A 57206-nucleotide genomic window follows, 5' to 3' on the forward strand; every position below is an offset into this window, starting at 1 on the left:
GCGGGTCACCTTCTCGTAGACCGCGGGATCGCCCGACTTGATGTCGAGCAGATGCAGGTCGATGAACGAGAGATCTTCGTCGGTGAACTTCTCGCCGAGCCGTCCCGAGGTGTCCATGCAGGTGTGCAGCCCCAGCGCCTTGCAGCGCTGGTAGATCTGCACGACGAAATCGTGCTGGAGCTGCGGCTCGCCGCCGGAGATCGTGATGCCGCCGCCCGAGAGCTTGAGCACGTTCGCGAACTGGCCGATGCGCTTCATCGCGCGGCTCACCGTGACCGGCGTGCCGTTGTGCTTGTGCCAGGTATCGGGGTTGTGACAGTACTGACAGCGCAGCAGACACCCGGTGAGGAAAGCGACGAAGCGCAGCCCCGGGCCGTCCACCGTGCTGCCGACCTCCCACGAGTGCACGTAGCCCGTCAGCTCGTCGCCGTACTCGAAATCGGCGACGTCCGAGGGATGGATCGCATAGTAGTCGGCCGCCTTGCGGTTCTCCGCCGCGCCGCTCCTGGTGACGTGCAAGTCCCAGCGGCTGGGCGCGATTGCCTGAGCCATGGCCCTACATGCGTCCGTGGAAGGTGCGGTTGATGACGTCGAGCTGCTGCTCCCTGGTGAGCTTCACGAAGTTCACGGCGTAGCCCGACACCCGGATCGTGAGCTGCGGATACTTGTCCGGGTTCTTCATCGCGTCCTGCAGCGTCTCGCGGTTGAGCACGTTGACGTTGACGTGGAAGCCGCCGGTGCCGAAGTAGGCGTCGAGCGCGCCCACGCCCCGCTGGAGCTGGTCTTCCTGGCTGCCCAGCGCCGCCGGCACGACCGAGATCGTGAGCGAGATGCCGTCCTCGGCGTCGTCGTACGGGATCTTGGCGACCGACATGAGCGCGGCGAGCGCGCCGTGGGTGTCGCGGCCGTTCGAGGGATTCGCGCCCGGCGAGAAGGGCTCGCCGCGTCTGCGGCCGTCCGGCGTGTTGCCGGTGCCCTTGCCGTAGACCACGTTCGACGTGATGGTCAGCACCGACTGGGTGTGGACCGCGTCCCGGTAGGTCGGGTACAGGCGGATCTTGTTCATCATCGTCGAGACCAGCATGGTCGCGATCTCGTCCGCGCGCGCCTCGTTGTTGCCGTAGCACGGGAAATCGCCCTCGATCTCGAAGTCGACCATGAGCCCGCGCTCGTCGCGTATGGGTTTTACTTTGGCGTACTTGATCGCCGACAGGCTGTCCGCCGCGTGCGAGAGACCCGCGATACCGCACGCCATGGTGCGCAGGATGTCGCGGTCGTGCAGCGCCATCTCGATCGCCTCGTAGCAATACTTGTCGTGCATGTAATGGATGCAGTTGAGCGCGTTGACGTAGACCTTGGCGAGCCAGTCGAGCATCGGATCGAGGCGGTCCATCACCTCGTCGTAATCGAGCACGTCACCGCCGACCGGCGCGAGCTTCGGTCCGACCTGCTGTCCGCTGAGCTCGTCACGCCCGCCGTTGAGCGCGTACAGCAATGTCTTGGGCAGGTTCACGCGTGCGCCGAAGAACTGCATCTGCTTGCCGATGCGCATGGCGGACACGCAGCACGCGATCGCGCAGTCGTCGCCCCACTTCGGCCGCATCAGGTCGTCCGACTCGTACTGGATCGCGCTGGTGTCGACCGAGGTCTTGACCGCGAAACGCTTGAAGCCCTCGGGCAGCCGGGGCGACCAGAATACGGTCAGGTTGGGCTCGGGCGCCGGGCCGAGGTTGTACAGCGTGTGCAGCATCCGAAACGCGCTCCTGGTGACCAGCGTGCGGCCGTCCTCGCCCATGCCGCCCAGCGTCTCGGTCACCCATACCGGGTCGCCCGAGAAGAGCTGGTTGTATTCCGGCGCGCGCAGGAAGCGCACGATGCGCCATTTGATGACGAGATCGTCGATGATCTCCTGCGCCTGGGTCTCGGTGAGCCGGCCTTCCGAAAGGTCGCGCTCGAAGTAGATGTCCCAGAACGTGGAGAGACGGCCGGCGGACATCGCTGCGCCGTTCTGCTGCTTGATCGCCGCGAGGTACGCGAAATACGTCCACTGCACCGCCTCGCGCGCGTTGGTCGCCGGCCCCGAAATGTCGTAGCCGTAGTTCGACCCCATCTGCTTGAGCTCCCTGAGCGACCGGATCTGCTCGGAGAGCTCCTCGCGCAGGCGTATGACGTCCTCGGTCGAGTGCCGCTCGTCGAGCTCGCGCTTCTCGCGCTCCTTGTCGGCGACGAGGAAATCGATGCCGTACAGCGCGACGCGGCGGTAGTCGCCGATGATGCGGCCGCGGCCGTAGGCGTCGGGCAGGCCGGTCACGACGTGCGACGAGCGCGCCCTGCGGATCTCGGGCGTGTAGACGTCGAACACCCCGTCGTTGTGAGTCTTGCGGTACTTGGTGAAGATCTCCTCGAGCTGGGGGTCGGGCTTGTAGCCGTACGACTCCAGGCTCGTCGCGACCACGCGCCAGCCGCCGAACGGCATGATCGCGCGCTTCAGCGGCGCGTCGGTCTGCAGCCCGACGATGATCTCGTTGTCCTTGTCGATGTAGCCGGGACCGTGTGCGGTTATGCCCGACGGCACCTGCGAGACGTCGAGCACGCCTTTCTCGCGCTCCCTGGCGAGCAGCGGCCCGAGCCGGGCCCATATTGCGCGCGTGCGGTCGGTGGGTGGTGCGAGGAAAGCGTCGTCGCCTTCGTACGGGGTGTAGTTGCGCTGGATGAAGTCGCGCACGTTGACGCGGTGCTGCCACGTGCCGGGCGCGAAGCCGCGCCATGCGATTTCCCATTTCTCGGTGGGGGATTGCAGTACGGCTGACATACGTCCTCCTTGGCGGTGGTTTGCTGCAGGCAGTGTCCGCGCAGTACCGGGCCAAAGAAATTGGACCTTGGTCGCAGAGGTCGGCGTCGCGTTTCCGACATCCGACGGCGCGCCGGCTTTTCAGGACACCGGTTGCAGGATGATCTCGGACGGCATCGCGCCGCCCTGCGCGCGCATCGCCTGATAGCGCTCGATCACCGCGCGCGCGTTGAAGAACAGTCGGTCGCGCCCGAGCTGGCGGTCGAAGCCGGCGCGCCGCACGACCTCGAGCACGCCGGGATTGAGCGCGGCGAGCCACACCGCCGCGCCGCGCTCGCTCGCGCGGCGGTCGGCTTCGATGAGCGCCTGCAGCGCCGAGTACTCGATGTCGTGCACGCGGCTCATGTCGAACGCGAGCACGCACGGCTTGTGCTGCGCGACCAGCGCGCGCACCTGCTCCGCCACGTACTCGGCGTTGAGGAAGAACAGCCGGCCCTCGGGACGCAGGATCAGCAGGCCCTCGAAGCTCTCGTCGTCGGGATGCTCCGGCGAGAGCGGGCGCAGCACGTCCGCGCCGCGCTTCCTGACGATGACCGACACGCGCGGACGGGCGAGCTGGCTCGCGAGGCCGATCGTCGAGATCACGATCGCGACCACGATGCCCTCGAGCGTTCCGAACGCGAGCACGCCCGCGCACGCGGCGAGCGCCCAGCGGAACTCCATGGCGCGCACGTCGCGGATCGCGCGGAACTCGTCGGGACGGATGAGGCCGACCGAGTACACGATGACGATCGCGGCGAGCGTCGCCTGCGGCAGCGGCCCGAGCAGCGGCGCCACGAACAGCATCGTCGCGAGCGCCGCCCCCGCGTTCACGAGCGAAGCGTTCTGCGTGCGTCCGCCCGCCGCGCGCACCACCGCAGTCTGCGACGTGCCGCCGCCGGCGGGCATCGCCCCGAACAGCGCGCCCGCGGCGTTGGCCGCACCGGTCGCGAGGAGCTCGCGGCCCGCATTGACGGGCGGCTCGTCGGAGCGGCCGAACGCCCGCCCCGCGGCGATGGTCTCGGTGAAGCTCATGAGCGCGATGCCGAGCGCGCCCGGCAGCATCTGCCAGGCGAGCGACACGTCGGGCAGCGTGATCGAAGGCAAGCCCTGCGGGATGAAGCCCACGGTGGACACGCCCATGGCGGGGAGCGCGAGAAACCACGAGGCCGCAATGCCTCCGCCCACCGCGACGAGCGGCGCCGGCGAATGCGGCCACAGCCGCTCCATGCCGATCAGCACGACGAACGTCGCCGCGGCCACCGCGAGCGTCGCCGCCGAGGTCTCGGGCACGTGCTGCGCGATGCTCACCGCATCGCTGAAAAAACCTGCCTTCGCGATGTGGATACCGAGGAGCTTGGGCACCTGGTCGAGCACGATCACGAGGCCGATGCCCGCCTTGAAGCCGGTCAGCACCGGCACCGAGATGAAGTTGGCGACGAAGCCGAGCTTGAGGAATTTCGCGGCGATCAGGATCGCGCCGACCAGCAGAGTCAGCGTCGCCGTCGCGCCGATCAGCTTGCCGGGATCGCCGCCGGGCGCGACGAGCGCGAGCTGCGTGCCGGTGAGGATCGCGATCGTCGTGGTCGAGCTCACCGACAGCACGCGCGACGAGCCGAGCAGCGCGTACAGCGCCATGGGAACGAAAGCGGTATAGAGACCCACCGCCACCGGCAGCCCGGCGATGGTCGCGTACGCCATCGCCTTCGGCAGGACGACCGCCGCCGCGGTCAGCCCGGCGACGACGTCGAAGCGCAGCACGGCGCCGCCGTCAGTAGCGTTCCGGCACGTACTTGAAGGGATAGTCGACGGCCTTGTAGCGTCCGATCTTGCGCCTGGGCAGCTTCACCTTCCCGGTCGGGACGTTCTTGTACGGCACGTGCGCCAGCAGATGGCTGATCACGTTGAGCCGCACCCGCTTCTTGTCCTCGGAGCGCGCGACGTACCACGGCGCCCACGGGGTGTCGGTGGCGGCGAACATCTCGTCGCGCGCACGGGTGTAATCGTCCCAGCGGTCGTAGGACTTCACGTCCATCGGGGACAGCTTCCAGACCTTGCGCCCGTCGTGGATGCGCGATTCGAGCCGCCGCGTCTGCTCCTCGGCGCTCACCTCGAGCCAGTACTTGAGCAGGATGATCCCCGAGTTGACCATCATCTGCTCCATCAGCGGCACGACCTTGAGGAAGCGCTGAACCTGGTCTTCGCTGGAGAAACCCATCACGCGCTCCACCCCCGCGCGGTTGTACCAGCTGCGGTCGAAGATGACGACTTCACCCCCGGCCGGAAAGTGCGGGACGTAGCGCTGCGCGTACATCTGCGACTTCTCGCGCTCGCTCGGCGCGGGCAGCGCGACGACGCGGAACACGCGCGGGCTCACGCGCTCGGTGAGCGCCTTGATCGTGCCGCCCTTGCCGGCGCCGTCGCGGCCTTCGAACACGACGCAGACTTTCAGGCCCTTGTGCTTGACCCATTCCTGAAGCTTGACGAGCTCGACGTGCAGCTTCTTCAGCGCCTTGTCGTATTCCTTGCCGGAGAGACCGTGCTTCTCGTCCGCCTTCTCCGCCCCTCGGCGCTCGGCGACCGCCGCGCCGCCGTCGGTCTTGTCGGGTTTTCTGTCCATGATCAGATCGCCATTTCCGGAACGTTGGCAGGCACTGCGAGCTCGGCTTCGGTCGCCTCCTGCACCTGCTGCACCGTCACGCCGGGCGCGGTCTCGAGCAGCGTCGCGCGCCCTTGCGGAAACGCGATCACCGCGAGCTCGGTCACGACCAGGTCCACCGGCCGCGACGAGGTGAGCGGCAGCGTGCAGCGGCCCACGATCTTCGACTTGCCCTTGGCGGTGTGCTGCATCGCGATCACCACGCGCTTGGCGCCGGCGACCAGGTCCATCGCGCCGCCCATGCCGGGCACCATCTTGCCGGGGATCATCCAGTTCGCGAGGCGGCCGCCCTGGTCGACCTGCAGCGCGCCGAGCACGGTCATGTCGACGTGTCCGCCGCGGATGAGCCCGAACGACATCGCGCTGTCGAATGCGGCCGCGCCGGGCAGCGCGGTGACCGGGCGTCCGCCGGCGTCGGTGAGGCGCGCCTGGATCATGCCCTGGTCCGCGACCGCGCCGCCGCCGATGAGGCCGTTCTCCGACTGGAAATACACCTGCAGGCCCGCCGGCAGGTAGTTCGCGACCTGCGTCGGGATGCCGATGCCGAGGTTGACGAGCATGCCGCTCTTCAGCTCGCGGGCGATGCGTCGGGCGATGAGCTCGGGTGCGTCCATGTGCTTGAGCCTCAGGCGGTGGGGCAAACGACGAAATCGACCAGCGGCGCGGGCGTCACGACGTCGTCCGGCGGGATCAGGCCCACCGGCACCATGTGCTCGGTCTCGGCGATGACGCGATCGGCCGCCATGGCCATGACCGGATTGAAGTTGCGCGCGGTCAATACGTAGCGCAGGTTGCCCTGGTAGTCGGCCAGCATGGCATGCACCAGGGCGAAGTCCGCGTGCAGCGCGATCTCGACGAGGTACTCGCGCCCGCCGATCTCGATCTTGCGCTTGCCCTCCTCGACGAGGGTGCCCACGCCGGTCGGCGTCAGCACCCCGCCCAGCCCGCAGCCGCCGGCGCGTATGCGCTCGACGAAGGTGCCCTGCGGCACGAGCTCGACTTCGATCGAGCCCGCGATCATCTTCTGCTGGGTCTCGGGGTTGAGCCCGATGTGGCTGGAGATCGTCTTCCTCACCAAGCCGGCGCTGACCAGCTTGCCGACACCGACGCCGGGCCACGCGTTGTCGTTGCAGATGAGGGTGAGGTCGCGCTTCCTCTGCCGCACGAGCTCGTCGATCAGGCAGTTCGGCGTGCCTACGCCCATGAAGCCCCCGACCATGAGGCTCGCGCCGTCGGGGATCATGGCGACCGCTTTTTCAGCACTTAACGTCTGCATGTTCAGCCTCTCCACGCGGCACCCGGCGCCGCGTCTCCCCCCGCGTCAGGCCGCCAGCACCGCCTGCGTATGACGCGCGATCATCAGCTCTTCGTTGGTGCGCACCACCCATGCGGCCTTGCCGGCCGCTGCGCTGATGCGCGGGCCGCCCTGCTCGTTCATCGCGGCGTCGAGCTCGACGCCGAGCCACGCGGCGTCGTCGCAGACGCGCGCGCGTATCGCGGCGGAGCGCTCGCCGATGCCGCCGGTGAAGACGATCGCGTCCAAACCCTGCAAGGCCGCGGCGAGCGAGCCGAGCTCGCGCCGGATGCGATAGACGAAGAGATCGACCGCGAGCCTGGCGCGCGGCTCGTCGCTCGCGAGCAGCGTGCGCATGTCGCTCGAGATGCCCGACACGCCGAGCAGCCCCGACTCCTGGTAGATCATCTTCTCGACCGCGCGTGCGGATAGACCGCACTCGTCCATGAGATACAGGATGATCCCGGGATCGAGCGCGCCGCTGCGCGTGCCCATCATCAGGCCGTCGACGGCGGTAAAGCCCATGGTCGAGGCGACGCTCCGGCCGCCCGCCATCGCGCACAGGCTCGCGCCGTTGCCCAGATGCGCCACCACGACGCGGCCGGCGGCCGCACGCGGGTCGAGCTTCGGCAACGCCGAGGCGATGTATTCGTACGAAAGACCGTGGAAGCCGTAGCGGCGCACCCCGCGCTGCGTGATCTCGCGCGGCAGCGCGTACGCCTGCGCGAGCTCGGGCTGCGCGCGATGGAACGCGGTGTCGAAGCACGCGACCTGCGGCAGCTGCGGCAGGTTCTTCGCCACGGTGCGGATGGGCGCGAGGTTGTGCGGCTGGTGCAGCGGCGCGAGCGGCACCAGCTTGTCGAGCCTGGCGACGATGCCGTCGTCGACGCGCACGGGCTCGGCGAAGTCGACGCCGCCGTGGACGACGCGATGCCCGACCGCGACGAGGCGGTAATCCTCGCGGTGCCCGCGCAGGAACTCGACCAGGTGCGCGACGCCGCCTTCATGGCCGAGCCGGGTGCCTTCGGGCCATTTGCGCTCGCCCAGCGTCTCGCCTTCGGCGCTCTCGGCCGCGAAGCGCGGATTGGTGTAGAGGCCTTCGACCTGTCCCTTGAAGACCAGGCGCGGGTCGCCGCCCTCCTGGGCGAACACCGAGAACTTGATGCTCGACGAGCCGGCGTTGAGGACGAGGAGCGCGTCGGTCATGGGGTCACGCCGCTTTCGCCGCCGCGGCGCGGTCGCGCCTGGACTTCGCGACCAGCGCAGCCACCGCGCACGACGCGAGCCGCGTCATCACCGAGTCGGCGCGGCTGGTGAGGATGATCGGGACGCGTGCGCCCAGCACGATGCCCGCCGCATCGGCGCCCGCCAGGAACGACAGGGCCTTCGCCAGCATGTTGCCCGCCTCCAGATTGGGCGCGACGAGCACGTTGGCGCGGCCGGCGACGGGCGAATCGATCTTCTTGATCTGCGCCGCTTCGAGGCTGATCGCGTTGTCGAGCGCGAGCGGCCCGTCGAGCACGCCGCCGGTGATCTGGCCGCGGTCGGCCATCTTGCACAGCGCGGCCGCCTCCATGGTCGAAGCGAGCTTGGGATTCACGGTCTCCATCGCCGAGAGGATGGCGACGCGCGCTTCGTGCTTCTCCTTCACTTCCAAGGCGTGCACCAGGTCGATCGCGTTCTGGATGATGTCGATCTTGTCTTCCATCGTCGGGAAGATGTTGACCGCGGCGTCGGTGATGACGAGCACCTGGTCGTGGTTCGGCACGTCCATGATGAAGCAGTGGCTGATGCGCCGGCGGGTGCGCAGGCCGGTCTCGCGCTTCACCACCGCGGCCATCAGCTCGTCGGTGTGCAGGCTGCCTTTCATGAGCGCTTCGGCCCTGCCGTCCTTGGCGGACGCGACCGCGGCCGCGGCGGCGGTGTCGGCGCTCGGACAGTCGACGACGGGAATGCTGCCGAGGTCGAGATCGTGCCTCGAAGCCTCCGCGCGGATCCTCGCTTCCGGACCGAACAGCGTCGGCGCGATGAGCCCGATGCGCGCGGCGTCGATCGCGCCCACGAGCGAGCTCTGGTCGCACGGGAACGCGACCGCGGTGGGCGTCGGCGGCAGGGTCTTGCAGTAGTCGATCAGGCGCTGGTACTTCTCATGTCTGGCGCTCACGCGGCGTGCCCTCCATGCGTTGGATGCTCACCTCGATGCCGGGCTCGGCGGCGCTCAGGACCTGGCGGATGCGCTCGACCATGGCGAGCTGCTCGGGCGTGGGTTTGGCCTGCTGGACGCGCTTGTCGCCGAGCACGCGGTCGATCAGCGCCAGCAGACGCGCGCGCTCGCCGGCGTCCAGGAGCTCCGGCAGCGTGGCGATCGCCCGATCCTGCGCGTTGCTCACGATGACTTCCTGCTCGCCGCGGATGCGCCGCCACTGGTCGGGCGAGATCTGCGGAACGAGCTCCGCGTACTCCTTCGCCAGCTCCTGGCGCATGGTGAGACGCGCCAGCGGCAGCGGCTCGCCCCTGCGGCTCAGCAGGTACGCGATGCGCGCGAACGCTTCGGTGTAGCCGCCTTCCGCGATGCGCGAGAGCGCGTCGTCGATCTCGCGCCTGCGCGGATCAAAGGGCGCTTGGCGCTTCTCTTCGGCTTCGTGCTGATCCGCGAGGTACGTCTCGTAAACGTTGGCGTACGTGGTGAAGAACGCCGCCTCGGTGACCGCGTCGCGCACCGCGCGGTAGTAGTCGAGCGATGCGCTCGTGAGCTCGGCGTTGAGCGTCTCGACGCGGCGCATGGGATCGTCCGCCGGCAGCGCCTGGCGCTGCGCCCTCACCATTTCGGCCGCGCGGCCTATCCACTGGAAGAACGGATTCATGTCCGAGATCGCCCAGCGCTGGAAGCGCAGCGGGTGGAGCTCGCGCAGGATCTTCGCGGTCTGCTCGTTCGCCATCGCGTTGACGATCGGCCGCCCGAAGAGCTCGTACGCCTGCTGGTTGAAATCCGAGACCGCAGCGACCGCTTCGAACGGCGCCTCGTCCCTGCGCTGGAGGCGATTGAGGCGCGAGACGATCTCTTCGAGGCTGTGCTCGCGGAATTCGACGGTGTATTCGGGCTTGCCGTCGGCGCCGCGGTCCTCGCCGATCATCATGCCGTAGAGGCCCGGCGGCAGCATCTCGATCGACTGCATCACCGAGACGATCTGCGCGTGCTCCTTCTTCGCGACCTTGCCCGAGACGAAGATGCCCAGGTGGCCGACGGAGTCGTGCAGCAGCCCGACGATCACCTGGCCGCGGCGCTTGATCTCCTCGGTGCTGCCGTAGACGTCGGCGACCCAGTTGAACGCCTGCTGCGGCGGGGTGATGTTGTCGCCCATCGACGCGAAGAGGATGATCGGCGTCTTGATCCGGCGCAGGTCGAAGGCATGGCCGTCCGCTTCCTGCACGCCGCCTTTCCACAGCTTGTTGCCGACGAAGAGGTTGCGCGTGATCCACTCGATCTCTTCGCGGTTCATCAGGTAGAAGCCGCCCCACCAGCGCTCGAACTCGAGGAAGCGCGGCGGCTCGGTGTCGACGTTGGCGAACACGTGGTAGTACTTGTCGAAGAAGGTGTTCGCCGGATTCAGGTTCTCGAAGTTCTGGACGAGGTGCGCGCCGTCGAAGACGCCGTTGCCCATGTCGGCGGTGAGCGAGGCGAGCCACGAGCCGCCGAGCATGCCGCCCGAATAGCGCATCGGGTTGTCGCCCTCGCCTTCGCTCCACGCGCCGCCCCAGTACGACATCGGCGCGCCGTTGATGACGAGCGGGCCGGTGTCGTCCGGATCGGCGGAGGCGAGCATCATCGCCGCCCATCCGCCCTGACAGTTGCCGACGATCGCCGGCTTCTGGCTGTGCGGATGGCGCTCGCGCACTTCGCGCACGAAGCGCTTCTCGGCTTCGGTGACGTCGAGCAGCGTCTGGCCCGGCTCGGGCTCGGGAAAGAAGATCACGAAGTACACCGGATGGCCCGCGGCCAGCGCGACGCCGACCTGCGAATCGTCCTTGAAGCCGCCGATGCCCGGGCCGTGCCCCGCGCGCGGGTCGATGATGATGTAGGGGCGCCGCTTGCCGTCGACCGTCACGCCCTGCGGCGGCCGGATCGCCACCAGCGCGTAGTTCGCGGGCCGCTCGAAGGCGCGCGCGTCGAGCACCATGTCGTAATCGAACGAGAGCACCGGCGGCGAGCCCGCGCGCACGTGCTCGATGTAGTTGTTGCCTCGCTCGCGCAGCGTGTCCCAGAACAGGATCGAGCGCTGGGCGAAGTCGACGCCGTAGCGCCACAGGCTCGTCCACGCCTCCGTCGGGTTCGACGGGGGCGCGAGCGCCTGGGCGTACTTGCCCTGGGCTTCCTCGACGCGCTTCTGGTAGTGCTCGTTCGCGATCTTGACGCGCTTTTCCAGCAGCCGCGACACCTTGGCTGCGATGTCCCGGCTCTGTGCGAGCTGCTTCGGTGCTTCCATGGATCGACCTCGCGTTACGGGCGCACCTCGCCGATCATCTCGAGCACGACCGCTTCGGTGTAGACCACGGCGATGGTGTCGCCGACCGCGATCTCGTCGAAGCTCTTCACCTCGTCGGATACCTTGAGGCTGATCGGCTGGGTCTGCGGGCCGCGCACGGCGATCGTGCGGGTGTTGCGGTCGACCGCGGTCACGACCGTGGTGAGCTGCTTGGTGTCGACGACGGCGCCGCCGGGCCTGCCGCCCTTGGGCGCGAGGCTGACGCTCTGCACCTGGCGCGCCGAAGCGGCGCCGCCCTTGTTGAGCGAGAGCGCGAGCCCTTCGATGTAGCGCAGCCTGAACTTGTCGCCCGGCTTCACGCGGTCGAGGTTCTGCGCTTCCCTGGGAATGTTCATGGTGAGCGTGCCGCCGCTCGGGCCTTTCATGACGGCGATGCGCTTCTCGCGATCGAGGCTGACGAGCTCGACGACCGTTTCCTGCTCGGCGACCGCGATCGCGGCGGCCTTGGGTTCCTCGGCGGCATACGCGCTCGAAGCGAGCAGTGAAACGAAAGCTGCGGCAACAAGAGTCCTCTTCATCGCAATGCGCCTCTGGCGGTGATCGAGCGTCGATGGTGCGCCGCGAGACCCGGGAGGCGCTATTGGGCTTTGGTCCCAACGAGCAGCACGCTCCGCACGTCGCGGTTCATGATCGCCTCAGCACTCTTCGCGCTGCGGTCCCGCGCGTCCCTCGCCCGGCGCGGCCGTGCACGCCTGCTGCGGCGCCGTCGTGTCGCGGTCCGACTGCAGTATCCACGCGATGGCGTCGAGCAGCGCCTGATCGTCGACCGGCTTCCTGAAGAAGCAGCGCGCGTCGAGGTCGCGCGCGCGCCGCCGCGTGTCCTCGTCGTCGCGCGCCGAGACCGCGATGACCGGCATGCCGATGCCGCGCGCCTTGAGCTCGGCCTGGACCTGCAGCCCGCTCATCCTGGGCATCGTGATGTCGAGCAGGATGCACGCGCGAGGCTCGGAGCCGACCTCCTCGAGAAAGCGCTCGGGGCTCGCGTAGAGCTTGGGCGTGAAGCCGCCGGCGCGCATGAGCCGCGCGAGCCCTTTGCGAACGAGATCGTCGTCGTCGACGATATACACGACACACGGTTGCACGGCGTCGATCACGGCTTGTCGTCCTCTCCTGCTGCTGCGGCCGCCGCGGCCTCGGGCGGGCGAATCCGGGGATCGGCGGCGACCCACGCCTTGAGCAGCGTGTACACCACCGCGAGCACCACGGGCCCGAGGAAGATACCGATGAGCCCGAAGGAGAGCAGCCCGCCGACCACGCCGGCGAACACCATGAGCAGCGGCATGTCCCCGCCGCGCTGGATGAGGATCGGGCGAATGACGTTGTCGATGACGCCGACGAACACGCACCACGCGAGCAGGACGAACGGCGCGACGGTGGCGTCGCTGGTGTAGAAGTACCAGATCACCGCGGGCACGAGCACCGGCCCCGGACCGATCTGCGCGACCGCGAGCATGAACATGAACGCGGTGAGCAGACCCGGGAACGGCAGCCCGGCGATCGCGAGACCCGCGCCCGCGAGCACGCTCTGGATCAGCGCGGTCAGCACCACCCCCAGCGCGACGCCGCGTATCGCGTTGCCGGCGAGCAGCACGACTTTCTCGCCCTGCGTTCCCGCGAGCCGCCTGAAGAACACGATGACGCCGGCGGCCGCCTCCTCCCCCTTGGCGAAGAGGATCGCCGCGACGATCACCGTCAGGAGGAACTGCCCGATCAGCAGCGTGACGCTGCCGACCTGCGCGAGCAGCCACGCCGCCACGGTGCGCGCGTGCGGCTCGAGGCGCCCCGCGAGCTCCGCGGGGCTCGCCGCCGAGAGCTCGTCCCACGGTTTGGCGACGCGCGGCCCGACGAAAGGCACCTCGGCGACCCACGTCGGCGCCGCCGGGACGCGCACTTCGCGCAAGGACTCCGCCCATTCGCCGATGTCCTCGGAGTGCGACACGATCACGGTGAGCGCGAGCGAGAACGGCACGACGAAAGCGAGCAGCATGCTCGCGGTCATCGCGCAAACCGCGGCCCAGCGCCTGCCGCCGAGCTTCGCCTGCGCCTTGAGCATGAGCGGCCACATCGCGACGACGATCATCGTGGCCCACACGATCGCCGGCACGAAAGGCCTCAGGATCCACAGCGCCGCGCCGCCGAGCAGCGCCATGAACACCACCGAGATCGTCGCGCGCGGCAGATCGGATGCGACCGCGGGCGGCGGCGTGCCCGGCTGCACGGCAGGCGGCTGCACCGCCACGGTGGTGACCACCACCGGCTGCGTCGCGCCCATCTCGATGTCCCCTGCGTTCATTTGTCGAACCAGCGATACTGAAGCGCCACCGCGATCACGTCGTAATCACCGCCCGCGCGGATCTGCGCGCCTTTCGACCAGGCGAGCTTCGCCGACCAGCCGGCCGTGAACGGCACGGAGAGCGTCGCCCCGTAGCGCGAGTTGTTCTGCCTGTCGTTGCTCCCCACGCCGTCGATGGTGGTGCGCCCGCCGCTGTTGTGAGCGGCGTTCACCGCGAGCCACAGGCCGGGCCTGAAGTTGTAGCCGGCGTGCACCTGCGTGACGTAGAGCGGATCCTGGCTTCGATGCTTGCCGCCGAAGAAGTTGTCGTTGTCGGTGTACAGCCATGCGCCCGCCGACGCTTCGAAGAACCAGTTGCCGACGGGATACGAGAACCCGACTTCCGGCTTGAACGCCCAGCGGTGGGTGCCGACGTTGACGAGGCGTTCGGGCACGTACTGTCCCGTCGGCACGACCATCGACACGCTCGTGCCGACGACGAGCCCCGGCGGCCGCTGCGCGAACTCGCGCGGCGTCATCGCCGGGTTGCCGTACAGATTGAGCGCCAGGCGCAGGCGCGCGTCGCCGATGCCGGAGCGATGGACTTCCCGCGACGCGTCGAAGACATCCCCGCTCACTTCGCCGCGCGCGAAAGGCAGCACCGCGGCCGCGCTCGCCGTACGCCCCGCGAGCTCGAACGTGCGCGCATAACCGGCGACGTAGACGTCGATGTCCGCCTGCACGTTCTTGATCGGCAGCGCGGGATCCGTCAGCACCTCGCCCCTCAGCCGCGTCCAGCCCGCGACGACGAAGTTCGTGCCGACCGGAGAAGCCGAGTACGCGCGCGGCTCGAGCTCCTGCGCTTGCGAGCGCGTCGCGATGACCGCGAGCGCCGCGGCGATGAGCGCGCATGCTGTCCGCGTCCCGGTGCGACACACCCGGCCGTCAATTACCGGTCTTGGAGATCTTCGCGCCCTGGATGCCGGCGCCCGCCATCAACCCTTTCTGGTCGAAGATGAACGCATAGATATCGGAGTGCGCGGTCGTCGTCGACAGGTTCTTGGCGATGCCGGAGTCCACGACGACGATGCTCGGGCCGACGCCGAGCTCCCAGCCGTTGGCATTGGCGAGGTACTGCATCGCCGAGTCGCTCATCAGGAACAGCGCGTAGCCGAACTTCTGCGCGCCCGCCTGGTAGCCGAACGAGACCGCGCTCGTGTTGAAGTAGCCGGCGGGCTTGCCTTTCCTGTAGAGCACGCCGTCGCCGCCCTGCGCGCCGACGATCAGCCCGGCCTTCACCACGCTCGGGAAGACGAGGATGCCCTGCGCCTTGTCGCCCAGCGCGCGCGCCGCCGGCGTCTTCTGATACAGCGATTGCAGCGCGGCTTTCGCTTCGCTGTCGATGTTCCCGGCCGCGAGGGCGGGCGCCGACAGCATCGAGACGACGAACGAGAACAGGGCCGCGACGGCCCGCGATGACGTGTTCATGAGCCTCTCCTTTGTTGTGCGCATGCCGCGCGCCCGACGCGCGGCGTGCGACGGACGGATTCGACGTTAGTTTCCGGGGGGTGGAGCGGCAATTGGACCAAGGTCGCATCGCGATGCGGCGCGATGGACGCCGCGTCGAGCGCCTGGCGCCGACCGTCGCGGCGCACTTGGACCAAGGTCCAATTCTCGCGTCCTCGCGCGCTGCGCTACTTTCCGCCCTGCACCTGCTGCGTGTTCTTGCGGCCCGCGCACTCTTTCTTGCGCGGGGGCGGCGCGGCACCTGTCCACAAGGAGAAAACCATGGCGCTACGCAAATCGTTGTTCACTGCAGCCGCAGCAGGCCTGATCGCACTCGGCGCCGTGTCGTTCACGGCGATCGCCCAGGACGCGCAGCCGAAGACCGGGCGCTACACCGCGGAAGACATCGCGAAAGCGAAGCCGGTCGCCACGTTCGAGGTGGAGGCCGACCAGATCCGGCTGATCCTGGGCGGGGCTTCGGGCAAAGGCGTGCTCACGTACAACGGCAAGAAGTATCCGTTCACGGCCAAGGCGGTGACCGCGGGCGGCGTCGGCGTCACCAAAGTCACGGCGAAAGGCGACGTGTACTTCATGAAGAACGTCGAGGATTTCGCGGGCATCTATTCCGCGGCTTCGATCGGCGCGACCGTGGGCAAGGGCGCCGGCGCGTCGCAGTACGAGAACAACAAAGGCGTGTTCCTCAAGGTCGTGTCCAAGACCGAAGGCGTGGGCCTGAGCCTCGGGCTCGCCGGCGTGCAGATCGAGTTCGCGAAGTGATCGCACCCGCCGTGTAGATCGGTCCGGCCCGCCGCCCGTCGTCGCAGCCAGCCCCTCTCCCCGGCGGCAACGGCACCGGACGGCGGCCCCCGGCCCTGAGCGAGCGCCGCATCGGAGGTGGCCCATGAGACTGCAAGGCAAATCCGCCATCGTGACCGGCGCCGCGAGCGGCATCGGCAAAGGCATCGCGCTCGCCTTCGCGCGCGAGGGCGCGAGCGTCGCGATCGCCGACCTCGACGCGCAGGCAGCCGAAGCGTGCGCTTCCCAGATCCGGGCGGGCGGCGCGAAAGCGATCGGCCTGGCGATGGACGTCGCGAGCGAGGACGCGGTGAACGCGGGCGTCGCTGCGACGAGTGACGCCTTCGGCGGCGTCGACATCCTCGTGTCGAACGCCGGCATACAGATCGTGCATCCGGTCGAAGAGTTCACGCTCACCGACTGGAAGAAGATGATGGCGATCCACCTCGACGGCGCTTTCCTCACGACGCGTGCCTGCCTGCCGCGCATGTACGCCGGCGGACGCGGCGGCTGCATCCTCTACATCGGCTCGGTGCACTCCAAGCTCGCATCGCTGCTCAAGGCGCCGTACGTCACCGCCAAGCACGGCCTGCTCGGGCTGTGCCGGACCGTCGCGAAGGAAGGCGCCGCGCACCGCGTGCGCGCCAACGTGATCTGTCCCGGGTTCGTGCGCACGCCGCTCGTCGACAAGCAGATCCCCGAGCAGGCGCAGGCGCTCGGCATCACCGAGGCCGAGGTCATCCGCGACGTGATGCTGAAGGACACCGTCGACGGCGAGTTCACCACCCTCGAGGACGTCGCCGAGACCGCGGTGTTCTTCGCCGCTTTCCCCAGCAACGCGCTCACCGGCCAGTCGCTCATCGTGAGCCACGGGTGGGCGATGGAGTGATGTCGTCGTCGAACGTTCGAAAGGCGTGAACGGGTGAACGGGTGAACGGGTGGTGTCGCAGCTTGGTCATCAGCGTCGCGCTCGCACTCGTCGTGATGAGCGCTGCGTCGCGCGCATGAAGCGCGCAACCGTCGACTGGCGGCGCGTGCTCGCGCTGCTCACCGTCGTCGCCGCGGTCGTCGCGATCCTCACGCTGTCGCGCATTCCCCCGGCCGCCGCGGCGGCCGCGCCGCCGGCGCCGCCCGCCAAGGCCGAGGAGAAGGCGCCGGCCGCGACCGATCCGCTCGGGCGCATGACCCCTTACGGCGCCGTGATCGGTTTCCTGCGCGCGGCCGAGCGCAACGACTACGAAGCCGCCGCGCGCTTCCTCGAAGGCAAGCAGCCGCAGAAGAAGAAGGAAGACCTCGCCCGCGCGCTGAAGATCGTGCTCAACCGCGGGCTGAAGATCGGCCTGGAGGATCTCTCCCGCGTGCCCGAAGGGCGGCTAGACGACGAGCTCAACGTCTATCTCGAGAAGGTCGGCACCGCGGCCTACGACGACAGCACGCTCGATATCGTGCTGCGCCGGCAGACCAGGCCGGACGCGCCGGCCGTCTGGCTGTTTTCGCACGAGACGCTCCAGGGCGTGCCCGAGGCGGCGGAACGGCTGCACGTCGGGTTCGGCGAGGCGATCTGGCCCGACGGGTTCCGCGAGCTGACGTTCCTCTCCTTCCCGCTTTTCCTGCTGATCAACCAGCTCTTGCTGATCCCGCTGATCTGCCTCGTGGCATGGGTGGCGATGCGCATCCTCACGGCCTCCGCGCGCCCACTGCTCGCGCGCTGGAGCGCGGAGAACGGCCCGACCGTGCTCGCGCGCCTGGGCTGGCCGCTGTGGCTGCTCCTCTTCGGGGTGCTGCTGCGCGCGGCCGCCCAGGAAGGCGTCACGGTCGCGGGCCGCATCTTCTATGCGTCGGTATCCACGGTGCTCATCATCGGCGCGGTGACCTGGATGCTGGTGCGCCTGACCCGCCTGGCCACGCGGCTCAGGATCCTCGGCATGCACGCGCGCGGCGTGCCGGGCAACATCGCCACGGTCGAGCTCTCGGGCTGGCTGCTCATGTGTGCGTGGTGGATCGCGGGGCTCTTCCTCGTCCTGCGCAGCCTCGGCTTCGAAGTGACCGCGGCCGTCGCCGGCCTCGGCGTCGGCGGCATCGCGATCGCGTTCGCCGCACAGAAGACGCTCGAGAACCTCTTCGGGACCGTCACCATCGTCACCGACAAGCCGATACACGTGGGCGACACCTGCAACGCCGGCGGCACCGAGGGCACGGTGGAAAGCATCGGCCTGCGCTCGTCGCGCATACGCACCGCCGACCGCGTGCTCGTCACGATCCCCAACGGCCAGCTCGCCTCGATGACGATCAGCAACCTGTCCCATCGCGACAAGTTCCTGTTCAAGCACCTGGTGCGGCTGCGTTACGACATGCGCGCGGATCAGTTGCGCGAAGTGCTGGCCCGGACGAGGACGATGCTGGCCGCCCACGCCGGGGTCGAAACCTCGACGGCGAGGACGCGCGTGGTGCGTTTCGCCGATTTTGCGATCGAGCTCGAGGTGTTCGGCTACGTGCGCACCAGCGACCACGCGGACTTCCTCGGCGTTCAGGAAGAGCTGCTGCTCAACGTGATGGACATCGTCGAAGCGAGCGGCGCCGCGATCGCGCTGCCCTACCAGACGCCGCTGGAAGAAAAAGGCACGCTCGACGCCGGCACGAAGGCGCCGGATGTCGTCGCGCTGCCTCGCGGCGAGCGCTCGGCCGGCGAAAGAACCTGAGAGCGGGTTTGCTAGCGGCCGCGTCCGTCCTGCACGCCGCGGTTGTACGCGTCCTCTTCGCCGCGAACGCGATCGCGGCCGCGGCCGCAAGCAAGGGCCGGTTCATGACGGCTCCCTCAGCACGGCGCCGGTGATGTACGTGTGGCCGCGCACGACGTCCGGCGCCGGATGGAACTGCACGTACTTGATGTTCTCGAACGGCACGAGGAAGAGGGTTCCTTCGACCTGAAGCAGGATGTGACGGTTCTTCAGCACGTCGTCGAACCTGAGCTGCGCCGCGGCCTCGTTGGTCGTCTGCTGCGGGAAATCGACGCAGAGCTTGGTGCCGTCGCAGAAGTGTATCGTCATGGCTCGCTGATTTTCCACGCGGGATCTCCCGGATCGGTGGTCTTCCTCCGACAATGAAACCCGCGTGACGGGCCGCGAACAATTGGGCCTTCGTCCAATACGGCGTCAGCGGCCGCCCTCGCCCAGCACCTCGCGCAGCGTCTCGATCAGGAGCTGGTCGCTGAACGGCTTGCGCAGGAACGCCACCGCCCCGGCCTCGAGCGCCTGGTCGCGCGCGTGGGCCTCGTCGTACGCCGAGACGAAGATGATCGGCAGCGCCCCGCCGAGCCTCGCCTGGACGTCCAGCCCGGTGAGCCCGGGCATCTGCACGTCGAGGATCACGCAGGCGGGCCGCGGCGCAGCCGCGCCGTCCAGGCTCTGCAGGAACGCGTCGCCGCTCGCGAACGTCTGGGCGCGCATGCCGGCCGCTCGCAGCAGCCGCTGCACCGCGCGCCGCACCGATGCGTCGTCGTCGACGATCGCGATCGTCGGGACTTCGCTCACGCTCGCGCGCCCGGCAACGCGGGCAGCACGAACTCGAAAGTCGCCCCGCAATCGGCGTTGTTCACCGCACGCAGGCGGCCGGCGTGCGCCTCGATGATGGAGCGGCTGATCGAAAGGCCCAGCCCGATGCCGTCGCGCTTGGACGTGAAGAACGGATCGAAGATGCTGTCCAGCTTGTCGGCCGGCACGCCGGTGCCGCTGTCGGCGACCGTCACGCGCGCGCCCTTCGCGTCGGCTCCCGCCGTGACCGTGACGAGGCGTTGCGCCGGCGGGCGGTCCTTGACCGCGTCGAAGGCGTTGAGCAGCAGGTTGAGCACGACCTGCTGGAGCTGCACCCTGTCGCCGTTCACCCGCAGATCGTCATCGAGCTGCATCGACAGGCGCACGCCGCGCACGATCGCGTCGCTCTGCACCAGCACCGCGACTTCCCGGATGAGCGTCGAGAGCTCGAGCGGCGCCATCTCGAGCTCGCCTTTCCTGGCGAGCGAGCGCATGCGGCGTATCACCTCCGCCGCGCGGTTGTCGTCGCTCGCGATGTCGGCGAGTATGTCGCAGACTTCGGCCACGTCGGGCTTGTCGGCCCGCATGAACTGCTGGGCGGCCCGCGCGTTGGCGAGGATGGCGGTGAGCGGCTGGTTGAGCTCGTGCGCGATCGAAGCGGCGAGCTCGCCCATGAGCGAGATGCGCGTCATGTGCGCGAGCTCGCGGCGGCTGCGCTCGAGCTCGTAGTGCTCGGTCGCGTCGACGATCGCCACCAGCACCCGCAGCCCGTCGGCGCCGCCGATCGGATGCAGCCCGACCTCCGCGATGAAGTCGCTGCCGTCCCGGCGCAGCGCGCGATGGCCGCGGCCCGCGCCCATCGCCTGCGCGAGCGGCAGCGCGAAGATGCCGTCGCGCTGCGCGGAATAGCCCGCGGGCTCCGCGATCAGCATGTCCACCGAGGCGCCGGTCAGCTCGTCCTGGCTGTAGCCGAAGAGCTTCTCCGCGTGCGCGTTGGCGAAGCCGATCCGGCCGGCCTCGTCCACCATGAGGATGGCGATCGGCAGCACGTCCATCGCGAGCCGCAGCGTGCGCTCCGAGGCCTTGTGCTCGCTCACGTCGGTGCACGAGCCGATGTACCCGGTGAACGTCCCGTCGGCCGCGAAGCGCGGCGCGCCGCTCGCGATGAGCCAGCGATAACGGCCTTCCCGGTCGCGCAGGCGAACTTCGAGCTGGTAGCGGCGCTGCGCGTCGACTGCCGCACGATAGGTGGCGGTGCAGCGATCGCGGTCGTCGGGGTGCACGCCGTCGTACCAGCCGTTGCCGAGCTCGTCCTGGAGCGAGCGCCCGGTGAAATCGAGCCAGCCCTTGTTGACGAACGTGCAGAGCCGGTCGACGTCGGTCATCCAGATCATCGTGGGCGCGGTGTCGGCGAGGAGACGGAAGCGCGCTTCGCTCTCGCGCAGCGCATCCTGCTCGCGCAGCCGCTCGGCTTCCGTGCGCCGGCGCTCCTGCAAGAACGCGGCGTACGCGAGCACGGTCACGCCGACGAAGATCAGGAAGAACTGGACGCCGCGCGCGTTCTCCTCCGGGGCGCTGGTGGTGAAAGGCCCCAGTCCGTGCGCGGCCCCCCAGATCGCGAAGAAGGCGATCGCCGCGAACGAAACGCTCGACGCGACAGGACCGAAGCGCAGCGCCGCCCACACCAGGAAGGGCAGCGGCAGGTAGAGCTGCGCCCCGGGCACGTTGAAGGCGGAAGGATGCAAGTCGAACACGACGATGCTGACCGCGAGCACGCTGCATGCGAGCGCCAACCCTTCGGCGATGCGCGCCGGCGCCGCTGCGCGCAGCGCCGACCAGCGCAGCGTCGCGGCGGTGAGGATTAACGGCACGAGCGTGAGCGCCGCCAGCATGTTCGAGAAGAACCGCGTGTACCAGAGCTGCCAGTAGCCTTTGTCGCCCCACGCGTTGAGCATGACGAACGCGGAGTCGAGGAACGACGAGAGGAAAGGCGCGAGCACGACCGCGCCCGCCATGAAGCAGCCGACCTCGCGCACCCCGCCGAACACGAGCACGCGCCGGCCGAGGAGATAGCGCACCGAGGCCGCGCCGATCAACGCCTCGCTCACGTTGCTCACGTACCAGCACAGCACCATGGGCGCCGGCACCCCGCCTTCGATCTCGGCGAGCAGGTGCGCGGGCAGCGCGGCGAGCAGCAGAACGGGCCACGCGCGCTCGCCGGTGAGCAGCAGCGCCGCGAGCAATACCGCGTTCGGCGGCCACAGCACCGAGATCGGATTGGGGCTGAAGGTGAGCATGAGGCCCACCTTGGCGCCGGCGTAATAGCCGGCGAAGACCAGCAGCGCGTGCAGGGCGAGCCGCGGCAGAGGCAGCCTGTCGGCAATCGTGAGACCCGCCGTGCCCGTCGCGCTCAACGCAAGGCTCCGTTTCGTGCACCGCCGCCCTCGCGCCCCCTCGCGCGAAAGCCCGTTCGATTAGTAGCACCTCGGTCGGATAACGTCCACTGGCGCCGGGGCAGGCCTGATGTATGCCTGTGGGAACAAAGGCAAAATAATGCTGCGACGGCATCGCCGCGCGGCCCTCTTTCTTCCATGACCGACCGCCCTTCCGCCTCCCGGCCTCATCCCGGCGCCGAGCTCTTCCGGGCGCAGTTCGAGCGCAGCCCCGTGCCGCGCCTGCTGGGCCGCGTCTCGACGTCCGAGGTCGTCGCGGTGAACGCGGCGATGCTGCGCCTGCTCGGCCTACCCGCGGGCGAAGTGCTGGCGCGGCCCGTCGCGGACTGCGGCCTGTGGACCGATGGGGGCCACGCCGACCGCGTCCTCGCCTCGGTGCTGCGCGGCGAGGCCGAGCGGTTCGAGAGCCGCATCGCGCGCAGCTCGGGCGGCGACTGCGACGTGGAGGTCACGGCGTACCTGGTGCACGACGGCGGCGAGCGCTATCTCGCGGCGGAGGCGTTCGACGTGTCCGGACAGAAGGAGGCCGCGCACAAGCTGCGTCTCGCCGGCACGGCGTTCGCGCACATGAGCGAAGGGCTCGTCGTCGTCGATGTCGACGCGTGCTTCGTGTCGGTCAATCCCGCGTTCACGCGCATGACCGGCTACACGCCGGAGGAAGCGCTCGGCCGCACGCCGCGCGAGCTGCTGCACGAGCCGAGCGGACATCACGGCGCCAATTTCTTCCGCGCCGTAGCGGACGCGGTGAACCGGACCGGCTCGTGGGCGGGCGAGATGTGGTCGCGCAAGAAGTCGGGCGAAGTGTTCCCGCAGATGGTGAGCATCGCGAGCGTGCGCGACGGCGACGGGCGCGTGGTCAATCACGTGGCGGTGCAGAACGACATCACCGCGCTCAAGGCGAAAGAGGCGCAGCTCGAGCACATCGCGCACCACGATCCGCTCACCTCGCTGCCCAACCGCAAGCTGCTCATCGACCGCTGCAACGTCGCGCTGGTGCGCGCCGCGCGCGCGCATCGCTCGTGCGCGGTGCTGTGCGTGGACCTCGACCGCTTCAAGCCGGTCAACGATCGCCACGGCCACGGCGTCGGGGACGAGCTCCTGTGCATGGTCGCGCTGCGCCTGCAGGGCTGCGTGCGTGCGAGCGACACCGTCGCGCGCATCGGCGGCGACGAGTTCGTGGTGCTGCTCGACGACATCACGCGCAGGGAAGACGCCGTGCACATCGCCGCGAAAGTGAACGCGGTGCTGTCGGCGCCGTTCGACGTGATGGGGCACGAGCTCAGGATCGCGGCGAGCGTGGGCATCGCCATCTCGCCCGAGCACGGCGCGGACACCGCGACGCTCATGCGCCACGGCGACAAGGCGCTCTACGCCGCGAAGGATGCCGGCCGCAACCGCTACGCCGTATACGGCGAGGCCGCGGCAGCGCCGCCGGATTTCCCGTAGGGTGCGCGCAAGCGCACCGAGCCCTACCACCGTTCGTCCTGAGCGTAGCGGCGTAGGGTGCGTTACCGTAGCCGACAGGCGTAACGCACCGTGCTTGTCGTAGGGTGCGCGCAAGCGCACCGCGCCTTTGAAGTCTCAGCATGTCATGCGATGCGACGAGTCGGCGCCAGACCCGACCCGCCGCGCCTCCTGGTCGCCGCAACCCACGTCCGTTCGAGCGCGAAACCCCGTTCGCGGCGGAAGGTCAACACACGACCATCCGCCACGAACGGCGCGCTCGAACGGACTGCGGCTCCAAGTCGGCGCAACGGGCCGGGTCTGACGCCGTGTCAACTCGTTCCATTCCTTGAACCTCGACGCGCGCTGCCGAGACCGCGTCCATCCTTGTCCAGAATCCCACGCGCCCACTTATTGGCGATGCCATCGTCTTTCAGCCGATGCCGGTTGCTCGCCTCGAAGTGGCTCTTCCCGAACCGCGCCGGCGAGGCCTACACCGACAGCGGCTTCAAGTCGATCTTCGGCAAGCTCGCCAAGCATTCGGGCGACGAAGACCACGCGCGCGTGCGCTGTCACGACGGCACGCCTGCGCGCGGCACGATGAAGCTCAGACAGGACGGCCCCCAGGCGCACGAGGTCATCGGCCATCTGACCGAGGAGATGGTCGAGTGCGTGTACGGTCGGCGGAAGACGTTTCGCGGGAGGGCTGTGGAGTGAGCGCGCCGCAGCGCGTTCAGCTCTCGCGCAAAAAGGGGTCGCGCATGCCGCCGAACACGGTGCCGGTGGCGGGGCCGAGCCAGCGGGACAATATCGTGAAGGTTGGTGCGCAGGCGCTGATCGAAGCGATCGACGGCAATCAGTACAGCTTCGTCGTGACGCCAGCGATCGCGAAAGCGGTCTACGCAGCGCATATGTCCGAGATGCTGAAGAGCCGCCCCTGGCTGCGCGACGCGCTGAACACTGAGCGCCGCGGGAAAAACCTCGCGTGCTGGTGCGCGCTCGACGAGCCGTGTCACGCTGACGTGCTGCTTGAGCTCACGAATCGGCAGGAGTCGACGTGAGCGAGCGGCCTGCGCACATCCTCGAAGCCGCCGAGTGGGGACGCTTGAACTTCCTCGAAGCTCGCGATGGTCGCGAGGCAACGATGCAGTTTGCTCGACGCACCTATGCCGCCTATCGGCACACGCTGCGCTACGGCTTCGGCATGCCTGGCCGGCGCGCCATCAAAGGAGACCGCCGCGGCGGCCGCGGCCTGTTCATGCGTCGCCAAATGATCGAGTCCTGCATGGTGCTGCGCTGGTACCTGCGCGCGTACAAGCCTGTAGAGCACGAGGTCGAGAGCGCATGAGCGACTACACGTGGACGCCGCGCCGCCTCTTCGGCTACGTCGAGTTCGTCGAGACCATGCGCGTCGAGGGTGACGATCTCGTGCTCGGCGGATACTGGCGGCACTTCGATCGACACGGCCGGCTGCTGCATGAGTCGGAGCCGGCCGATACTTTGATCTTAGAGGGCGGCGCTCATCTTAGACAGCCACGCGCGGAGCGCGCGTAACTTGTTGAATTTGGGGTGGCTGATGGGACTCGAACCCACGACAACCGGAATCACAATCCGGTGTTCCAAAAGACGAGTCCGTCTGGATAGGTGTGCTGCGACACGTTGGCGCGTCCATAAGCGCCGACGAAGCCGAGTGCGTTTGCCTTGGTCAAGAGCTGAAACCAATCGGCGCAATTCCTCGCAGTACTCGGCGCGTTACAGGCGTCAGACCCGGCCCGTTGCGCCGACTTGGAGCCGCAGTCCGTTCGAGCGCGCCGTTCGTGGCGGATGGTCGTGTGTTGACCTTCCGCCGCGAACCGGGTTTCGCGCTCGAACGGACGTGGGTTGCGGCGACCAGGAGGCGCGGCGGGTCGGGTCTGATGCCGCATCGTCGCACAGCACGACAGACTGAGGCTTCAAAGGCGCGGTGCGCTTGCGCGCACCCTACGGTCCTTCGTGGATGCGCCGCGGTGAAGGGACCCAAGAGGCGCGGTGCGTTACGCCGCGTTGCGGCCAACGCGCCCTACGCCGCGATCGCCCGAGGGGTTAAGCCGTCTTCTCCGCGGCGTGAGGGGCGAGGCCCGCGGTGGTATCCGCCAGCACTTCGCTGTGGCCGATCCCGAGCGTCTTGATCCAGCGCTGCTGGCCGAGCGTGAGCGCGACGAAGAAACCCAGCTCGACGAGCTCGGGCACGCTGAAGTGCTCGTGCAGCCTCGCCCACAGCGCGTCGTCCGCGATGTCGGAGTTCCAGGCGATCGCGCTGGTGTAGGTGAGCGCGGCTTTCTCGCGCTCGGTGAACCTGGTCGACGTCTCGAACTTGAGCAGCTCGTCGTACTGCTCTTCCTTCAGGCCTTTCCGCCCAGCCTGGGCGGATCGCTGCACCCCTCAATACTCGCAGTCGATCGACTTCGAGACGTAGACGCGGCACAGCTCCTTGACGTTGTGATCGCACACGCCGTTGCGGAACGTGAGGTCCCACGCTTCGGAGAATGCGCGCAGCACGGTGGGGACGTTCGCGCGGATCGCCTGGCTCTCGGGGCGCGGCGTGCCTTCCCTGCGCGCGAGGTCGAGATACGCGGCGACCTCGGGATCGGTGATGGTCTTCGGATCGACGTACGGTATGCGGGGCATGGAATCTCCGTGGCTAGAACTTCGCGTTGCCGGGGGTGCGGGGAAAGGGGATCACGTCGCGCACGTTGGTCATGCCGGTGACGTAGGCGAGCGCGCGCTCGAAACCGAGACCGAAGCCGGCGTGCGGCACCGTGCCGTAGCGCCGCAGGTCGCGGTACCACGAGTACGCTTCCGCCGACAGGCCCTGCTCCGCCATGCGCGCATCGAGCACGTCGAGGCGCTCCTCGCGCTGGCTGCCGCCGATGATCTCGCCGATGCCGGGCACGAGGACGTCCATCGCGGCGACGGTCTTCCCGTCGTCGTTCATGCGCATGTAGAACGCCTTGATGTCCTTCGGGTAGTTCATCACCACCACCGGCTTCTTCACGTGCTGCTCGGTGATGTAGCGCTCGTGCTCCGACTGCAGATCGACGCCCCACTCGACCGGGAACTCGAACTTCTGTCTGGCCGAGCGCAGGACCTCGATCGCCTCGCCGTAGTCCATGCGCACGAAGGACGAATCGACGATCTCCTGCAGCCGCTGCCGCGCCCCTTTCTGGATGCGCTCGTCGATGAACGCCATGTCGTCCTCGCGCTCGTCGAGCACCGCCTTGAAGACGTGCTTGAGCAGGTCTTCGGCGAGGTCGGCGTCGTCGCGAATGTCGGCGAAGGCGATCTCGGGCTCGATCATCCAGAACTCGGCGAGGTGCCTGCTCGTATTCGAGTTCTCGGCGCGGAAGGTCGGCCCGAACGTGTACACCTTGGTGAGCGCGAGGCAGTACGCCTCGATGTTGAGCTGGCCCGAGACCGTGAGGAACGCCTCGCGGCCGAAGAAGTCCTGGCTGAAGTCGACGCGCCCTCCCGCGTCCCGCGGCAGGTTCGCCACGTCGAGCGTGGAGACGCGGAACAGCGCGCCCGCGCCTTCGGCGTCCGAGGCCGTGATGATCGGCGTGTTGACCCAGAAGAAGCCGCGCTCGTGGAAGAAGCGGTGGATCGCCTGGGCCATGGTGTGGCGGATGCGCGTGACCGCGGCGATGGTGTTGGTGCGCGGGCGCAGGTGCGCGACCTCGCGCAGGAACTCGAGCGTGTGCGGCTTGGGCTGTATGGGATACTGGTCCGGCTCCTCGACCCAGCCGACCACGCGCACCGCGTCGGCCTGCATCTCGAACGACTCGCGCTTGCCCGAGGTCTTCACGATCCTGCCGGTCGCCTCGATCGCGCAGCCGGTGGTCAGGTGCAGTACCTCGCTCTCGTAGTTCGGCAGCGCGGTCGGCGCCACGACCTGCAGCGGATCGAAGCCCGAGCCGTCGGACACGTTGACGAACGACACGCCCGCTTTCGAATCGCGGCGCGTGCGCACCCAGCCCTTCACCGTCACCGCCTCGTCCGGCTGCGCCGCGCCGCCGAGCACCTCGCGGGTCGTCATCCATTTCATGGAAACGATGCTAGCACGGCACGGTCGCGCCGGCCTCATGACGACACGTATCACCTCGTGATACTTTTCGGTCATGACGCTCAGGAAAAAGGATTACGAGACCCTGTCCGACTTCAGGTACCAGCTGCGCCGCTTCCTGCGCTTCTCCGAGGACGTCACGCACCGGGAAGGCGTGACGCCGCTCCAGTACCTGCTGCTGCTGCACATCAAGGGCTATCCCGGCCGCGAATGGGCCACCGTCGGCGAGCTCGCCGAACGGCTGCAATCGCACCATCACGGCACGGTGGCTCTGGTGACGCGCTGCGAGAGCCTCGGCCTCGTGAAGCGCCGCACGTGCGAGGAGGATCGGCGGCGCGTCGAGGTCCATCTCACCGCGAAAGGCGAGCGCTGCGTCGAGGCGCTCGCGTCGCTGCATCGCTCGGAGCTGCTCGCCGAGCGGCTGATGCCGCAGCTCGCGGCGCTGAAGACCGGGAATTCTTAAGCTTCAGCGCAGCAGCGGCGCGCGCGCGACCCTCGTCTCGATATCGGCGACGACGTTGTTGTACGCGGGCGCCCCGACCCCGCCGTAACGCTTCCTGAACTCGGGCTCGGGGATGTTCTCCGCGAGGTCCTTGTGCGGGGGCATGAAGTCGGCCTCCTTCACGCCGGCCGCGATGCCGCGCTGGATCTTCTGCGGCGATTTGACCGCGAGCGAGCCGAAGCGCGCGCCGGCCTTGTCGGCCACGAGGTCCTGGAAGCTGAAACCTTCGCGGTCGCGGTCGAAGCGCTTCGCGTCGTCGACTTCCTTGCGCACGCCGATGGCGTCGGACAGCGCGCTGCCGCCTTCGAGCGCGAGCGCGGCGGAGACGAGGAAGTGCTTGGCGAGATCGTCGCGGCCGCCCAGCGTCACCGTCACCGGCACCGGCGCCGGCCACGACGCGGCGGCCGGGATCAGCGTCGACAGGCTGCGGTCGGTGGCGAAGAACGCGAGCGTGATGATCGCGGCGCGGTTCTCCTTCGCCGCGTTGCCTTCCGCCGAGCGCTGCTGCGCGAGCCTGAAGAGCGGCGTCATGAGCTCGGCGAGCGACATCGAGTTGCGGCGCCGCGCGCCCTCGACGGTCTGGAAGAGGCGCGCCGAATACGCGCGGAAGCGCTCCTGGTCGTCCTGGCTGGTCAGCGTCGACAGGGCGCGCTTCACGAGGTCCTGCCGCCATTCGTAGACCACCTTGACCTGGGAATCGGTGAACGCGACGTGCTTCACCATGTCTTTCGCCACCCGGCCCTGCTCGCCCGCGCCGTAACGCTCGAGGATGCGCTCGAGCGCGTAGTCGGCGAGGAAGGACGGTACGCGCACCGCACCGAGCTTGAGCTTGTCCACGACCGGCAGCCCCGGCGACTCGCGCACCACCGCCTGCACGTTGAGCCACGGCCCGAACGGGCTCGACGGCACCGGCACGCTCGCGTGCACGACCGCCGCGCCGGGATGCAGCGCCACGCGCGCCGCGGCCTGGTGGAAGCGGCGGGCGGCGTAGTTCACGACGAGGTTCACCTCGTCTTCGCTGGCGACCAGCGTCTGCACGCCGCCCTCGCCGACAGTGCGCGGGTCGTGGCTCTCGATGAACTCCTGGGCTTTCTCGTAGCTCTGCTGCGAAAGGTCGCCCTCGTACACCACGCGGGGCGCGTCGTCGAAGCACATCCACAGCGCGCCGACCGCGGCGAGCGGCAGCGCGAGCGCGATGAAGACGACGACTTTCAGCCAGCGTCTTTTCGACGGGCGCCTGCGATGGACGCGATGCGTGCGGGAACGGTGCTGCATAGGAAGGCCATCTTAGCGTGCGCCCGGGGGCGGCACTAGCGTAGGGTCAGGACATTTGCCCTGCCCGTCCGACGGGATGCTAGCCGGCGCGCGCGAGCTCGCGCTCGATGTTGGCGATGTTGGTGCGATGGGTCCGGATGCGCTCTTCGTACTGCTTGACGACCGCCGGTACGGTCGCGCCGACGCGCGCCTCTTTCAGCTCGGCGAGCTCCCGTATGGCCGTCGCCAGCGCGCGCCGCTCCTCTGCGAGCTCGCGCTGGAGGATCTCGCGCCGGGCGAGGTCACGCTTCTTCTGGGTCTTCGCGTCGACTCGCGGAAATTCCGCCGGCGAGGCGTAAGGGTCCGGCGGCGGCGCGCGGCGCACGTGGCCGCGCGAGATCGGCGTATCGACGCACGCGCGGTCGGACGCCGATTGCGCGTCGTAGCTGAACTCCTTGCGCCCGTCGGGCAGGGTGCACAGCCACGGGCTCGCCTGCGCCGCGGGCGCCATCGGCACCACGAGCACGAGCAGGAGCAGGACCCGGAACGCACGTCTCATCGAATGACCTCCGCGTGATGAGACACGGCCGCCGGGCGCGGGTTCGCGCGAGTTACGCGCCTTCGCAGGCTTCGGGGTTCCACTGGCCTTTGCGCATGCGCGTGATCGTGACGCTCGAGAACACCCCGTTCTTCGTGAACGGATCGCCGTCGGAGAACGCTTTCGCCTTGTCGCGGCTGTCGACGTTGACCACGAAGAGGCTGCCGATCGCTTCCTTGCCGTCGTCGGTCTGCGTCGCGCCGGCGAGCACGAGGATCCCTTTCTGGCTCTGGAGATACGCGCGGTGCGGCAGGAGGTGCTCCTCGCGGATCGCGGCGGTGTTCGGTTTGTCGGTACAGGTGATGGCCCAAAGCATGGTTCTTCTCCCAGTTGTGATGCAGGCGGGGCGCCTGCGCTACTCGATCCTGATGTGCGCGTCTTTGACGACGCGCTTCCATTTCGCGATCTCGCTCGCGAGGAACTTGCGGAACTCCTCCGGCGGCATGCCGCCCACTTCCGAGCTCTCCGCGGCGAGCTTGGTCTTGAGCTCCGGCGAGTTGAGCGCTTTCACGATCTCGGTGTACAGGCGCTGCACGATGGGCGCCGGCGTCTTCAGAGGCGCGACCACGCCCTGCCACGAGGTCGCTTCGAAACCGGGGAGCGTCTGCGCGATCGGCGGCGCGTCGGGCCACGAGGCGACCGGCTTGGCGCTCGTCACGCCGAGGATGCGCAGCTTGCCCGCTTTCGCGTGTCCCAGCGAGACCGAAGGCTGCGCGAGCGTGCTCTGCACCTGGCCGCCGAGGAGCTCGGTCATCGATTGCGCGGCGCCTTTGTACGGCACGTGGACCATGTCGAGCTTGGCGGTGACGCGGAAGAGCTCGTACGCGAGATGGGCGCCGCCGCCGGTGCCCGAGCTCGCGTAGTTGAGCTGGCCCGGCTTCGCGCGTGCGAGCGCGATGAATTCCTTGACGCTCTTCGCCGGCACCGCGGGATGCACGACCAGGAAGTACGGGTTGTGCGAGGTCATGGTGATCGGCGCGAAATCGCGCAGCGGGTCGTACGGCAGCTTCGCGTGCGTCGCGGGATTGGTGCCGAGCGTGCTGATCGTGCCGAAGAAGATCGTGTAGCCGTCGGGCGGCGCCTCCTTCGCCATGGTCGCGGCGATGATGCCTCCGCCGCCGGCGCGGTTGTCGATGATCATCTGCTGGCCGAACGCGTCGGAGAGCTTCTGCGCGAGCGAGCGCGCCATCATGTCGGTGGCACCGCCCGGCACGAAGCCGACGATGCCGCGGATGGGTTTGACGGGATACGGGGCTTGCGCGGCGGCGCCGGCCGCGGCGAGCGCAAGCGCCGCTGCGGCGGCAATACGAAACATCATGCTGAATCCTCGGAGTGAAGCGGGGATTCTAGCGGCTTAACGGCGTGTTTAACCGCCAGGGACGCAAAGGACGCAAAGGAAAACCAAGAACGTCATCCCCGCGCGGGCGCGGGATCCATGTTGACGTTTTCGCAAAGTTCAAAATGGATTCCCGATCACCCCCGCTATCGCGGGTCGGGAATGACGAAAAAGAACGTCATCCCCGCGCAGGCGGGGATCCATCTTGACGTTGAAGCAAAGTTCAAAATGGATTCCCGATCCCCTCCGCCATCGCGGGTCGGGAATGACGAAAAAGAACGTCATCCCCGCGCGGGCGCGGGATCCATGTTGACGTTGAAGCGCAGCCTCGAATGGATTCCCGATCACCTCCGCTATCGCGGGTCGGGAATGACGATTTTTTCGCCTTTCCTCTGCGCGCCTCTGCGCGCCTCTGTGCGCCTCTGTGCGCCTCTGCGTTTAAACACGCCTTTACTTTGCGTCCTTTGCGTCCTTGGCGGTCAATCGCTTTTAAGGGCCGCCCGGATCTGCTCGAGCGCCGAGGGGTCTTCGATCGTGGTGAGGTCGCCCGGGTCGCGGCCTTCGGCGAGGGCCTGGATGGAGCGGCGCAGGAGCTTGCCCGAGCGCGTCTTGGGCAGCAGCGACACGAAGTGCACGCGCGACGGGCGGCCGAGCGCGCCGAGCTGGCGGTCGACCGCCTGCATCACCGCCTGTTCTTCGAGCGCCCTCGCGCGATCGTCGGTGATGCGGCTCGTGTCCTTCAGCACCGCGAACGCGAGCGGCATCTGGCCTTTCACCGGATCGGCGACGCCCACCACCGCGACCTCGGCGACGTTGGCGTGGCTCTGCACCGCTTCCTCGATCTCGCGCGTGCCGAGCCGGTGGCCGGCGACGTTGATCACGTCGTCGGTGCGGCCGAGGATGTAGTGATAGCCGTCGTCATCGCGTATGCCCCAGTCGAACGTCGAGTACACCTGCCTGTCGCGGAAGCTCGTGAAATAGGTGTTGACGAAGCGCTCGTCATCGCCCCACACCGTCGTCATGCAGCCCGGCGGCAGCGGCGGAAAGATCGCGACCACGCCTTTCTCGTTCGGCGCGGCTTCGGCGGCGTCGGACTCGCGCAATAGCTTCAGATCGTAGCCGTAGACCGTGAAGCCGGGGCTGCCGAAGCGGATCGGCGTCTTCTCCACGCCGTGCACCGCCGAGAGGATCGGCCAGCCGGTCTCGGTCTGCCAGTAGTGGTCGATCACCGGCTTGCCGATCGCATCAGCCATCCAGCGGTGCGTCGGCTCGTCGAGCGGCTCGCCGGCGAGGAAGAGCGTGCGCAGGGTGGATAAATCGTGACGCTTGAGCAGCGCTGGATCCTGTTTCTTCAGCACGCGCGCCGCGGTCGGCGAGGAGAACATGACGTGCACTTTCTTCTCTTCGACGATCTTCCACCAGATCGCGCCGTCGGGCCTGATCGGCAGCCCTTCGTACATCACCGTCGTCGCCCCCGCGATCAGCGGCCCGTAGACGATATACGAATGCCCCACCACCCAGCCGATGTCGGAGGTGGTGAACATCGTCTCTCCGGCTTCGACGCCGTAGATGCGCTTCATCGAGCTCGCCAGCGCGACGGCGTACCCGCCGGTGTCGCGCTGCACGCCTTTCGGTTTGCCGGTCGTGCCCGAGGTGTAGAGGATGTACGACGGCTCGCTCGATTCCAGCCACTCCACCGGCACCTCGGCGTTTCCGTGGCGCGCGCGCAAGCTCGCGTAATCGAGATCGCGTCCTTCGACGCGCGGCATGTCCCTGTCGATGCCGCGATCGACGATGATCACTTTGGAAGGCGGCGCTTTGGAGAGCCGTATCGCCTCGTCCACCAGATGCTTGTAGGGGATCGCGCGCCCGCCGCGCATGCCCGCGTCGGAGGTGACCATCACCTTCGGCCGCGCGTCGTCGATGCGCGTCGCGAGGCTCGCGGCCGCGAAGCCGCCGAACACCACCGAGTGGATCGCGCCGATGCGCGCGCAGGCGAGCATCGCGAACACCGCCTCGGGGATCATCGGCATGTAGACGAGCACGCGGTCGCCGCGCGCGACACCCTGCTCGCGCAGCACCGCGGCGAAGGCGTTCACCTCGCGGTGCAGCTCGGCGTAGGTGTAGCTCGATTCGGTGTCGGTCTCGGTCGAGACGTAGACGAGCGCGGGCTGCGAGGCGCGCTGCGCGAGATGGCGGTCGACCGCGTTGTGGCACAGATTCGTTTCTCCGCCGACGAACCAGCGCGCGAAAGGCGGCCGGCTGTAGTCGAGCACCGTGTCGAAAGGCTGATGCCAGTCGACGAGCTTCGCTTCCTCGCGCCAGAAGCCTTCGCGCTGGTCGATGGAACGGCGATGGAAATCCGCGTACGTGCCCATGCAGCAGCCTCCTCCAGGCTTACAACGCTACGACAGCCCTGCCTCTCGCCCCGCCCTTGACCAGCTTGTCGAATTGCGGCGGCAGCTCGTCGAGCCCGATGCGATACGCGATCGAATCGAGGTGCCGCGGCTTGAGATCGCCCGCCAGGCGCTGCCAGACTTTGGTTCGCAGCGGCATCGGCGTCGCCGCCGAATCCACGCCGAGCAGCCGCACACCGCGCAGGATGAAGGGCAGCACCGTGGTCTTGAATTCGATGCCGCCGGCGTTGCCGAAGCTTGCGATCAGCCCGTGCTGGTGCATGGTGCGCGTAAGCCAGCCGAGCTGGTCGCCGCCGACCGAATCGAACGCGGCGTGCCACAGCGGTTTTTCCAGCGGCCGCGAGCCCAGGTCGAGCGACTGGCGCGCGACGATGTCGCGCGCGCCGAGCTCTTTCAGGAACCCGTGCTCCGAGTCCTTGCCGGTGACCGCGGTCACGTCGTAGCCTTTGGCCGCGAGCATGTCGATCGCGAGCGTCGCGACGCCGCCGGTTGCGCCGTTCACGAGCACCTTGCCTTTGGAAGGCGTAAGCCCGTTCAGCTCGAGCAGCTCGAACGCGAGGCCCGCGGTGTAGCCCGCGGTGCCCAGCGCCATCGCTTCGTACGTCGTGAGGCCCGAGGGCAGCGGCACGACCCAGTCGGCCGGGACCCGGCAGTACTCGGCGTAGCCCCCGTCGTGCGCGACGCCCATGTCGTAGCTCGTGCAGATCACCTCGTCGCCGGCCTTGAAGCGCGCGTGGGTCGATGACACGACCGTGCCCGCGGCGTCGATGCCGCCGGTCAGCGGGTACTTGCGGATGATCTTGCCGCCGGTGCCGGTGCCGGCCAGCGCGTCCTTGTAGTTGACGCTCGAGTACGCCGTCTTGAAGACCACTTCGCCCTGGGAATAATCATCGAGCGACGCATCGACGATCCGTCCGGCGATCCTGTTGTCTTCGTTGAAAACGCGGAATGCTTTGAACGGGTTCATGCTCTCCTCCGATGCGAACCTCAATACTACCCGTTCACCGGGGCACGTTGACCTACCTTGAAAGGCGTTTTTTACCGCAGAGGACGCAGAGGCGCGCAGCGGAAGACGAACGAGAGCCGTCATTCCCGACCCGCGTTAGCGGAGGAGATCGGGAATCCATTTTGGCGTTTGACGGTTTGAAAATGGATTCCCGCTTGCGCGGGAATGACGGCGCAACCCCGCCGCCTTTGCCTTTCCTCTGCGCGCCGCCGTGCGCCTCTGCGTCTAGAAGCGCTTTTCCTCGAGGCGGCGCTTATTGGAGATGGGGCTGCGAGAGGTAGTCCCTGGTCTGCATCTCGGTGAGCCGGCTCACCAGGCGTTCCTTGAGCGACGCGTTGAGGTTCGCGAGGAACTTGTCGCCTTCGTCCGCATCCATGACCAGCTCTTCCGCGGGCGCGGCCGCCGACACGACGAGCTTGACTCGGCGGTCGTAGAACTCGTCGATCATCCACACGAAGCGCCGCAGCTTGTCGGCGTCGCGCGCGCCGAAGCGCGGCAGGTTGGACACGAGCACGGTGTGATAGCGGCGGCTAAGCTCGATGTAATCGGGCTTGCCGCGCGGCCCTTCGCACAGCTCGGCGAAATCGAACCAGATCACGCCCGGCGCGTGCCGGCGGGGGCGCATCGTGCGGCCCTCCACCTCGATCCCGGTCGACTCGCCCGGCTCGCTCGCGATGCTCGCGAACGCACGCTCCAGCGCGGTGTCGGCGCCCTGCTCGACGTGGTAGATGCCCGCCCTCTCGAGCTCGCGCAGCCGGTAGTCGGTCCCGGTGTCGACGTTGACCACGTCGAGGTTCTGCTTGATGAGATCGATCGCCGGCAAAAACTGGTTGCGCTGCAACCCGTGCAGATAGAGCGAGTCGGGCTCGAAGTTCGACGTGGTGACGATCACCACGCCCTGCTCGAAGAACGCCTCGAGCAGGCGCTTCATCACCATCGCGTCGGTGATGTCGGTGATGTGGAACTCGTCGAGGCACAGCAGCCGCGCTTCCTTCGCCCAGTCGCGCGCGATCGCCGCCAGCGGCTCGGCCTGCCCCGTCCTGGCGTGCAGCTCGCGGTGCACCTGCTGCATGAAGCGGTGGAAGTGGATGCGCTGCTTGCGGCGCACGGGCGCCGCCGCGTAGAAGCTGTCCATGAGGAAGCTTTTTCCCCGGCCGACGCCGCCCCACAGGTAGAGGCCGCGCACGACGCGTTTGCGCGCGAGCAGGCGGATCAGCGAGGCTTCGAGCCGCTCCAGCCCGATCAGGTCCTCGCAGAGGCGCTCGAAGTGGTCGACCGCGCGCTCCTGCGCCGCGTCGAGCGCGAAGCCGTGCTCGCGGGCGTGCTCGCGGATCCAGTCGCGGAAGTCTGCGGGAGCGGCCACGGGGCCGTCCCTAGAAGTTCAGCGTCCGGTTGTCCACCGCCAGCGCCGCTTCTTTCGTCGCTTCGGACAGCGACGGGTGGGCGTGGCAGATCATCGCGATGTCTTCGGAGGACGCGCCGAACTCCATCGCGACGACCGCTTCGGAGATGAGCTCCGAGGCCATCGGGCCGATGACGTGCACGCCGAGGATGCGGTCGGTCTTGGCGTCCGCGATCATCTTCACGAAACCGGTGGTGTCGCCCAGCGCCCGCGCGCGGCCGTTCGCCATGAACGGGAAGCTGCCGGTGCGATAGTCCACACCCTCGGCCTTGAGCTGCTGCTCGGTCTTGCCGACCCACGCGATCTCGGGGCTGGTGTAGATCACCCACGGCACGGTGTTGAAGTCGACGTGGCCGTACTGGCCCGCGATGCGCTGTGCGACCGCGACGCCCTCTTCTTCGGCCTTGTGCGCGAGCATGGGGCCGCGCACCACGTCGCCGATCGCCCAGACGTTGTCGAGATTGGTGCGGCAATGGTCGTCGACCGCGACGAAGCCGCGCTCGTCGAGGGTGAGGCCCACCGCCTCGGCGTTGAGGCCCTCGGTATTCGGCACGCGGCCGATCGACACGATGAGCTTGTCGAACGTCGCCGACCGGTCCTTGCCCGAGCTGTCGGTGTACTCGACCTTCACGTTCTTCTTGGCCGTGACCCTGGTGACCTTCACGCCGAGCTCGATCGCGAGACCCTGCTTCTTGAAGGCCTTCGCCGCTTCCTTGGCGACGGCTTCGTCGGCGGCGCCGAGGAACGTGGGCAACGCTTCGAGGATCTGCACCTCGGACCCGAGGCGGCGCCACACGCTGCCCATCTCGAGCCCGATGACGCCGGCGCCGATCACGCCCAGCTTCTTCGGCACTTCCGGGATCGCCAGCGCCCCCGCGTTGTCGAGGACGAGGTCGTTGTCGAACGGCGTGCCCGGCAGCGCGCGCGGGTTGGAGCCCGTCGCGACGATCACGTGCCTGGCGGTGATGGTCTCTTCCTTGGCGCCCGCGACCGCGACCTGGTAGCCGTTCTCGTCCGAGCCCGCGAAGCTGCCGCGGCCGTGGAAGAACGTCACCTTGTTCTTCTTGAAGAGATAGAGGATGCCGTCGTTGTTCTGCCTGACGACCTTGTCCTTCCTCTTGAGCATCGTCGCCACGTCGATCTCAAGCCCCTTCACCTGGATGCCGTGATCGGCGAAGGCATGGCCGGCGTGCTCGTAGTTCTCGGAGGATTGCAACAGCGCTTTCGAGGGTATGCAGCCGACGTTGGTACACGTGCCGCCCGGCGCGGGCTTGCCGTCGCCGGTCTTCCATTCGTCGATGCACGCGGCGCTGAGGCCGAGCTGAGCCGCGCGGATCGCGGCAATGTAGCCGCCGGGGCCTGCCCCGATGACCACTACGTCGAAATTTTTGTTCATGAGTGACTATCGGGTGAAACGTGAAATGTGAAACGTGAAGGGTGAGAACCCGGGACGGTCCGTTTCACGTTTCACGTTTCACTAGATCTCGAGAAGAATGCGAGACGGGTCTTCCAACGCGTCTTTCATGGCGACGAGAGAAAGCACCGCTTCGCGGCCGTCGATGATGCGGTGGTCGTAGGAGAGCGCGAGATAGTTCATCGGACGCACCACGACTTGTCCGTTCTCGACGACTGCGCGCTCCTTGGTCGCGTGCACGCCGAGGATGGCGCTCTGCGGCGGGTTGATGATCGGCGTGGAGAGCATCGAGCCGAACACGCCGCCGTTGGAGATCGAGAACGTGCCGCCGGTGAGCTCCTCGAGGGTGAGCTTGCCTTCCTGCGCGCGCTTGCCGAAGTCGGCGATCGTCTTCTCGATGTCGGCGAGGCTCATCTGGTCCGCGTTGCGGATGACCGGGACGACCAGGCCGCGCGGGCTGCCCACCGCGACGCCGATGTCGTAATAGCCGTGGTAGACGATGTCGTTGCCGTCGACCGAGGCGTTGACGACCGGGTACTTCTTCAGCGCGTAGACCGCGGCCTTGACGAAGAACGACGTGAAGCCCAGCCGCACGCCGTGCTCTTTCTCGAAGCGGTCCTGGTATTTCTTGCGCAGGTCCAGGACCGGCTGCATGTTCACTTCGTTGAACGTCGTGAGGATCGCGGCGGTGGCCTGCGACTGGAGCAGGCGCTCGGCGATCCGCGCGCGGAGGCGCGACATCGGCACCCGCTGCTCGGGACGATCGCCCAGCTGGCCGATGTCGACCGTCGGCGCGGGTGCGCGCGCGGGCGTCGGCGCGGGCGCGGAAGGCGCTTTGGCCTGAGCGGGCTGCTGCTGAGCAGGCGCTTGCGCGGCCTGGAGCACGTCGCCCTTGGTGACGCGGCCGCCGCGGCCGGTGCCGGCGATGGTCGAGGTGTCGACCTGCTTCTCCGCCGCGTGCTTCTGCGCGGCGGGCATGGCCGGCGCGCCCTCTTTCTTCGCGGAGCCTTTCGTCTCGGGCGCGGCCGCCTTGGCCGCCGGGGCGGCCGCGGCCTTGCCGCCGTCACCCGCGGCAGCCGCCGCCTTGGCTTCGGTGTCGATCTGCGCGATCACCTCGTTGCTCGCGACCGTTCCGCCGTCGCCCTTGATGATCTTCACCAGCACGCCCGCCTGCGGCGCGGGCGTCTCGAGCACGACCTTGTCGGTCTCGATGTCGACCAGGTTCTCGTCGCGGTTCACGAACTCGCCCGGCTGCTTGTGCCAGGAGAGCAGCGTCGCCTCGGCGACCGACTCCGAAAGCTGCGGGACTTTGACTTCCACTAGCATTACAAACTCCGTTTAGTAGTCTTCGCCTGCAAGCAGCGGGCGCGGCGCCACGGCGCGCGGCTCGGAGCCGGCGGAGAGCGTCAGGGCCATCTCGACGAGCGCCTTCTGCTGCTCGTCGTGCAGCTGCTTGTAGCCCGCCGCGGGCGAAGCCGAGGAATCCCGGCCGGCGTAGTAGAGCTTCTGATGCGGAAGCAGGTGGCGCAGCAGGTAGTGCTGGATACGGTGCCACGCGCCCTGGTTCCTCGGCTCCTCCTGACACCACACGATCTCCGTCGCGTCCTTGTAACGTTCGAGAAAGGCCTGCATGTCGTCGTGCGGGAACGGATAGAGCTGCGCGATCCGCACCAGCGGCAGGTCCTTGATGCCCTTCGCCTTGCGCCCCGCGCGCAGGTCGTACCACACCTTGCCGCTGCAGAACACGACGCGCTGGACCTTGGACGCGTCGATGTCCTTGGCGTCCCAGTCCTCGTTGATCGGACGGAACTTGTCGGTCGCGAACTCTTCCAGCGGCGACACCGACTCCTTGTGGCGCAGCAGGCTCTTGGGCGTGAAGATGATGAGCGGCTTGCGATACGGGCGGACCATCTGACGGCGCAGCAGGAAGTAGAGCTGCACCGGGGTCGCCGGCACGCAGACCTGCATGTTGTAGTCCGCGCTGAGCTGGAGGTAGCGCTCGATGCGGGCCGAGGAGTGCTCGGGGCCCTGCCCTTCGTAGCCGTGCGGCAGCATCAGCGTGAGCCCGCACATGCGGCCCCACTTCACCTCGCCGGAGGCGATGAACTGGTCGATGACGACCTGCGCGCCGTTGGCGAAGTCGCCGAACTGCGCTTCCCAGATCACGAGCTCGTTGGGGCTCGACGTCGCATAGCCGTACTCGAAGCCGAGCACGGCCTCTTCCGACAGCAGCGAGTCGATGACGACGAAGTCCGCCTTGTCGGACACGTGCTGGAGCGGGATGTAGGCGCCCTGGTCCCAGCGCTCGCGGCTCTGGTCGTGCAGCACCGCGTGGCGGTGGAAGAACGTGCCGCGCCCGCTGTCCTGGCCCGAGAGGCGGATCGGGTAGCCTTCGTCGAGCAGCGACGCGAACGCGAGGTGCTCGGCCATGCCCCAGTCCAGCGGCAGCTCGCCTTTCGCCATCGCGCGCCGGTCTTCCATGATCTTCTGCACGCGCGGGTGCAGCTTGAAGTTGTCGGGGACGGTGGTGATCTTCTCCGCCAGCGCCTTGAGCTTGTCGAGCGGGACCGGCGCGTCTTCGCTGTCGGTCCACTTGCCGCCCTTGTACTTGCTCCAGTCGATCTCGAACGGCGGCTTGTAGTTCTGGAGGATCGTCTTGTTGGTGTGGTAGCCCTGGTCGAGCGCCTTCCTGAACGTGGCGATCATCTCGTCGGCCTCGCCTTCCTTGACGACGCCTTCGCGCTCGAGCCTGTCGGCGTACAGCTTGCGCGTGGTGGGCAGCTTCTGGATGCGCTTGTACATGAGCGGCTGCGTCACCATCGGCTCGTCCTGCTCGTTGTGGCCCAGGCGGCGGTAGCACACCACGTCGATCACCGCGTCCTTGTGGAACTGCATGCGGTAGTCGAGCGCGATCTCGGTCACGAGGCAGACCGCCTCGGGATCGTCGCCGTTGACGTGGAAGATCGGCACTTCGAGCATCTTGGCGACGTCGGTGCAGTACAGCGTCGAGCGGATGTCGCGGATATCGGACGTCGTGAAACCGATCTGGTTGTTGACGACGATGTGCATCGTGCCGCCGGTGCCGTAGCCGCGGGTCTGCGCGAGGTTCAGCGTCTCCTGCGTGATGCCCTGGCCCGCGAACGCGGCGTCGCCGTGCAGCAGCACCGGCAGCACCTGGTCGCCTTTGTAGTCCTTGCGGCGGTGCTGGCGGGCGCGCACCGAGCCCTCGACGACCGGGTTCACGATCTCCAGGTGCGACGGGTTGAACGCGAGCGTGACGTGCATCGGGCCGCCCGGCGTCATGATGTTCGACGAGAAGCCCATGTGGTACTTCACGTCGCCCGCGAGCAGCTCGTGATCGTCGTGCTTGCCTTCGAACTCGGCGAAGAGGTCCTTCGGCATCTTGCCCAGCGTGTTGACGAGCACGCCGAGGCGGCCGCGGTGCGCCATGCCGATCACCAACTCCTGCACGCCGGCTTTGCCGGCGCGCTGGAGCAACAAGTCGAGCTGCGCGATCACCGACTCGCCGCCCTCGCCCGAGAAGCGCTTCTGGCCGACGTAGCGCGTGTGGAGGTACTTCTCCAGCGTCTCGGCGGCGGTGAGGCGCTCGAGGATGTGCTTCTTGTACTCGGCGTCGTAACTCGGCCTGGCCTGCACCGACTCGATGCGCTCCTGCACCCAGCGGCGCTGCGCCATGTCGGTCATGTACATGTACTCGGCGCCGATCGTGCCGCAGTACGTGGTCTTCACGAAATCGAGGATCTCGGCGAGCGTCGCCTCGCGCTTCCACACCAGCGTGCCGGTGTTGAAGACGGTCTGCATGTCGGCCTCACCGAGGCCGTAGAACGCGGGATCGAGCTCCTGGATGTACGGCTTCTCGGCGCGGCCCAGCGGATCGACGTCGGCCATGCGCACGCCGAGCGTGCGATACGCGCTGATGAGCTGCAGCACGGCGAACTGCTTCTGCGAGAGTTGGCCGGTCTCGGCGGGCTTCGCGGCGGCACGGCGGCCGGTCTTGGCGAGGTCGATGAAGCGCTGCTCGACTTCCTCGCGCGAGACGTCCGCGGGACCGTCGTCGAGGCGCTGCAGCTCGTCGAAATAGCTGCGCCAGCGCGGCTCGACCGACTGCGGGTCCTTCAGATACCGCTCGTACAGGTCTTCGATGAAAGGCGCGTTGGAGCCGAAGAGGTACGAGTTGCCGAGGAATTCTTTCATCATGATGTCAACGCTCCAAGGGCGTTATTGACCGCAGAGGACGCAAAGGACGCAGAGGGAAAGCGTAAGAAATCGTCATTCCGACCCGCGGTAGCGGGGGCGATCGGGAATCCATTTTGACTTCAACGGCGTTCGAAATGGATTCCCGCCTTCGCGGGAATGACGGCTTTGGTTTCCTGCGTCCTCTGCGTCCTCTGCGGTTTAGCTTTGCTTTTACTTGCGTTTGGCCATCGGCACGAAGTCGCGCGTCGACGGGCCGGTGAAGAGCTGGCGCGGACGGTTGAGCTTCGAGTCCGGGTCGCTGAACATCTCGTTCCACTGCGCGATCCAGCCGACGGTGCGGGCGAGCGCGAAGATCGCGGTGAACAGCGGCACCGGGATGCCGAGCGCCTTGTAGACGATGCCCGAGTAGAAGTCGACGTTCGGATACAGGCGGCGCTTGATGAAGTAATCATCTTCCAGCGCGACCTTCTCCAGCGCGAGCGCGAGCTTGAAGAGCTTGTCGTCCTTCAGGTCCAGCTCTTCCAGCACCTCGTGGCAGGTCTTCTGGATGATCTTCGCGCGCGGGTCGTAATTCTTGTAGACGCGGTGGCCGAAGCCGAACAGCACCGACTGGTCGTCGCGGTCCTTCACGCGCTTGATGAAGGCCGGGATGTTCTTGGCGTCGCCGATCTCGTCCAGCATCTTCAGCACCGCCTCGTTCGCGCCGCCGTGCGCCGGGCCCCAAAGGCTCGCCACACCCGCCGCGATGCACGCGAACGGGTTCGCGCCGGTCGAGCCGGCGAGACGCACGGTCGAGGTCGACGCGTTCTGCTCGTGGTCGGCGTGCAGGATGAGGATGCGATCCATGGCGCGCGTGAGCACCGGGTTCGGCTCGTATTTCTCGCACGGGGTGCCGAAAGTCATGTAGAGGAAGTTCTCGACGTACGAGAGGTCGTTCCTCGGATACATGAACGGCTGGCCGATGTTGTACTTGTAGGTCATCGCGGTGATCGTCGGCAGCTTGGCGATCAGGCGGAAGGCCGAGATCTCGCGGCTCTTCGGATCGTTGATGTCGATGGAGTCGTGATAGAACGCCGACAGCGCGCCGACGACGCCGCACAGCACCGCCATCGGGTGCGCGTCGCGGCGGAAGCCCGAGTAGAAGCGCGAGAGCTGCTCGTGCACCATCGTGTGGTGGGTCACGATGTCGGTGAACTGGTCGAGCTGCTGCTTGTTCGGGAGCTCGCCGTTGAGGATGAGATAGCAGACCTCGAGGAAGGTCGTGGTCTCGGCGAGCTGCTCGATCGGGTAGCCGCGATACTGCAGGATGCCCTGGTCGCCGTCGATGAAGGTGATCTTCGAGCGCGTGCTCGCGGTGGAGAGGTAGCCGGGATCGTACGTGAACTTGCCCGTCTTCGCGTAGAGCGCGCGCACGTCGATCACTTCCGGGCCCATGCTGCCGTCGAGCACGGGAAAGTCCACAGACGGCGAGCCGTCGCTGAAGGACAGGGTTGCGAGTTTTTCGGCCATAACGTTCTCCGGTTTCCTGATCTGTCGGTTGTCTGTTTTAAGCTGCCACGTTTGCATTGATCGCGCGAAGCTGCGCGATGATCCCGCGCTCCGCGTCGTCTTCGGGCTCGGCCCTTCCCATCACCAGCGCGAACAGCATCGGGTCGGGATAGGCGAGCACGGCCTGGAACACCTCGAGCTCGTTCGCATCGAGGCCGTCGAGGTGCCGCTCGACGTAAGCGTTCAGCACGAGATCGAGCTCGAGCATGCCGCGGCGGCAATGCCAGCGGATGCGGTCGTGGGCTCGATCGCGCGCTTCGCTCATAGCGCCCGCTTGACCATGAGGTCGCGGATCTTGTTGATCGCCGCCGTCGGATTCAGATTCTTCGGGCAGACGTCCGCGCAGTTCATGATCGAATGGCAGCGGAACAGGCGATACGGGTCCTCGAGATTGTCGAGGCGGTCGTTCACTTTCTCGTCTCGCGTATCGGCGATGAAGCGGTAGGCCCACAGCAATCCGGCGGGACCGACGAACTTGTCGGGGTTCCACCAGAACGACGGACACGAGGTCGAGCAGCACGCGCAGAGGATGCACTCGTAGAGGCCGTTGAGCTCTTCGCGATCGTCGGGCGACTGCAGCCGCTCGCGCTCCGGCGCGGGCTGCTCGTTCTGCACGTAGGGCCTGATCGAGTGGTACTGCTTGAAGAACTGCGACATGTCGACCACGAGGTCGCGGATCACGGGCAGCCCCGGCAGCGGACGGATCACCACCGGCTCCTTCACCTCGACGATCTTGGTGATGCACGCCAGCCGGTTCTTGCCGTTGATGTTCATCGCGTCCGAGCCGCACACGCCTTCGCGGCACGAGCGGCGGAACGAGAACGTGTCGTCCTTTTCCTTGATGCGCACCAGCGCGTCGAGCAGCATGCGGTCGGTCGGCTCGAGCTCGATGTCGTAGTCCTGCATGTGGGGCTTCGCGTCCACATCAGGGTTGTATCTGTAGATGGAGAATCGCATTTAGGTCCTAACTACCTGCTGTGACCAAATCACTTCGTTGAGTGAAAAGTGAACCGTGAAACGTGATGCGTTCGCACCACAGCCTTCGTTTCACGTTTCACATTTCACGTTTCACCCTTAATAAACCCGCGGCTTCGGCTCGAACGTCTCCACCGTCAGCGGCTTCAGCTTCACCGGCTTGTACTCCAGCCTGTTGCCTTCCTTGTACCAGAGCGAATGCTTGAGCCAGTTGACGTCGTCGCGCTCGTGGAAGTCGCTGCGGTCGTGCGCGCCGCGGCTTTCCTTGCGCGCTTCCGCGCAGATCATGGTCGACAGCGCGGTCTCGATGAGGTTGTCGAGCTCGAGCGCTTCGACGCGTGCGGTATTGAAGACCTTGCTCTTGTCCTTGATGAAGGTGTGATGCGAGCGCGCCGCGATCTCCTTCATCTTCGCCACACCTTCGGTCAGGCTGTCCGGGAAGCGGAACACGCCGCAGTGGAGCTGCATCGTGCGCCGCATGTCGGCGCCGACGCCGCTGACGGTCTCGCCGCTCGTCGCCGAGTCGAGGCGCGCGAGCCGCGCCATCGTCATGTCGCCGGCGTCGGCGGGCAGGTCCTGCTGCGCGCTCACGTCCGCCTTGATGTCGCGGACGACCGTCTCGCCGGACGCCTTGCCGAACACCAGCAGGTCGAGGAGCGAGTTGGTGCCGAGGCGGTTCGCGCCGTGGACCGACACGCACGCGATCTCGCCCGCGGCATACAGGCCTTTCACGAGCTTCTCGCCGCCGGCGCCGTCGGGCACGACGACCTGGCCGTGCATGTTGGTCGGGACGCCGCCCATCTGGTAATGGCACGTCGGCACGACCGGAATCGGGTCGGTGACCGGATCGACGTTCGCGAATTTCTTGGCGATCTCGCGGATGCCGGGAAGGCGCTTGTCGATCGTCTCGGCGCCGAGGTGGTCGAGCTTGAGCAGGATGTATTCGCCGTCCTTGCCCGCGCCGCGGCCTTCCTTGATCTCGGTGGCCATCGCGCGCGAAACCACGTCACGGCTCGCCAGGTCTTTGACGGTCGGCGCGTAACGCTCCATGAAGCGCTCGCCGTTCTTGTTGAGGAGGAAGCCGCCCTCCCCGCGCACGCCTTCGGTGATCAGCACGCCGGCGCCCGCCACCCCGGTCGGGTGGAACTGCCAGAACTCCATGTCCTCGAGCGGGATGCCCGCGCGCGCCGCCATGCCGATGCCGTCGCCGGTGTTGATGAAGGCGTTGGTGCTTGCCGAATAGATGCGGCCGGCGCCCCCGGTTGCAAGCAGGGTCGCTTTCGCCTGCAGGATCATCACTTCGCCTGTTTCCATCTCCAGCGCCACCACCCCGAGCACGTCGCCCTGCTGGTTGCGGATGAGATCGAGCGCCATCCACTCGACGAAGAACTGGGTGTGCGCGCGCACGTTGCGCTGATACAGCGTGTGCAGCATCGCGTGACCGGTGCGGTCGGCCGCGGCGCAGGCGCGCTTGACCGCGCGCTCGCCGTAGTTGCTGGTGTGGCCGCCGAAAGGCCGCTGGTAGATCTTGCCGTTGTCGAGACGGTCGAACGGCATGCCGAAGTGCTCGAGCTCTACAACCACTTCGACCGCTTTCCTGCACATGAACTCGATCGCGTCCTGGTCGCCGAGGTAATCGGAACCCTTGACCGTGTCGTACATATGCCAGTGCCAGTTGTCCGGCTCGTCGTTGCCGAGCGAAGCGGAAACCCCGCCCTGCGCCGCCACCGTGTGCGAGCGCGTCGGAAACACCTTGGACAACACCGCGACCCGCAGGTTGGCTTCGGAGAGCTCGAGCGCCGCGCGCAGACCCGATCCGCCGGCGCCGACGACGATCGCGTCGAACTGTCTTTTTGCTATGGCCATTCTCTTCTCAACCCCAGAGTATCTGCGCCGCCCACACCGCGTAGACGATGAGGGCGATGATCACGAGCACGTAGAGGATCAGGCGCAGTCCGGTGTCCTTAACGTAATCCATGAAGATGTTTCGCACGCCGACCCACGCGTGATAGCTCAGCGCCAGCACGAAGATCATCGTGGCGTACTTCATCACCGGCAGCGTCCACAGCGCTTTCCAGTGGTCGTAGTCGCGCGAGGGCAGGCTCACCAGCACCGCGAGAAAGAAGAGCGTGTAGAGCAGCATGATCACCGCGGTGATCCGCTGCGCGAGCCAGCCGCCCCACCCGTAGTGGGCCCCGATTACTTCACGTTTCACCACAGCAGCACCCCGATCACGAGCGTCAGACCAAATCCGAGTATCAGCACCGCGAACGCGGTCGCGCGTGCCTTGGGCAATTCAATCCCGAGCCGGAGATCGAGCCCGAGGTGGCGCATGCCGGCGAAGCTGTGATGCAGGTACGCCCACAGCAGGCCCAGCGCGACGAGCTTGGCGAGCGGGTGCGCCAACGCGTCCCTGATGCTTGCATACGACTCGGGGCTGACGAGACTGCGGTCGAGGGTGGCGAGCAGCAGCCACAGGAACAGGAAGAGGATCGCGCCGCTGATCCGGTGCAGGATCGAGACGATCGCCGGTGCGGGCTGGCGTATCTGCAGGAGATTGAGGTGCTTCGGTCTCGCTTTCGACATCGATGAGCTTTCTTAGGGGAAGGCGGGAGCTCTCAAGTGAGGCGCTCGGATCGGATGCGCAGGAAGCGCTGCGGAGTCGGCAGCACTTATTGGCGGACACCGGCGCCGGTGGGCGGCGCCCGCTGTCTTGCAGCCGCTCATGACAGCGTGCTTCTATCCATTGCGCTACAGAGATGGGTCTTGCTCTTCAAAAGTGAGAAATTTTAGCAGCTTCGATGCGGCGTTGAAACTCGAAGTGAATGTGTCGACTCAGGATTTGCGGGCGCCGCACCACCGGCCGCGCCACGCACGCCGAGCAGCGGCGGCAAGCGCCGTGCGCGCCTCGCATTAACCGTTTAAAAACAGGGGCGTTTGGTTGACCGTCGAAGAGCCCGCGCAGTATCATCGAAGGCTCGCTGGCTCAAGGTCTTCGCTTGGCGTAGCGCCGGCGGCGCTCGCGGCAAACGCGAGCGCGCGCCCGACCGACTCGTCCCCCGCGATACAACAACACCAGAGATTCCCCGAACTAGGAGCTTTTTATGAAAAAACCCATGCGCGTCGCGGTGACCGGAGCCGCGGGACAGATCGGCTACAGCCTCCTCTTCCGCATCGCGAGCGGCGAGATGCTCGGCAAGGATCAGCCGGTGATCCTCCAGCTCCTCGAGATCCCGGACGAGAAAGCGCAGAAGGCTCTGAAAGGCGTGATCATGGAGCTCGACGACTGCGCGTTCCCGCTGCTCCAGAGCGTCGTGCCCACCGCCGATCCGAAAGTCGCGTTCAAGGACGCCGACGTAGCGCTCCTGGTCGGCGCGCGTCCTCGCGGCCCCGGCATGGAGCGCAAGGACCTGCTGGAAGCGAACGGCAAGATCTTCGAGCCGCAAGGCCGCGCGCTGTCCGAAGTGGCGAGCCGCGACGTGAAGGTGCTGGTCGTCGGCAACCCCGCGAACACCAACTGCCTCATCGCGATGAAGAACGCGCCGGAGCTGAAAGCCTCGAACTTCAGCGCGATGATGCGCCTCGATCACAACCGCTCGCTCACGCAGATCGCGCAGAAGGTCGGCAAACCGGTCTCGTCGGTCAGGAAGATGACCGTGTGGGGCAACCATTCGGCGACGCAGTATCCCGATCTCTTCAACGCCGAAGTCGACGGCAAGAAAGCGTGGTCGCTCATCAACGACCAGAACTGGCTCGAGAAAGACTTCATCCCGACGATCCAGAAGCGCGGCGCGGCGATCATCGACGCGCGCGGCCTGTCCTCGGCGGCCAGCGCGGCGTCTGCTGCGATGGATCACGTGCGCAACTGGGTGCACGGCACGCCCGACGGCGACTGGGTCAGCATGGGCATTCCCTCGGACGGCAGCTACGGCATCCCCGAAGGGATCATCTACGGCTACCCGACCACCTGCAAGAACGGCAAGTACGAGATCGTCAAAGGCCTCGAGGTGAGCGAGTTCAGCCGCGGCAAGATGCAGGCGACGCAGAAAGAGCTCGAAGAAGAGCGCGACTCGATCAAGTCGCTCCTCGGTTGAGCGGCGCGTAGCGAGCAGGCAGAAGAAGGCGGCAGTCCTCAGGGGACTCCCGCCTTTTTTATTACGGTATCAAGGAGGAACCCGATGGCTGAAACCGCATCCGCTTTCAAGCCCAAGAAGTCGGTCGCGCTGTCCGGCGTCGAAGCCGGCAGCACCGCGCTGTGCACCGTAGGACGCAGCGGCAACGACCTGCACTACCGCGGTTACGACATCCTCGAGATCGCCGAGCACGCGCAGTTCGAGGAGATCGCCTACCTGCTCATCCACGGCAAGCTGCCGAACACGGCGGAGCTCGCCAACTACAAGGCGAAGCTCCTGCAGCTGCGCGGTCTTCCGGCGGTCGTGAAGAACGTGCTGGAGCAGATTCCCGCCGGCGCGCACCCGATGGACGTTATGCGCACCGGCTGCTCGGCGCTCGGCACCGCGCTGCCCGAAAAAGAAGATCACAACATGCCGGGCGCGAAGGATATCGCCGACCGGCTGATCGCCTCGTTCGGGTCGATGCTGCTGTACTGGTATCACTACAGCACCAACGGCCGCCGCATCGAGGTCGAGACCGACGACGATTCGATCGGCGCGCACTTCCTCCATCTGTTGCACGGCAAGGCGCCGAGCGATCTCTGGGTGCGCGCGATGCACACCTCGCTCAACCTCTACGCCGAGCACGAGTTCAACGCCTCGACCTTCGCCGCGCGCGTCGTCGCCGGCACCGGCGCGGACATGTATTCCGCGATCACCGGCGCGATCGGCGCGCTGCGCGGCCCGAAGCACGGCGGCGCGAACGAAGTCGGCTTCGAGGTGATGAACCGCTACGACACGCCCGACGAGGCCGAAGCGGACATCGTCAACCGCGTGCGCAACAAGGAGACCGTGATCGGCTTCGGCCACCCCGTCTACACGATCGCCGACCCGCGCAACCAGATCATCAAGCGCGTCGCACGTACGCTGTCCGAAAAGGTTTCGGACCTCCGGATGTGGGACGTCGCCGACCGCATCGAAGCGGTGATGATGCGCGAGAAGAAGATGTTCGCGAACCTCGACTGGTTCTCGGCGGTGTCGTACCACCGCATGGGCATCCCCACGCCGATGTTCACGCCGATCTTCGTCATCTCGCGCACCAGCGGCTGGGCCGCGCACGTGATCGAGCAGCGCATCGACAACAAGATCATCCGGCCGACCGCGGTCTACACCGGCCCCGAGTCCCGCAAATTCGTACCGATCGACAAGCGATAACCATGAGCACAGCCGTTTCGAACATCCGTCTCGATCCCGACAAGGTACTCGTCGACATCGCCGAGTACGCCACCAAGTACCCGATCGACAGCGCGGAGGCCTACGACACCGCGCGGCTGTGCCTCATGGACACGCTGGGCTGCGGGCTCGAGGCCCTCACCTACCCCGCGTGCACCAAGCTCATGGGGCCCATCGTCCCCGGCACGATCGTGCCGAACGGCGCCAAGGTGCCGGGCACCCCGTACCAGCTCGACCCGGTGATGGCGGCGTTCAACATCGGCTGCATGATCCGCTGGCTCGATTTCAACGACACCTGGCTCGCCGCCGAATGGGGCCATCCTTCGGACAACCTCGGCGGCATCCTCGCGACCGCCGACTGGCTCTCGCGCACGCGCGTGGCTCAGGGCAAGGCGCCGCTCGTGATGCGCGACGTGCTCACCGGCATGATCAAGGCGCACGAGATCCAGGGCGTGATCGCGATCGAGAACAGCTTCAACCGCGTCGGCATCGACCACGTCGTCCTGGTGAAGGTCGCGACCACCGCGGTGGTGTCGAACATGCTCGGCCTTTCCTTCGACGAGACCGTCAACGCGATCTCGAACGCGTGGATCGACGGGCAGTCGCTGCGCGCCTATCGCCACGCGCCGCAGGCGGGCTCGCGCAAGTCGTGGGCCGCGGGCGACGCGACGAGCCGCGGCGTGCGCCTCGCGCTCATGGCTAAGACCGGCGAGATGGGCTATCCGTCGGCGCTCACCGCGAAGACGTGGGGTTTCTACGACGTGCTGTTCAAGGGTCAGCCGTTCAAGTTCACGCGCCCTTACGGCTCCTACGTCATGGAGCACGTGCTCTTCAAGATCTCCTTCCCCGCCGAGTTCCACGCGCAGACCGCGGTCGAGTGCGCAGTCGCGCTGCACGGCCAGGTGCGCGACCGCATCGAGGACATCGAGAAGGTCGTCATCACGACCCACGAGTCGGCCATCCGCATCATCGACAAGAAAGGCCCGCTGTACAATCCCGCGGACCGCGACCACTGTATCCAGTACATGTGCGCGATCGGGCTCATGAAAGGTAATTTGACCGCGCTCGATTACGAGGACGACGTCGCGAACGACCCGCGCGTCGACGCGCTGCGCGACAAGATGGAATGCGTCGAAGATCCGGCGTGGACGCGCGACTACCTCGATCCCGAGAAGCGCTCGATCGCCAATGCGATCCAGGTGTTCTTCAAGGACGGCACGAGCACGCAGAAAGTCGGCGTCGAGTACCCCATCGGCCACCGCCGCCGGCGGAAGGACGGGATTCCGCTGCTCGAAGCGAAGTTCAGGACGAACCTCGCGCGCAAGTTCGCGGTGAAACAGCAGAACGCGATCCTCGACGTGTGCGGCGACGCTTCGAGGCTGCAGGCGATGCCGGTGCACGAGTTCGTGGATCTGTTCGCGCTGTGATGGAGCCTTTGAAAATGGATTCCCGATCATTTCGCGCTGCCGCGCGGTCGGAATGACGAATCGACGTCATTCCCGCGAAGGCGGGAATCCATTTTGACTTTGACAGGATGTCCATGCTGAAGACTCTTCTGCTTTCACTGCTGTTACTGGTGCCGCTCGGCGCATCCGCCGCCGAGCTTCGCGACGCCCAGAGCTTCTTCACCCTCAACATGGGCGACCTCAAGGCCGAGGCGGCGGACGCCAAGGCCGAGAAAAAGAAAGCCATCCTCGTCATGTTCGAGCAGGAAGGCTGTCCCGGCTGCCGCCACATGCGCACGCAGGTCCTCAACCACAAGGAAGTGCAGGACTACTACCGAGCGAACTTCGCCAATCTCTCGCTCGACATCTGGAGCTCGGTGCCGATCCGCGATTTCGCGGGGAAGGAGCAGACCGAGAAAGCCTTCGCCCAGGCTACCCGCGTGAAAGGCACGCCGACTTTCGTCTTCTACGATCTCGCCGGCAACGAGATCAGCCGTGTCTTCGGCGTGGTGGAAACCCCCGAAGAATTCCTGCTGCTCGGACGTTACATCTCGAGCGGCGCCTACAAGACGCGCGATTTCGCGCAATTCAAACAAACTCTCGCAAGAAAAGGCAACTGAGCCATGCCCCATAACCTGTTCGATTCGCTGAAAGACCTTCCGCTCCCCTCGGGCCGCAAAGGTCAGTACTACTCGCTCGCCGCGCTGGAGAAAGCCGGCCTCGGCAAGGTCTCGCGCATGCCGCACTCGCTTCGCATCGTGCTCGAGTCGGTGCTGCGCAACTGCGACGGCAAGCGCGTCGCCGAAGAGCAGGTCCGCGAGCTCGCCGCGTGGAAGCCGAACGAGAAGCGCACCGCGGAGATCCCGTTCGTGCTCGCGCGCATCCTGCTGCAGGACATGGCGGGGTTTCCGTCGCTGAACGACTTCGCGGCGATGCGTAACGCCGCCAAGCGCCTCGGCGGCGATCCGACCCGCATCGAGCCGCTCGTGCCGGTCGACCTCGTCGTCGACCACTCGGTCGAAGTCGACGTCTCCGGCCAGCCCGACGCGGTCCAGCGCAACATGGAGATCGAGTTCCAGAGGAACGGCGAGCGCTACGCCTTCCTGAAATGGGGCAAGCAGGCTTTCGGCGGCATCCGCATCGTCCCGCCCGGCAACGGCATCGTGCACCAGGTCAACCTCGAGTACCTCGCGCGCGGCGTGTGGGAGAAGGACGGCATCTACTATCCCGACACCCTGGTCGGCACCGATTCGCACACCACGATGGTCAACGGCATCGGCGTCGTAGGCTGGGGCGTGGGCGGCATCGAAGCCGAAGCGGGCATGCTCGGGCAGCCGATGTACTTCCTCACGCCGGACGTCGTCGGCGTGCACATGAGCGGCAAGCTGAAGCCCGGCGTCACGGCGACCGACCTCGTGCTCACGGTCACCGAGCTGCTTCGCAAGAACAAGGTCGTCGGCCAGTTCGTCGAGTACTTCGGCGAAGGCGCCTCGTCGCTCACCGCACCCTCGCGTGCGGTCGTCGCGAACATGTCGCCCGATTACGGGGCTACGATTGGTTTTTTCGGCATTGACGAAAAAACCATCGACTACCTGCGCGTCTCGGGCCGCCCCGAAGAGCGCGTCGAAGCGGTCGAGGCCTACTACAAGGCCCAGGGCATGTTCGGCATTCCGAAGAAAGGTGAGATCGATTACACGCGTGTGATCGAGCTCGATCTCTCGACGGTCGTACCGAGCGTCTCGGGCCCGAAATTTCCGCAGGACCGCATCGACCTGCCGAAGATCAAGGAGCGCTTCAACACCCTGTTCTCGAAGCCGGTGGCCGAGAAAGGCTACGGCAAGCCCGCCGCCGAGCTCGACAAGCGTGTCGGCACCCAGCGCGCCGGCGTCGACGTCGGCCACGGCGACGTGCTGATCGCGGCGATCACCTCGTGCACCAACACGTCGAACCCGAATCTGCTGCTCGCCGCCGGTCTGCTGGCTAAGAAAGCGGTGGAGAAAGGCCTGAAGGTCAGCCCGCGCGTGAAGACCTCGCTGGCGCCGGGATCGAAAGTGGTGACGTCGTACCTGAAGGACGCCGGCCTCATGCCCTATCTCGAGCAGCTCGGCTACCACGTCGTCGCTTACGGCTGCACCACGTGCATGGGCAACGCCGGCCCGCTGGACGAAGCGATCGAAGACGCGGTGGTGAAGAACGACATCGTCGCGTGCGCGGTGCTGTCGGGCAACCGCAACTTCGAAGCGCGCGTGCACCAGAGCCTGAAGGCGAACTTCCTGATGAGCCCTCCGCTCGTCGTGGCGTTCGCGCTCGCGGGCACGGTCCGGATCGACACGGACAAGGACCCGATCGGCACCGGCAGCGACGGCAAGCCGGTCTTCCTGAAAGACATCTGGCCGAGCGACGACGAGATCGCCGCGGTGCTCAAGTTCGCCAACGACGCCGAGAAATTCCGGCGTGAATACGGCGATCTCGCCGGCGCGAAGCAGCTCTGGGACGCGATTCCCGAAGGCAAGGGCGCGACGTTCGACTTCGACCCGAAATCGACCTACATCCTCGAGCCGCCGTTCCTCGAAGGCGTGGGCCTGACGCCGGTCCCCGTGACCGACGTGAAAGGCGCGCGCGCCCTGGGCATCTACGGCGATTCGCTGACGACCGACCACATCAGCCCGGTCGCGCCGATCAAGCCTTCGTCGCCCGCGGGCCAGTGGCTCACCGAGCACAAGGCGCGCGAGATGAACACCTTCGGCGCGCGGCGCTGCAACCACGAGGTCATGGCGCGCGGCGCGTTCGCCAACGTGCGCATCAAGAACCTCATGGTGCCCGGGACCGAAGGCGGCGTGACCATCCACCAGCCGAGCGGCGAGCAGATGGGCATCTACGACGCGTCCGCGCGCTACCGCAAGGAAGGCACGCCGCTGGTGGTGTTCGGCGGTGAGGAATACGGCACCGGCTCGTCGCGCGACTGGGCGGCCAAAGGTCCGGTCATGCTCGGGATCAAGTTCGTCGTGGCGCGCGGCTTCGAGCGCATCCACCGCACCAACCTGATCATGATGGGCATCCTCCCCTGCCAGTTCAAAGGCAGCGACAGCGTGCAGTCGCTGGGCATCGACGGCACCGAGACGTTCGACGTCACCGGCGTCGACGGCCGCGAGCTCAAGCCGGGCATGGACCTCACGCTCACCATCCATCGCAAGGACGGAGCCAAGAAGGAAGTCAGCGTGCTGCTCCGCGCGGATACGCCGATCGAGATCGAGTATCTCAGGCACGGCGGGATCCTGCCTTTCGTGCTGCGGGAGATCCTGGAGTCCGAGAAAGCGTAAGAGCCGCTCGAGCAACGCAAAAGGCCGGCTTCATGCCGGCCTTTTTTTTCGCCCTACACCTTCCGCCGTATCCCCCACACGCTTCCCGCCCTCCTCGCGCCGCTGCCTGCGCTGCCGCTGCGGCATCGGAACCCTGCGACGCCCGACAAGGACGGCGCTGCGAACTCGCGCACCAGCTCGACGCGATCAACCGCCCGTCAACGTCGAGCCAGCATCGCGCGTAGAGCCACCGGGGAAGCTCGTGGTCCTCGCGAAACCCCGTCCTTGCCGTGCGTCGCAGGGCGCTCGTCTTGATTGGGCGGGAAGCGTGTGGGTGATACGGCGGTCCGCTGATTAGGAGCAGAGAAGCTCTTTGTCGCGATCGGTCTAAGGTTAGTGCCGCCAACGGGCAAAAGCGGATGTTCGGCGATCTTGACGCAACGTTCAGTCGCACGCAACGTGAATCAGCTAAGCACGAGGTTCACGGCCTCGGCGTTTTTCCGGCCTGCATCTTGGCAAGATGTGTTCGATATCCATCTGCCACTTTTCGAGGGATAAAGACGTACTTCAGCAATTCGTCCAGCATCGCAGGATAAAGGTACAGGTGCGAGTTCTGCGCATTCAGATGGTTTTTGACTCGCACTGTGGCTCTCTTGCGAATCCCGTAGCATGGGTTATTCCATAGTAGAGCGGAACGACTCGGATGCGCGCGGTCATTCAGGATCTGTTCAAGCAGACCCCCGTGCAAACGGAATTTATACCGTGGCTCGGTGCTGCTACGACCTACTCTGGACCAGGCGTCAGCAAGCAGCACTCGTTCTTTCGGCGGAAGAATTTTTCCGAAGACGTTGAGAACTTGGCAATAGCGTCGAAGTTCCCAGACCGCGAGGTCGACGTCGACCAGCACATGGCCCCGAACATAGAAAGGCACATCGATGTAACGGAACTCGCCACATCGCGCGAGGTGATCGATAAATTCCCGGCTGCGAGGCGAGAGCTCAATCTTGAATGCGAGTGCGTTTGTGAGCGACAAAGCGCACAAGAGATCATGACCGACCTGTGTGGCTTTGATTCGGTTGTAAAGAAGAATGGCCTTCAGATATTTCTCTATGGCCTGATGCGCCGACCAGAGGAATTGAGGGAACAACTCATAGCGGCAAGCCAACCGAGCCGCGATGTAGTCCCTGTCTGCTTGGTCACGAAATGACTGCGTGGCAAAAGCGTTGATTGACCGATCCAGCTTGTCTTGCTTGCTCTTGTACGGTGCGAATGACATTAGTGAATGTCTCGGCAGATGCTTGAACCTCAACGTTTGCGTTCACCGGCGTCGTGAAGCGTGCGGCGTTTAACCAAGGCCGTGCCGAACGCGCGGTTTAGACCGCTCAGTTTTTGCGTTGTGCAAATCCTACCAATCCCGATCGCGTATCCGTGTGTCGTGCAGAATGGCCCATACGTACGCGGCGCCACCTACTAGCGTATTGATCGCATTAGGACCATCGACGGGCACTTTTCGGTAGGCAGTTTCAAAATAGTACTTGAGCAGTGGATAGTCGCTCCGATCAGTGAGGAGCGCGTCTTTATGTATTGAGTATCTGAATTCCAAGCCTCTCTTTGTTAAGAATGTTTCCCCGGCGTGTGTCTCGATCCGCTCCCACACGACATTAAATGGTGGTTTTGACATTCGCGTTGCCTGGACCCGACCAGCGGTCTGACGAAGAAGGTTTTGATCCGCCATGCGGCAGCATGGTGGATAAAACCCGTTGAACTGAACCGCTGTGTCAGTGAGAGACTGCCTGGAATTTCTACGGCGCACGGCAGCGCGAGCCACACCGCGTTGACGCACAGACGACCGACGCGCTGTCGGCAGCACGCTCCGGCGGTGCGGGATGATCGTCTGGGACATGGGTGAGAACTATGGCGAAGCGTTTGCGATCGGTCAACGTGGGCGTTGCGCACGCACGTGGGCCTTGCGTGCGCAATACGGTGGCGGCCATAGCGATGCGTGCGGCAGCGCTGGCGGGCGTCATGGCGGCACGGGAATGGGTATGGCCGCGAGCCGGCTGATGATGCGCATACGTCCGGCGGTGCAGTGCGGGCAGCGTTCGATGTCGATGCGTGCCACGCGCAGCCAGAACGCGCCGAGCGTCTCGGTCTTCGCCGGCGCGGCGGGCGCGGGCGCCGGCGCCGGCGTGGCGAGCGCCTGGCGCGCCCGCGTAAGCTTGGAGCACTTGCCATGATTGGCGAGCAGTCCGTAGTGGCGGATACGCATGAAGCCCTTGGGCAGCACGTGCAGCAGGAAGCGGCGCAGGAACTCGGTCGGTTCCAGGCACATCACCCTGCGACGATTGCCGTGGCTGTAATCGCGATAGCGGAATCTCACGCGGGCTTCGTCGCAGCTCAAGAGCCGGTCATTCGAGATCGCCACGCGGTGGGTGTAGCGGCCGAGATAATCGAGGACTTGTTCGGGGCCGCCGAAGGCCCGTTTGGCATAGACGACCCATGGCCGAGCGTGCAGCGCGCCGAGGAGCTGCTGCGGCGCTCCCGCCGCTGTCGTATCGCCTTGCGCGAGCGGCAGCGTACCGTGCGCGAAGGCGTGCTCGAGCGCGTGCACGAACTTGCCGCGAAACACGCGCGAGAGCGCCTGCACCGGGAAGAGGAAGCCGCGCCGAGCGTGGATCCAGTGGCCGTCGGGGTGGAGCGCGCCGGCCGCCACCAGGCAGTGCAGGTGCACGTGCTGGTTCAGGTTCTGTCCCCAGGTGTGGAGCACGAGGGTGGCGGCGATCTCGCCGCCGAGCCAGCGGGCGTTGGCGCCGAATTCCAGCAGTGTCGCCGACACCGCGGCGAAGAGCATGCCGTAGAGTGCGGCCGGCTGCGCCTGAACGAGCGGATTGAGCTCATGGGGCAAGGTGAAAACCAGATGGAAATACGGCACCGGTAACAGCTCGCGACGGCGCGCGGCGAGCCAGCGCTCGCGCGCGAGCGTCTGGCACTTCGGACAATGCCGGTTGCGGCACGAGTGATA

The 57206-nt window shown here is 66.8% G+C and carries 52 protein-coding genes (2 of these 52 running past the window's edge); 14 read left to right on the forward strand and 38 right to left on the reverse strand.

The annotated features are described in order from the left end of the window. The 14 genes from pflA to VHP37_33655 all read right to left on the reverse strand — a co-directional run. A protein-coding gene (pflA, locus tag VHP37_33590; protein HEX2831309.1) for a pyruvate formate-lyase-activating protein crosses the window boundary here: on the reverse strand, window positions 1-552 show its 5' portion. Its footprint begins 306 nt before the window's first position; 552 of the gene's 858 nt are visible here — the first part of the coding sequence; it begins with the start codon at window positions 550-552; its stop codon lies beyond the left edge, outside the window. 4 nt (window positions 553-556) lie between these two features. After that, window positions 557-2812 carry a formate C-acetyltransferase gene (gene pflB / locus VHP37_33595; GenBank protein ID HEX2831310.1) on the reverse strand — a complete coding sequence of 752 codons (2256 nt, stop codon included), beginning with the start codon at window positions 2810-2812 and terminating at the stop codon, window positions 557-559. 120 nt (window positions 2813-2932) lie between these two features. Next, entirely contained in the window at window positions 2933-4591 is a 1659-nt protein-coding gene (locus tag VHP37_33600) for a SulP family inorganic anion transporter (GenBank protein ID HEX2831311.1), read from the reverse strand. 10 nt (window positions 4592-4601) lie between these two features. Continuing rightward, entirely contained in the window at window positions 4602-5450 is an 849-nt protein-coding gene (ppk2, locus tag VHP37_33605) for a polyphosphate kinase 2 (protein ID HEX2831312.1), read from the reverse strand. Between the two features lie 2 nt (window positions 5451-5452). Next, window positions 5453-6103: a 3-oxoacid CoA-transferase subunit B gene (locus VHP37_33610; protein HEX2831313.1), complete on the reverse strand. Its 651-nt coding sequence runs from the start codon at window positions 6101-6103 to the stop codon at window positions 5453-5455. Between the two features lie 11 nt (window positions 6104-6114). Next, entirely contained in the window at window positions 6115-6765 is a 651-nt protein-coding gene (locus VHP37_33615) for a 3-oxoacid CoA-transferase subunit A (protein ID HEX2831314.1), read from the reverse strand. A 45-nt stretch (window positions 6766-6810) separates the two neighbouring features. Then, window positions 6811-7989, reverse strand: a complete 1179-nt coding sequence (locus VHP37_33620) for an acetate/propionate family kinase (protein HEX2831315.1) — start codon at window positions 7987-7989, stop codon at window positions 6811-6813. 4 nt (window positions 7990-7993) lie between these two features. After that, window positions 7994-8947 (reverse strand): phosphate acetyltransferase, encoded by a 954-nt coding sequence (locus VHP37_33625; protein HEX2831316.1) that lies wholly within the window; start codon window positions 8945-8947, stop codon window positions 7994-7996. Beyond that, the gene (locus VHP37_33630; protein HEX2831317.1) at window positions 8931-11267 is read right to left on the reverse strand and encodes a DUF3141 domain-containing protein; all 2337 of its coding nucleotides are present in this window, start codon (window positions 11265-11267) and stop codon (window positions 8931-8933) included. Before VHP37_33630 ends, VHP37_33625 begins: the two co-directional genes overlap by 17 nt. A gap of 14 nt (window positions 11268-11281) precedes the next feature. Next, window positions 11282-11845, reverse strand: a complete 564-nt coding sequence (locus VHP37_33635; protein HEX2831318.1) for a hypothetical protein — start codon at window positions 11843-11845, stop codon at window positions 11282-11284. A gap of 117 nt (window positions 11846-11962) precedes the next feature. Continuing rightward, window positions 11963-12421: a response regulator gene (locus VHP37_33640; GenBank protein ID HEX2831319.1), complete on the reverse strand. Its 459-nt coding sequence runs from the start codon at window positions 12419-12421 to the stop codon at window positions 11963-11965. Next, a complete protein-coding gene (ydiK, locus tag VHP37_33645) occupies window positions 12418-13620 on the reverse strand; it encodes an AI-2E family transporter YdiK (protein HEX2831320.1) in 1203 nt (400 codons plus the stop codon). The genes VHP37_33640 and ydiK overlap by 4 nt, the downstream gene beginning before the upstream one ends. Next, window positions 13617-14537: a transporter gene (locus tag VHP37_33650; protein ID HEX2831321.1), complete on the reverse strand. Its 921-nt coding sequence runs from the start codon at window positions 14535-14537 to the stop codon at window positions 13617-13619. The genes ydiK and VHP37_33650 overlap by 4 nt, the downstream gene beginning before the upstream one ends. A 7-nt stretch (window positions 14538-14544) precedes the next feature. After that, the gene (locus VHP37_33655) at window positions 14545-15087 is read right to left on the reverse strand and encodes a lipid-binding SYLF domain-containing protein (GenBank protein ID HEX2831322.1); all 543 of its coding nucleotides are present in this window, start codon (window positions 15085-15087) and stop codon (window positions 14545-14547) included. A 300-nt stretch (window positions 15088-15387) separates the two neighbouring features. Here VHP37_33655 and VHP37_33660 point away from each other — a divergent pair, with 300 nt between their 5' ends. From VHP37_33660 to VHP37_33670, 3 genes are all read left to right on the forward strand, one after another. Next, window positions 15388-15882, forward strand: coding sequence for a hypothetical protein (locus VHP37_33660; protein HEX2831323.1), 495 nt, complete (start codon window positions 15388-15390; stop codon window positions 15880-15882). A 124-nt stretch (window positions 15883-16006) separates the two neighbouring features. After that, entirely contained in the window at window positions 16007-16789 is a 783-nt protein-coding gene (locus VHP37_33665) for a 3-hydroxybutyrate dehydrogenase (GenBank protein HEX2831324.1), read from the forward strand. Between the two features lie 115 nt (window positions 16790-16904). Next, a complete protein-coding gene (locus VHP37_33670) occupies window positions 16905-18599 on the forward strand; it encodes a mechanosensitive ion channel family protein (protein HEX2831325.1) in 1695 nt (564 codons plus the stop codon). 102 nt (window positions 18600-18701) lie between these two features. Here the strand turns inward: VHP37_33670 and VHP37_33675 are convergent, their stop codons facing one another. The 3 genes from VHP37_33675 to VHP37_33685 form a co-directional block, all read right to left on the reverse strand. Then, window positions 18702-18947, reverse strand: coding sequence for a hypothetical protein (locus VHP37_33675; GenBank protein ID HEX2831326.1), 246 nt, complete (start codon window positions 18945-18947; stop codon window positions 18702-18704). Between the two features lie 105 nt (window positions 18948-19052). Further along, window positions 19053-19430, reverse strand: coding sequence for a response regulator (locus VHP37_33680; GenBank protein ID HEX2831327.1), 378 nt, complete (start codon window positions 19428-19430; stop codon window positions 19053-19055). Beyond that, window positions 19427-21844: a PAS domain S-box protein gene (locus VHP37_33685; GenBank protein ID HEX2831328.1), complete on the reverse strand. Its 2418-nt coding sequence runs from the start codon at window positions 21842-21844 to the stop codon at window positions 19427-19429. Before VHP37_33685 ends, VHP37_33680 begins: the two co-directional genes overlap by 4 nt. 177 nt (window positions 21845-22021) lie before the next feature. Here VHP37_33685 and VHP37_33690 point away from each other — a divergent pair, with 177 nt between their 5' ends. From VHP37_33690 to VHP37_33710, 5 genes are all read left to right on the forward strand, one after another. Beyond that, a complete protein-coding gene (locus VHP37_33690; GenBank protein ID HEX2831329.1) occupies window positions 22022-23329 on the forward strand; it encodes a diguanylate cyclase in 1308 nt (435 codons plus the stop codon). A gap of 444 nt (window positions 23330-23773) precedes the next feature. Next, entirely contained in the window at window positions 23774-24043 is a 270-nt protein-coding gene (locus VHP37_33695; protein HEX2831330.1) for a hypothetical protein, read from the forward strand. Beyond that, window positions 24040-24387 carry a DUF4326 domain-containing protein gene (locus VHP37_33700; GenBank protein HEX2831331.1) on the forward strand — a complete coding sequence of 116 codons (348 nt, stop codon included), beginning with the start codon at window positions 24040-24042 and terminating at the stop codon, window positions 24385-24387. Before VHP37_33695 ends, VHP37_33700 begins: the two co-directional genes overlap by 4 nt. After that, window positions 24384-24674: a hypothetical protein gene (locus VHP37_33705; GenBank protein HEX2831332.1), complete on the forward strand. Its 291-nt coding sequence runs from the start codon at window positions 24384-24386 to the stop codon at window positions 24672-24674. Before VHP37_33700 ends, VHP37_33705 begins: the two co-directional genes overlap by 4 nt. After that, window positions 24671-24880 carry a hypothetical protein gene (locus tag VHP37_33710; GenBank protein HEX2831333.1) on the forward strand — a complete coding sequence of 70 codons (210 nt, stop codon included), beginning with the start codon at window positions 24671-24673 and terminating at the stop codon, window positions 24878-24880. Before VHP37_33705 ends, VHP37_33710 begins: the two co-directional genes overlap by 4 nt. 528 nt (window positions 24881-25408) lie before the next feature. Here VHP37_33710 and VHP37_33715 read toward each other — a convergent pair. Genes VHP37_33715 through asnS form a run of 3 tightly spaced genes read right to left on the reverse strand, consistent with a single transcriptional unit; the run spans window position 25409 to window position 27407 of the window. Then, window positions 25409-25744, reverse strand: a complete 336-nt coding sequence (locus VHP37_33715; GenBank protein ID HEX2831334.1) for a hypothetical protein — start codon at window positions 25742-25744, stop codon at window positions 25409-25411. Window positions 25745-25747: 3 nt separating this feature from the next. Further along, on the reverse strand, window positions 25748-25993 hold the full coding sequence (locus VHP37_33720; GenBank protein ID HEX2831335.1) for a hypothetical protein: 246 nt from the start codon (window positions 25991-25993) through the stop codon (window positions 25748-25750). A gap of 13 nt (window positions 25994-26006) precedes the next feature. Next, a complete protein-coding gene (gene asnS, locus VHP37_33725) occupies window positions 26007-27407 on the reverse strand; it encodes an asparagine--tRNA ligase (protein HEX2831336.1) in 1401 nt (466 codons plus the stop codon). Window positions 27408-27480: 73 nt separating this feature from the next. On the opposite strand from asnS, the gene VHP37_33730 reads away from it, so the two are divergent. Continuing rightward, window positions 27481-27888, forward strand: a complete 408-nt coding sequence (locus VHP37_33730) for a MarR family transcriptional regulator (GenBank protein HEX2831337.1) — start codon at window positions 27481-27483, stop codon at window positions 27886-27888. Between the two features lie 3 nt (window positions 27889-27891). On the opposite strand, the gene VHP37_33735 is transcribed toward VHP37_33730, so the two are convergent. The 16 genes from VHP37_33735 to sdhC form a co-directional block, all read right to left on the reverse strand. Further along, on the reverse strand, window positions 27892-29202 hold the full coding sequence (locus VHP37_33735; protein HEX2831338.1) for a hypothetical protein: 1311 nt from the start codon (window positions 29200-29202) through the stop codon (window positions 27892-27894). A gap of 79 nt (window positions 29203-29281) precedes the next feature. Further along, window positions 29282-29740 carry a hypothetical protein gene (locus tag VHP37_33740; protein ID HEX2831339.1) on the reverse strand — a complete coding sequence of 153 codons (459 nt, stop codon included), beginning with the start codon at window positions 29738-29740 and terminating at the stop codon, window positions 29282-29284. Between the two features lie 52 nt (window positions 29741-29792). Then, window positions 29793-30095, reverse strand: coding sequence for a YciI family protein (locus VHP37_33745; protein ID HEX2831340.1), 303 nt, complete (start codon window positions 30093-30095; stop codon window positions 29793-29795). A gap of 39 nt (window positions 30096-30134) precedes the next feature. Further along, window positions 30135-31097: a tripartite tricarboxylate transporter substrate binding protein gene (locus tag VHP37_33750; GenBank protein ID HEX2831341.1), complete on the reverse strand. Its 963-nt coding sequence runs from the start codon at window positions 31095-31097 to the stop codon at window positions 30135-30137. A 497-nt stretch (window positions 31098-31594) separates the two neighbouring features. Next, complete coding sequence (locus VHP37_33755; protein ID HEX2831342.1) at window positions 31595-33493, reverse strand: propionate--CoA ligase; 1899 nt, start codon at window positions 33491-33493, stop codon at window positions 31595-31597. Window positions 33494-33512: 19 nt separating this feature from the next. Next, window positions 33513-34499 (reverse strand): oxidoreductase, encoded by a 987-nt coding sequence (locus VHP37_33760; GenBank protein HEX2831343.1) that lies wholly within the window; start codon window positions 34497-34499, stop codon window positions 33513-33515. Between the two features lie 292 nt (window positions 34500-34791). Next, window positions 34792-35901: a cell division protein ZapE gene (gene zapE, locus VHP37_33765; GenBank protein HEX2831344.1), complete on the reverse strand. Its 1110-nt coding sequence runs from the start codon at window positions 35899-35901 to the stop codon at window positions 34792-34794. Between the two features lie 10 nt (window positions 35902-35911). Then, window positions 35912-37336, reverse strand: coding sequence for a dihydrolipoyl dehydrogenase (gene lpdA / locus VHP37_33770; protein ID HEX2831345.1), 1425 nt, complete (start codon window positions 37334-37336; stop codon window positions 35912-35914). An 81-nt stretch (window positions 37337-37417) separates the two neighbouring features. Beyond that, window positions 37418-38680 carry a 2-oxoglutarate dehydrogenase complex dihydrolipoyllysine-residue succinyltransferase gene (gene odhB / locus VHP37_33775; protein HEX2831346.1) on the reverse strand — a complete coding sequence of 421 codons (1263 nt, stop codon included), beginning with the start codon at window positions 38678-38680 and terminating at the stop codon, window positions 37418-37420. 12 nt (window positions 38681-38692) lie between these two features. Continuing rightward, window positions 38693-41572, reverse strand: a complete 2880-nt coding sequence (locus tag VHP37_33780; GenBank protein ID HEX2831347.1) for a 2-oxoglutarate dehydrogenase E1 component — start codon at window positions 41570-41572, stop codon at window positions 38693-38695. A gap of 210 nt (window positions 41573-41782) precedes the next feature. After that, entirely contained in the window at window positions 41783-43081 is a 1299-nt protein-coding gene (locus VHP37_33785; GenBank protein HEX2831348.1) for a citrate synthase, read from the reverse strand. A 37-nt stretch (window positions 43082-43118) separates the two neighbouring features. After that, window positions 43119-43385 (reverse strand): succinate dehydrogenase assembly factor 2, encoded by a 267-nt coding sequence (locus VHP37_33790; GenBank protein HEX2831349.1) that lies wholly within the window; start codon window positions 43383-43385, stop codon window positions 43119-43121. After that, window positions 43382-44077, reverse strand: a complete 696-nt coding sequence (locus VHP37_33795; protein HEX2831350.1) for a succinate dehydrogenase iron-sulfur subunit — start codon at window positions 44075-44077, stop codon at window positions 43382-43384. The genes VHP37_33790 and VHP37_33795 overlap by 4 nt, the downstream gene beginning before the upstream one ends. 117 nt (window positions 44078-44194) lie before the next feature. Further along, a complete protein-coding gene (gene sdhA, locus VHP37_33800; protein HEX2831351.1) occupies window positions 44195-45961 on the reverse strand; it encodes a succinate dehydrogenase flavoprotein subunit in 1767 nt (588 codons plus the stop codon). Window positions 45962-45968: 7 nt separating this feature from the next. After that, the gene (gene sdhD, locus VHP37_33805) at window positions 45969-46310 is read right to left on the reverse strand and encodes a succinate dehydrogenase, hydrophobic membrane anchor protein (GenBank protein HEX2831352.1); all 342 of its coding nucleotides are present in this window, start codon (window positions 46308-46310) and stop codon (window positions 45969-45971) included. Next, a complete protein-coding gene (sdhC, locus tag VHP37_33810; protein ID HEX2831353.1) occupies window positions 46307-46681 on the reverse strand; it encodes a succinate dehydrogenase, cytochrome b556 subunit in 375 nt (124 codons plus the stop codon). Before sdhC ends, sdhD begins: the two co-directional genes overlap by 4 nt. Before the next feature lie 518 nt (window positions 46682-47199). On the opposite strand from sdhC, the gene VHP37_33815 reads away from it, so the two are divergent. The 5 genes from VHP37_33815 (at window position 47200) to acnA (ending at window position 54205) form a co-directional block, all read left to right on the forward strand. Continuing rightward, the gene (locus VHP37_33815; protein ID HEX2831354.1) at window positions 47200-48189 is read left to right on the forward strand and encodes a malate dehydrogenase; all 990 of its coding nucleotides are present in this window, start codon (window positions 47200-47202) and stop codon (window positions 48187-48189) included. An 84-nt stretch (window positions 48190-48273) separates the two neighbouring features. Further along, window positions 48274-49422, forward strand: a complete 1149-nt coding sequence (gene prpC, locus VHP37_33820; GenBank protein ID HEX2831355.1) for a 2-methylcitrate synthase — start codon at window positions 48274-48276, stop codon at window positions 49420-49422. A gap of 2 nt (window positions 49423-49424) precedes the next feature. Next, window positions 49425-50867, forward strand: a complete 1443-nt coding sequence (locus VHP37_33825) for a bifunctional 2-methylcitrate dehydratase/aconitate hydratase (GenBank protein HEX2831356.1) — start codon at window positions 49425-49427, stop codon at window positions 50865-50867. A 113-nt stretch (window positions 50868-50980) separates the two neighbouring features. Further along, window positions 50981-51505, forward strand: coding sequence for a thioredoxin family protein (locus VHP37_33830; protein ID HEX2831357.1), 525 nt, complete (start codon window positions 50981-50983; stop codon window positions 51503-51505). Window positions 51506-51508: 3 nt separating this feature from the next. Beyond that, window positions 51509-54205, forward strand: a complete 2697-nt coding sequence (acnA, locus tag VHP37_33835) for an aconitate hydratase AcnA (protein ID HEX2831358.1) — start codon at window positions 51509-51511, stop codon at window positions 54203-54205. Between the two features lie 460 nt (window positions 54206-54665). On the opposite strand, the gene VHP37_33840 is transcribed toward acnA, so the two are convergent. Together VHP37_33840 and VHP37_33845 are read right to left on the reverse strand one after the other, a co-directional pair. Beyond that, entirely contained in the window at window positions 54666-55460 is a 795-nt protein-coding gene (locus VHP37_33840) for a HEPN domain-containing protein (protein ID HEX2831359.1), read from the reverse strand. 747 nt (window positions 55461-56207) lie between these two features. Then, window positions 56208-57206: the 3' portion of an IS91 family transposase gene (locus VHP37_33845; GenBank protein ID HEX2831360.1), read on the reverse strand. 213 nt of this gene lie beyond the right edge of the window; the window shows 999 of its 1212 coding nt (coding positions 214-1212); its start codon lies beyond the right edge, outside the window; the stop codon is at window positions 56208-56210.

The sequence above is a fragment of the Burkholderiales bacterium genome, from assembly GCA_036262035.1.
GTDB lineage: Bacteria > Pseudomonadota > Gammaproteobacteria > Burkholderiales > SG8-41 > JAQGMV01.

Excerpts from the sequence above, each read along its gene's own strand:
- VHP37_33750 (HEX2831341.1), bottom strand. The coding sequence starts at position 31,097 with ATGATGTTTCGTATTGCCGCCGCAGCGGCGCTTGCGCTCGCCGCGGCC.
- VHP37_33740 (HEX2831339.1), bottom strand. The coding sequence starts at position 29,740 with ATGAGACGTGCGTTCCGGGTCCTGCTCCTGCTCGTGCTCGTGGTGCCG.
- VHP37_33840 (HEX2831359.1), bottom strand. The coding sequence starts at position 55,460 with ATGTCATTCGCACCGTACAAGAGCAAGCAAGACAAGCTGGATCGGTCA.
- VHP37_33665 (HEX2831324.1), top strand. The coding sequence starts at position 16,007 with ATGAGACTGCAAGGCAAATCCGCCATCGTGACCGGCGCCGCGAGCGGC.
- VHP37_33690 (HEX2831329.1), top strand. The coding sequence starts at position 22,022 with ATGACCGACCGCCCTTCCGCCTCCCGGCCTCATCCCGGCGCCGAGCTC.
- VHP37_33615 (HEX2831314.1), bottom strand. The coding sequence starts at position 6,765 with ATGCAGACGTTAAGTGCTGAAAAAGCGGTCGCCATGATCCCCGACGGC.
- VHP37_33655 (HEX2831322.1), bottom strand. The coding sequence starts at position 15,087 with ATGAACACGTCATCGCGGGCCGTCGCGGCCCTGTTCTCGTTCGTCGTC.
- asnS (HEX2831336.1), bottom strand. The coding sequence starts at position 27,407 with ATGAAATGGATGACGACCCGCGAGGTGCTCGGCGGCGCGGCGCAGCCG.
- VHP37_33785 (HEX2831348.1), bottom strand. The coding sequence starts at position 43,081 with ATGGCCGAAAAACTCGCAACCCTGTCCTTCAGCGACGGCTCGCCGTCT.
- VHP37_33780 (HEX2831347.1), bottom strand. The coding sequence starts at position 41,572 with ATGATGAAAGAATTCCTCGGCAACTCGTACCTCTTCGGCTCCAACGCG.
- VHP37_33720 (HEX2831335.1), bottom strand. The coding sequence starts at position 25,993 with ATGCCCCGCATACCGTACGTCGATCCGAAGACCATCACCGATCCCGAG.
- VHP37_33730 (HEX2831337.1), top strand. The coding sequence starts at position 27,481 with ATGACGCTCAGGAAAAAGGATTACGAGACCCTGTCCGACTTCAGGTAC.
- acnA (HEX2831358.1), top strand. The coding sequence starts at position 51,509 with ATGCCCCATAACCTGTTCGATTCGCTGAAAGACCTTCCGCTCCCCTCG.
- VHP37_33745 (HEX2831340.1), bottom strand. The coding sequence starts at position 30,095 with ATGCTTTGGGCCATCACCTGTACCGACAAACCGAACACCGCCGCGATC.
- ppk2 (HEX2831312.1), bottom strand. The coding sequence starts at position 5,450 with ATGGACAGAAAACCCGACAAGACCGACGGCGGCGCGGCGGTCGCCGAG.
- prpC (HEX2831355.1), top strand. The coding sequence starts at position 48,274 with ATGGCTGAAACCGCATCCGCTTTCAAGCCCAAGAAGTCGGTCGCGCTG.
- VHP37_33610 (HEX2831313.1), bottom strand. The coding sequence starts at position 6,103 with ATGGACGCACCCGAGCTCATCGCCCGACGCATCGCCCGCGAGCTGAAG.
- VHP37_33735 (HEX2831338.1), bottom strand. The coding sequence starts at position 29,202 with ATGCAGCACCGTTCCCGCACGCATCGCGTCCATCGCAGGCGCCCGTCG.
- VHP37_33630 (HEX2831317.1), bottom strand. The coding sequence starts at position 11,267 with ATGGAAGCACCGAAGCAGCTCGCACAGAGCCGGGACATCGCAGCCAAG.
- VHP37_33795 (HEX2831350.1), bottom strand. The coding sequence starts at position 44,077 with ATGCGATTCTCCATCTACAGATACAACCCTGATGTGGACGCGAAGCCC.
- lpdA (HEX2831345.1), bottom strand. The coding sequence starts at position 37,336 with ATGAACAAAAATTTCGACGTAGTGGTCATCGGGGCAGGCCCCGGCGGC.
- VHP37_33675 (HEX2831326.1), bottom strand. The coding sequence starts at position 18,947 with ATGACGATACACTTCTGCGACGGCACCAAGCTCTGCGTCGATTTCCCG.
- VHP37_33660 (HEX2831323.1), top strand. The coding sequence starts at position 15,388 with ATGGCGCTACGCAAATCGTTGTTCACTGCAGCCGCAGCAGGCCTGATC.
- VHP37_33635 (HEX2831318.1), bottom strand. The coding sequence starts at position 11,845 with ATGAAGAGGACTCTTGTTGCCGCAGCTTTCGTTTCACTGCTCGCTTCG.
- VHP37_33670 (HEX2831325.1), top strand. The coding sequence starts at position 16,905 with ATGAAGCGCGCAACCGTCGACTGGCGGCGCGTGCTCGCGCTGCTCACC.
- VHP37_33760 (HEX2831343.1), bottom strand. The coding sequence starts at position 34,499 with ATGAACCCGTTCAAAGCATTCCGCGTTTTCAACGAAGACAACAGGATC.
- sdhA (HEX2831351.1), bottom strand. The coding sequence starts at position 45,961 with ATGGCCATAGCAAAAAGACAGTTCGACGCGATCGTCGTCGGCGCCGGC.
- VHP37_33755 (HEX2831342.1), bottom strand. The coding sequence starts at position 33,493 with ATGGGCACGTACGCGGATTTCCATCGCCGTTCCATCGACCAGCGCGAA.
- VHP37_33815 (HEX2831354.1), top strand. The coding sequence starts at position 47,200 with ATGAAAAAACCCATGCGCGTCGCGGTGACCGGAGCCGCGGGACAGATC.
- VHP37_33825 (HEX2831356.1), top strand. The coding sequence starts at position 49,425 with ATGAGCACAGCCGTTTCGAACATCCGTCTCGATCCCGACAAGGTACTC.
- VHP37_33710 (HEX2831333.1), top strand. The coding sequence starts at position 24,671 with ATGAGCGACTACACGTGGACGCCGCGCCGCCTCTTCGGCTACGTCGAG.
- pflB (HEX2831310.1), bottom strand. The coding sequence starts at position 2,812 with ATGTCAGCCGTACTGCAATCCCCCACCGAGAAATGGGAAATCGCATGG.
- VHP37_33790 (HEX2831349.1), bottom strand. The coding sequence starts at position 43,385 with ATGAGCGAAGCGCGCGATCGAGCCCACGACCGCATCCGCTGGCATTGC.
- VHP37_33620 (HEX2831315.1), bottom strand. The coding sequence starts at position 7,989 with ATGACCGACGCGCTCCTCGTCCTCAACGCCGGCTCGTCGAGCATCAAG.
- VHP37_33830 (HEX2831357.1), top strand. The coding sequence starts at position 50,981 with ATGCTGAAGACTCTTCTGCTTTCACTGCTGTTACTGGTGCCGCTCGGC.
- odhB (HEX2831346.1), bottom strand. The coding sequence starts at position 38,680 with ATGCTAGTGGAAGTCAAAGTCCCGCAGCTTTCGGAGTCGGTCGCCGAG.
- sdhC (HEX2831353.1), bottom strand. The coding sequence starts at position 46,681 with ATGTCGAAAGCGAGACCGAAGCACCTCAATCTCCTGCAGATACGCCAG.
- ydiK (HEX2831320.1), bottom strand. The coding sequence starts at position 13,620 with ATGAACGCAGGGGACATCGAGATGGGCGCGACGCAGCCGGTGGTGGTC.